Origin of the sequence: Nocardioides sp. (assembly GCF_041913365.1) — a bacterium.
GTDB lineage: Bacteria > Actinomycetota > Actinomycetes > Propionibacteriales > Nocardioidaceae > Nocardioides.
On sequence record NZ_JAYSFM010000001.1, the window covers coordinates 589,413 to 643,968 of the forward strand.

At 72.9% G+C, this 54,556-nt stretch carries 56 protein-coding genes and 1 riboswitch (2 of these 57 only partly in view); of the genes, 33 read left to right on the forward strand and 23 right to left on the reverse strand.

The window, feature by feature from the left end; all coding sequences use genetic code 11:
• Both ACE3QY_RS02955 and ACE3QY_RS02960 read right to left on the reverse strand, forming a co-directional pair.
• On the reverse strand, positions 1-436 hold the 5' portion of the coding sequence (locus ACE3QY_RS02955) for an SRPBCC family protein (RefSeq protein ID WP_374454508.1). 8 nt of this gene lie to the left of the window's left edge; the window shows 436 of its 444 coding nt (coding positions 1-436); it begins with the start codon at positions 434-436; its stop codon lies beyond the left edge, outside the window.
• A 58-nt stretch (positions 437-494) separates the two neighbouring features.
• Positions 495-1,184, reverse strand: a complete 690-nt coding sequence (locus ACE3QY_RS02960) for a GntR family transcriptional regulator (RefSeq protein WP_374454509.1) — start codon at positions 1,182-1,184, stop codon at positions 495-497.
• A gap of 91 nt (positions 1,185-1,275) precedes the next feature.
• On the opposite strand from ACE3QY_RS02960, the gene ACE3QY_RS02965 reads away from it, so the two are divergent.
• The 5 genes from ACE3QY_RS02965 to ACE3QY_RS02985 are packed head-to-tail and all read left to right on the forward strand — an operon-like array spanning position 1,276 to position 5,567.
• Complete coding sequence (locus ACE3QY_RS02965) at positions 1,276-2,505, forward strand: NRAMP family divalent metal transporter (protein WP_374454510.1); 1,230 nt, start codon at positions 1,276-1,278, stop codon at positions 2,503-2,505.
• Positions 2,506-2,507: 2 nt separating this feature from the next.
• Positions 2,508-3,284 carry a LamB/YcsF family protein gene (locus tag ACE3QY_RS02970; RefSeq protein WP_374454511.1) on the forward strand — a complete coding sequence of 259 codons (777 nt, stop codon included), beginning with the start codon at positions 2,508-2,510 and terminating at the stop codon, positions 3,282-3,284.
• A complete protein-coding gene (gene pxpB, locus ACE3QY_RS02975; protein WP_374454512.1) occupies positions 3,284-3,895 on the forward strand; it encodes a 5-oxoprolinase subunit PxpB in 612 nt (203 codons plus the stop codon). Before ACE3QY_RS02970 ends, pxpB begins: the two co-directional genes overlap by 1 nt.
• Positions 3,892-4,761 carry a biotin-dependent carboxyltransferase family protein gene (locus tag ACE3QY_RS02980; protein WP_374454513.1) on the forward strand — a complete coding sequence of 290 codons (870 nt, stop codon included), beginning with the start codon at positions 3,892-3,894 and terminating at the stop codon, positions 4,759-4,761. Before pxpB ends, ACE3QY_RS02980 begins: the two co-directional genes overlap by 4 nt.
• 5 nt (positions 4,762-4,766) lie before the next feature.
• Positions 4,767-5,567 carry a putative hydro-lyase gene (locus ACE3QY_RS02985; protein ID WP_374454514.1) on the forward strand — a complete coding sequence of 267 codons (801 nt, stop codon included), beginning with the start codon at positions 4,767-4,769 and terminating at the stop codon, positions 5,565-5,567.
• 13 nt (positions 5,568-5,580) lie between these two features.
• On the opposite strand, the gene ACE3QY_RS02990 is transcribed toward ACE3QY_RS02985, so the two are convergent.
• From ACE3QY_RS02990 to ACE3QY_RS03000, 3 genes are read right to left on the reverse strand one after another with little or no spacing between them, the layout of a single operon-like run.
• Positions 5,581-6,993, reverse strand: a complete 1,413-nt coding sequence (locus ACE3QY_RS02990) for an NAD(P)/FAD-dependent oxidoreductase (RefSeq protein ID WP_374454515.1) — start codon at positions 6,991-6,993, stop codon at positions 5,581-5,583.
• A gap of 13 nt (positions 6,994-7,006) precedes the next feature.
• Positions 7,007-8,365: an aspartate aminotransferase family protein gene (locus tag ACE3QY_RS02995; protein ID WP_374454516.1), complete on the reverse strand. Its 1,359-nt coding sequence runs from the start codon at positions 8,363-8,365 to the stop codon at positions 7,007-7,009.
• Positions 8,358-9,881: a CoA-acylating methylmalonate-semialdehyde dehydrogenase gene (locus ACE3QY_RS03000; protein ID WP_374454517.1), complete on the reverse strand. Its 1,524-nt coding sequence runs from the start codon at positions 9,879-9,881 to the stop codon at positions 8,358-8,360. Before ACE3QY_RS03000 ends, ACE3QY_RS02995 begins: the two co-directional genes overlap by 8 nt.
• 106 nt (positions 9,882-9,987) lie before the next feature.
• Between ACE3QY_RS03000 and ACE3QY_RS03005 the strand changes: the two genes are divergently transcribed.
• The 10 genes from ACE3QY_RS03005 (at position 9,988) to ACE3QY_RS03050 (ending at position 18,501) form a co-directional block, all read left to right on the forward strand.
• The gene (locus ACE3QY_RS03005; RefSeq protein ID WP_374454518.1) at positions 9,988-11,616 is read left to right on the forward strand and encodes a PucR family transcriptional regulator; all 1,629 of its coding nucleotides are present in this window, start codon (positions 9,988-9,990) and stop codon (positions 11,614-11,616) included.
• Between the two features lie 48 nt (positions 11,617-11,664).
• Positions 11,665-11,988: a cupin domain-containing protein gene (locus tag ACE3QY_RS03010; RefSeq protein WP_374454519.1), complete on the forward strand. Its 324-nt coding sequence runs from the start codon at positions 11,665-11,667 to the stop codon at positions 11,986-11,988.
• Positions 11,989-12,008: 20 nt separating this feature from the next.
• A complete protein-coding gene (locus ACE3QY_RS03015) occupies positions 12,009-13,436 on the forward strand; it encodes a gamma-aminobutyraldehyde dehydrogenase (RefSeq protein ID WP_374454520.1) in 1,428 nt (475 codons plus the stop codon).
• Between the two features lie 12 nt (positions 13,437-13,448).
• The gene (locus ACE3QY_RS03020; RefSeq protein ID WP_374454521.1) at positions 13,449-14,042 is read left to right on the forward strand and encodes a hypothetical protein; all 594 of its coding nucleotides are present in this window, start codon (positions 13,449-13,451) and stop codon (positions 14,040-14,042) included.
• A complete protein-coding gene (locus ACE3QY_RS03025) occupies positions 14,039-14,632 on the forward strand; it encodes a GNAT family N-acetyltransferase (RefSeq protein ID WP_374454522.1) in 594 nt (197 codons plus the stop codon). The genes ACE3QY_RS03020 and ACE3QY_RS03025 overlap by 4 nt, the downstream gene beginning before the upstream one ends.
• Before the next feature lie 56 nt (positions 14,633-14,688).
• Positions 14,689-15,351 (forward strand): HAD family hydrolase, encoded by a 663-nt coding sequence (locus tag ACE3QY_RS03030; protein ID WP_374454523.1) that lies wholly within the window; start codon positions 14,689-14,691, stop codon positions 15,349-15,351.
• 88 nt (positions 15,352-15,439) lie between these two features.
• Positions 15,440-16,099, forward strand: a complete 660-nt coding sequence (locus tag ACE3QY_RS03035; protein WP_374454524.1) for an ANTAR domain-containing protein — start codon at positions 15,440-15,442, stop codon at positions 16,097-16,099.
• A 64-nt stretch (positions 16,100-16,163) separates the two neighbouring features.
• Positions 16,164-16,850 (forward strand): response regulator transcription factor, encoded by a 687-nt coding sequence (locus ACE3QY_RS03040; RefSeq protein WP_374454525.1) that lies wholly within the window; start codon positions 16,164-16,166, stop codon positions 16,848-16,850.
• Positions 16,851-16,898: 48 nt separating this feature from the next.
• The gene (locus tag ACE3QY_RS03045; protein WP_374454526.1) at positions 16,899-17,495 is read left to right on the forward strand and encodes a rhomboid family intramembrane serine protease; all 597 of its coding nucleotides are present in this window, start codon (positions 16,899-16,901) and stop codon (positions 17,493-17,495) included.
• 28 nt (positions 17,496-17,523) lie between these two features.
• Entirely contained in the window at positions 17,524-18,501 is a 978-nt protein-coding gene (locus tag ACE3QY_RS03050) for a zinc-binding dehydrogenase (protein ID WP_374454527.1), read from the forward strand.
• A gap of 9 nt (positions 18,502-18,510) precedes the next feature.
• Here the strand turns inward: ACE3QY_RS03050 and ACE3QY_RS03055 are convergent, their stop codons facing one another.
• Genes ACE3QY_RS03055 through ACE3QY_RS03065 form a run of 3 tightly spaced genes read right to left on the reverse strand, consistent with a single transcriptional unit; the run spans position 18,511 to position 23,434 of the window.
• Positions 18,511-20,664 carry an alpha-galactosidase gene (locus ACE3QY_RS03055; protein WP_374454528.1) on the reverse strand — a complete coding sequence of 718 codons (2,154 nt, stop codon included), beginning with the start codon at positions 20,662-20,664 and terminating at the stop codon, positions 18,511-18,513.
• Complete coding sequence (locus ACE3QY_RS03060) at positions 20,661-21,434, reverse strand: DeoR/GlpR family DNA-binding transcription regulator (RefSeq protein WP_374454529.1); 774 nt, start codon at positions 21,432-21,434, stop codon at positions 20,661-20,663. The genes ACE3QY_RS03055 and ACE3QY_RS03060 overlap by 4 nt, the downstream gene beginning before the upstream one ends.
• Entirely contained in the window at positions 21,434-23,434 is a 2,001-nt protein-coding gene (locus tag ACE3QY_RS03065; protein WP_374454530.1) for a beta-galactosidase, read from the reverse strand. The genes ACE3QY_RS03060 and ACE3QY_RS03065 overlap by 1 nt, the downstream gene beginning before the upstream one ends.
• Before the next feature lie 165 nt (positions 23,435-23,599).
• On the opposite strand from ACE3QY_RS03065, the gene ACE3QY_RS03070 reads away from it, so the two are divergent.
• The 4 genes from ACE3QY_RS03070 to ACE3QY_RS03085 all read left to right on the forward strand — a co-directional run bounded on the left by ACE3QY_RS03070 (position 23,600) and on the right by ACE3QY_RS03085 (position 27,460).
• Positions 23,600-24,940, forward strand: a complete 1,341-nt coding sequence (locus tag ACE3QY_RS03070; protein ID WP_374454531.1) for an ABC transporter substrate-binding protein — start codon at positions 23,600-23,602, stop codon at positions 24,938-24,940.
• Between the two features lie 3 nt (positions 24,941-24,943).
• The gene (locus tag ACE3QY_RS03075) at positions 24,944-25,879 is read left to right on the forward strand and encodes a carbohydrate ABC transporter permease (RefSeq protein ID WP_374454532.1); all 936 of its coding nucleotides are present in this window, start codon (positions 24,944-24,946) and stop codon (positions 25,877-25,879) included.
• Positions 25,876-26,799 carry a carbohydrate ABC transporter permease gene (locus ACE3QY_RS03080; RefSeq protein ID WP_374454533.1) on the forward strand — a complete coding sequence of 308 codons (924 nt, stop codon included), beginning with the start codon at positions 25,876-25,878 and terminating at the stop codon, positions 26,797-26,799. Before ACE3QY_RS03075 ends, ACE3QY_RS03080 begins: the two co-directional genes overlap by 4 nt.
• Before the next feature lie 211 nt (positions 26,800-27,010).
• Positions 27,011-27,460: a hypothetical protein gene (locus ACE3QY_RS03085; RefSeq protein WP_374454534.1), complete on the forward strand. Its 450-nt coding sequence runs from the start codon at positions 27,011-27,013 to the stop codon at positions 27,458-27,460.
• 1 nt (position 27,461) lies between these two features.
• Here the strand turns inward: ACE3QY_RS03085 and ACE3QY_RS03090 are convergent, their stop codons facing one another.
• Positions 27,462-28,886 (reverse strand): FAD-dependent oxidoreductase, encoded by a 1,425-nt coding sequence (locus ACE3QY_RS03090; RefSeq protein WP_374454535.1) that lies wholly within the window; start codon positions 28,884-28,886, stop codon positions 27,462-27,464.
• Complete coding sequence (locus ACE3QY_RS03095) at positions 28,883-29,026, reverse strand: hypothetical protein (protein WP_374454536.1); 144 nt, start codon at positions 29,024-29,026, stop codon at positions 28,883-28,885. The genes ACE3QY_RS03090 and ACE3QY_RS03095 overlap by 4 nt, the downstream gene beginning before the upstream one ends.
• Positions 29,027-29,097: 71 nt before the next feature.
• On the opposite strand from ACE3QY_RS03095, the gene ACE3QY_RS03100 reads away from it, so the two are divergent.
• The 3 genes from ACE3QY_RS03100 to ACE3QY_RS03110 all read left to right on the forward strand — a co-directional run bounded on the left by ACE3QY_RS03100 (position 29,098) and on the right by ACE3QY_RS03110 (position 31,482).
• The gene (locus tag ACE3QY_RS03100; RefSeq protein WP_374454537.1) at positions 29,098-29,706 is read left to right on the forward strand and encodes a flavodoxin family protein; all 609 of its coding nucleotides are present in this window, start codon (positions 29,098-29,100) and stop codon (positions 29,704-29,706) included.
• 51 nt (positions 29,707-29,757) lie between these two features.
• Positions 29,758-30,447: a hypothetical protein gene (locus ACE3QY_RS03105; protein ID WP_374454538.1), complete on the forward strand. Its 690-nt coding sequence runs from the start codon at positions 29,758-29,760 to the stop codon at positions 30,445-30,447.
• A gap of 69 nt (positions 30,448-30,516) precedes the next feature.
• Positions 30,517-31,482, forward strand: coding sequence for a TIGR03557 family F420-dependent LLM class oxidoreductase (locus ACE3QY_RS03110; protein ID WP_374454539.1), 966 nt, complete (start codon positions 30,517-30,519; stop codon positions 31,480-31,482).
• Here ACE3QY_RS03110 and ACE3QY_RS03115 read toward each other — a convergent pair.
• Positions 31,479-31,955, reverse strand: coding sequence for a hypothetical protein (locus tag ACE3QY_RS03115; RefSeq protein ID WP_374454540.1), 477 nt, complete (start codon positions 31,953-31,955; stop codon positions 31,479-31,481). The genes ACE3QY_RS03110 and ACE3QY_RS03115 overlap by 4 nt on opposite strands.
• A 56-nt stretch (positions 31,956-32,011) precedes the next feature.
• Positions 32,012-32,719 carry an ANTAR domain-containing protein gene (locus ACE3QY_RS03120; RefSeq protein WP_374454541.1) on the reverse strand — a complete coding sequence of 236 codons (708 nt, stop codon included), beginning with the start codon at positions 32,717-32,719 and terminating at the stop codon, positions 32,012-32,014.
• Between the two features lie 200 nt (positions 32,720-32,919).
• Between ACE3QY_RS03120 and ACE3QY_RS03125 the strand changes: the two genes are divergently transcribed.
• The 3 genes from ACE3QY_RS03125 to ACE3QY_RS03135 are packed head-to-tail and all read left to right on the forward strand — an operon-like array spanning position 32,920 to position 35,251.
• The gene (locus tag ACE3QY_RS03125) at positions 32,920-34,101 is read left to right on the forward strand and encodes an alcohol dehydrogenase catalytic domain-containing protein (RefSeq protein ID WP_374454542.1); all 1,182 of its coding nucleotides are present in this window, start codon (positions 32,920-32,922) and stop codon (positions 34,099-34,101) included.
• 2 nt (positions 34,102-34,103) lie between these two features.
• Positions 34,104-35,051: an iron-containing redox enzyme family protein gene (locus ACE3QY_RS03130; protein WP_374454543.1), complete on the forward strand. Its 948-nt coding sequence runs from the start codon at positions 34,104-34,106 to the stop codon at positions 35,049-35,051.
• On the forward strand, positions 35,048-35,251 hold the full coding sequence (locus tag ACE3QY_RS03135; protein WP_374454544.1) for a CDGSH iron-sulfur domain-containing protein: 204 nt from the start codon (positions 35,048-35,050) through the stop codon (positions 35,249-35,251). Before ACE3QY_RS03130 ends, ACE3QY_RS03135 begins: the two co-directional genes overlap by 4 nt.
• Positions 35,252-35,263: 12 nt before the next feature.
• Here ACE3QY_RS03135 and ACE3QY_RS03140 read toward each other — a convergent pair whose 3' ends face one another.
• From ACE3QY_RS03140 to ACE3QY_RS03160, 5 genes are all read right to left on the reverse strand, one after another.
• Positions 35,264-35,881 carry a methyltransferase gene (locus tag ACE3QY_RS03140; protein WP_374454545.1) on the reverse strand — a complete coding sequence of 206 codons (618 nt, stop codon included), beginning with the start codon at positions 35,879-35,881 and terminating at the stop codon, positions 35,264-35,266.
• Complete coding sequence (locus ACE3QY_RS03145; RefSeq protein WP_374454546.1) at positions 35,878-37,470, reverse strand: phytoene desaturase family protein; 1,593 nt, start codon at positions 37,468-37,470, stop codon at positions 35,878-35,880. Before ACE3QY_RS03145 ends, ACE3QY_RS03140 begins: the two co-directional genes overlap by 4 nt.
• Positions 37,467-37,904, reverse strand: coding sequence for an SRPBCC family protein (locus ACE3QY_RS03150; protein WP_374454547.1), 438 nt, complete (start codon positions 37,902-37,904; stop codon positions 37,467-37,469). Before ACE3QY_RS03150 ends, ACE3QY_RS03145 begins: the two co-directional genes overlap by 4 nt.
• Before the next feature lie 93 nt (positions 37,905-37,997).
• Entirely contained in the window at positions 37,998-38,708 is a 711-nt protein-coding gene (locus tag ACE3QY_RS03155; protein ID WP_374454548.1) for a GAF and ANTAR domain-containing protein, read from the reverse strand.
• On the reverse strand, positions 38,705-39,064 hold the full coding sequence (locus tag ACE3QY_RS03160; protein ID WP_374454549.1) for an ANTAR domain-containing protein: 360 nt from the start codon (positions 39,062-39,064) through the stop codon (positions 38,705-38,707). The genes ACE3QY_RS03155 and ACE3QY_RS03160 overlap by 4 nt, the downstream gene beginning before the upstream one ends.
• A 173-nt stretch (positions 39,065-39,237) precedes the next feature.
• Here ACE3QY_RS03160 and ACE3QY_RS03165 point away from each other — a divergent pair, with 173 nt between their 5' ends.
• The 5 genes from ACE3QY_RS03165 (at position 39,238) to ACE3QY_RS03185 (ending at position 44,558) form a co-directional block, all read left to right on the forward strand.
• Positions 39,238-40,215 (forward strand): helix-turn-helix domain-containing protein, encoded by a 978-nt coding sequence (locus ACE3QY_RS03165; RefSeq protein WP_374454550.1) that lies wholly within the window; start codon positions 39,238-39,240, stop codon positions 40,213-40,215.
• Positions 40,216-40,354: 139 nt separating this feature from the next.
• Positions 40,355-41,107 carry a sigma-70 family RNA polymerase sigma factor gene (locus tag ACE3QY_RS03170; protein ID WP_374454551.1) on the forward strand — a complete coding sequence of 251 codons (753 nt, stop codon included), beginning with the start codon at positions 40,355-40,357 and terminating at the stop codon, positions 41,105-41,107.
• Between the two features lie 31 nt (positions 41,108-41,138).
• Positions 41,139-41,528: a hypothetical protein gene (locus ACE3QY_RS03175; RefSeq protein ID WP_374454552.1), complete on the forward strand. Its 390-nt coding sequence runs from the start codon at positions 41,139-41,141 to the stop codon at positions 41,526-41,528.
• A 58-nt stretch (positions 41,529-41,586) separates the two neighbouring features.
• Entirely contained in the window at positions 41,587-42,387 is an 801-nt protein-coding gene (locus tag ACE3QY_RS03180; RefSeq protein ID WP_374454553.1) for a SurA N-terminal domain-containing protein, read from the forward strand.
• Between the two features lie 149 nt (positions 42,388-42,536).
• Complete coding sequence (locus ACE3QY_RS03185) at positions 42,537-44,558, forward strand: ATP-binding protein (RefSeq protein ID WP_374454554.1); 2,022 nt, start codon at positions 42,537-42,539, stop codon at positions 44,556-44,558.
• 13 nt (positions 44,559-44,571) lie between these two features.
• Here the strand turns inward: ACE3QY_RS03185 and icmF are convergent, their stop codons facing one another.
• From icmF to ACE3QY_RS03200, 3 genes are all read right to left on the reverse strand, one after another.
• Positions 44,572-47,790, reverse strand: coding sequence for a fused isobutyryl-CoA mutase/GTPase IcmF (gene icmF / locus ACE3QY_RS03190; RefSeq protein WP_374454555.1), 3,219 nt, complete (start codon positions 47,788-47,790; stop codon positions 44,572-44,574).
• Positions 47,791-47,929: 139 nt separating this feature from the next.
• Positions 47,930-48,421 carry a MarR family winged helix-turn-helix transcriptional regulator gene (locus ACE3QY_RS03195; RefSeq protein ID WP_374454556.1) on the reverse strand — a complete coding sequence of 164 codons (492 nt, stop codon included), beginning with the start codon at positions 48,419-48,421 and terminating at the stop codon, positions 47,930-47,932.
• The gene (locus ACE3QY_RS03200) at positions 48,418-49,164 is read right to left on the reverse strand and encodes a helical backbone metal receptor (RefSeq protein WP_374454557.1); all 747 of its coding nucleotides are present in this window, start codon (positions 49,162-49,164) and stop codon (positions 48,418-48,420) included. Before ACE3QY_RS03200 ends, ACE3QY_RS03195 begins: the two co-directional genes overlap by 4 nt.
• Before the next feature lie 86 nt (positions 49,165-49,250).
• Between ACE3QY_RS03200 and ACE3QY_RS03205 the strand changes: the two genes are divergently transcribed.
• The gene (locus ACE3QY_RS03205; protein ID WP_374454558.1) at positions 49,251-50,372 is read left to right on the forward strand and encodes an aldehyde dehydrogenase family protein; all 1,122 of its coding nucleotides are present in this window, start codon (positions 49,251-49,253) and stop codon (positions 50,370-50,372) included.
• 1 nt (position 50,373) lies between these two features.
• On the opposite strand, the gene ACE3QY_RS03210 is transcribed toward ACE3QY_RS03205, so the two are convergent.
• From ACE3QY_RS03210 to ACE3QY_RS03220, 3 genes are read right to left on the reverse strand one after another with little or no spacing between them, the layout of a single operon-like run.
• Positions 50,374-51,042: a hypothetical protein gene (locus ACE3QY_RS03210; protein WP_374454559.1), complete on the reverse strand. Its 669-nt coding sequence runs from the start codon at positions 51,040-51,042 to the stop codon at positions 50,374-50,376.
• Positions 51,043-51,098: 56 nt separating this feature from the next.
• Positions 51,099-51,551: a GNAT family N-acetyltransferase gene (locus tag ACE3QY_RS03215; protein WP_374454560.1), complete on the reverse strand. Its 453-nt coding sequence runs from the start codon at positions 51,549-51,551 to the stop codon at positions 51,099-51,101.
• Positions 51,548-52,450, reverse strand: a complete 903-nt coding sequence (locus ACE3QY_RS03220) for an alpha/beta hydrolase (protein WP_374454561.1) — start codon at positions 52,448-52,450, stop codon at positions 51,548-51,550. Before ACE3QY_RS03220 ends, ACE3QY_RS03215 begins: the two co-directional genes overlap by 4 nt.
• Before the next feature lie 40 nt (positions 52,451-52,490).
• Positions 52,491-52,600: riboswitch (TPP riboswitch) on the forward strand.
• Here ACE3QY_RS03220 and ACE3QY_RS03225 point away from each other — a divergent pair.
• Positions 52,591-53,670, forward strand: coding sequence for a thiamine ABC transporter substrate binding subunit (locus ACE3QY_RS03225; protein ID WP_374454562.1), 1,080 nt, complete (start codon positions 52,591-52,593; stop codon positions 53,668-53,670). (Overlaps the previous riboswitch by 10 nt.)
• 100 nt (positions 53,671-53,770) lie before the next feature.
• Positions 53,771-54,556 carry the start of an ABC transporter permease gene (locus ACE3QY_RS03230; protein ID WP_374454563.1) on the forward strand. The gene runs 849 nt beyond the window's last position, so 786 of the gene's 1,635 nt are visible here — the first part of the coding sequence; it begins with the start codon at positions 53,771-53,773; its stop codon lies beyond the right edge, outside the window.

A 54,556-nucleotide genomic window follows, 5' to 3' on the forward strand; every position in this document is an offset into this window, starting at 1 on the left:
TCAGGCGGTTGAGCACCGTGGTCATGTCGTCCTCGGTGTCGCTGCCGATCTTCTCGAAGACGATCTTCATGATCGGGTCGGCGATCTTCGCCGCGCCCGAGAGCTCGATGACGGCCTCGTAGGTGATCCGGCTGCCCGCGCCGTCGGGGTTGGGCACGACGGTGATGGTGTCGGTGGAGGTCGCCGTGTCGTTGCGGCCGACCAGGACGATCGTGTCGTCGGTGAGCTGCTCGAGGGTGTAGTCGAGCTCGGTGCTCACCCCGGCGATCTTGGACGTGTTGTGCCACCGCGAGCCGACCTGGACAGGACCGGAGTCGATGCGGGTGCAGGACTCGGTGCCGGGGTCCCAGTCCTCGGCGTTGCTGAAGTCCTTGAGGTAGTCGATCACCAGGTCGGGAGCGGGGCGGACGTCGAACGTGCGGCTCACTGTCGTCATGTCCTCGACAGTAGGCACGCGGGTGCGGCGCGCAGATCGCCCGAAGGGGTGCTCCGGCTCAGCCGGACGCAGCGGCGTAGGCCTCCGTCAGCTGCGCCTCGGCCGCGGTGAGGTAGCGCCCGAGGGCCGCCGCGGCCGTCTCGCCGTCGCCCGACTCGAGCAGGTCGAGGATCCGCCGGTTGTCGGCGAGGTAGGGCTCGTGGAAGGTCTGCGGAGCAGCCATCACGTGGAAGACCAGCCGGAGCTCGGCCAGCACGTGGCGCATCGCCTCCTCGACGCGCGGGCTGCCGGCCAGCGCGGCGAGGGACTGGTGGAAGCGCATGTTGGCCGTGCCGACGTCGACCCAGCGCCCGTCGGCCGCGGCCGCCTCGCCCTCCTCCACCGCGCGGCGTACGTCGTCGAGGGCGACGCCGGGCGGACACGTGCGCAGCACGCCGCCCTCCACGAGCCGGCGGAAGCGGTAGAGGTCGTGGACGTCGTCGACGGTGAGCCGCCGGACGAAGACCCCGCGGTTGAACTCGTGGACCAGCAGTCGCTCGTGGGCCAGCAGCCGGAAGGCCTCGCGCAGCGTGTTGCGCGAGACGCCCAGTGCGGCGCCGATGTCCTCCTCGGAGAGCCGGGTGCCGGGCGGCAGGCGGCCCTCGGTGACGTGGGAGCGGAGGATCTCTGCCACCCGGCCGGCAGTGCTGGCGCGCCCGAGGCCCGCCCGCTCCGCGGACAGCTCCTGGACCCATGCGCTCGTCGTCACGGTCGCAGTCTAGGAGATGGGGGGATTGACAGATTGTTGAACAATCCTGCACGGTGGTGTGACGGGGCTCACCACACGGACAGGAAGACCGATGGACCAGCAGGTTGACGAGCAGACGTCAGGCACAGCCGCCCGAGCCGGGAAGGGTGCCCTCGTCGGCGCCATGTTCCTCATGGCAACGAGCGCGATCGGGCCCGGCTTCATCACCCAGACGACGGTCTTCACCGACCAGCTCGGGGCGGCGTTCGCGTTCGCGATCCTGGTCTCGATCCTGGTGGACATCGCCGTCCAGCTGAACGTGTGGCGGGTCATCGGCATCGCCGGCATGCACGCCCAGGACCTCGCCAACAGGGTCGCGCCCGGTGCGGGCTACGTGCTCGCGGCCCTGGTCGTGCTCGGCGGCCTGGTCTTCAACATCGGCAACATCGGCGGCACCGCCCTCGGCATGAACGCGATGTTCGGGATGGACGTCAAGCTCGGCGGGGCGATCTCGGCGGTCATCGCGATCGCCGTCTTCCTGAGCCGCCGCGCGGGTGTGGCGATGGACCGCATCGTCGTCGTGCTCGGCGTGGTGATGATCGGGATGGTGCTCTACACCGCCTTCGTCTCCGACCCGCCGGTCGGCCAGGCGCTGAAGCAGAGCGTGCTGCCCGACGAGATCGACTTCCTCATCATCACCACGCTGATCGGCGGCACCGTCGGCGGCTACATCACCTACGCCGGCGCCCACCGCCTCGTCGACTCCGGCATCACCGGCGCCGACCAGGTCGCGCAGATCAGCCGCGGCAGCGTCACCGGCATCCTGGTCACGGGCGTCATGCGGGTGCTGCTCTTCCTCGCGGTGCTCGGCGTGGTCGCCGGCGGCGCCGCGCTGGCGGCCGACAACCCGCCTGCCTCGGCCTTCCAGCACGCGCTCGGCGACGCCGGCGTCCGGGTCTTCGGTGTCATCCTCTGGGCCGCGAGCATCACCTCGGTCATCGGTGCGTCGTACACGTCCGTGTCGTTCCTGAGCGGGCTGCTCAAGGGCGACCAGCGCCGCCGCAACTACGCGGTCGTCGCCTTCATCGTCGTCTGCGCGGGCCTGTTCCTGGCCCTCGGCAAGGCCCCGGTCACGCTGCTGGTCCTGGCCGGCGCGCTCAACGGCCTGATCCTCCCCGTCGGCCTCGCCGTGATCCTCTGGGTCGCCGCCCGCCGCACCCACGACCTGCTCGGCGGCTACCGCTACCCGCGCTGGCTGCTCGCGGTCGGCGTCGCGGTCTGGCTCCTCACGCTCTACCTCGGCTGGGAGTCGCTCGGCGGCATCGCCGACCTGTGGGCCTGACGATGGGAGCACCAGTGATCGACCTCAACTCCGACCTCGGCGAGGGCTTCGGCCGGTGGAGCCTCGGTGACGACGACGCGCTGCTCGACGTGGTGTCGAGCGCCAACGTCGCGTGCGGCTTCCACGCCGGCGACCCGACCGTGCTCCGCCACGTGTGCGAGCGGGCGGCGGAGCGCGGCGTGGCGATCGGGGCGCAGGTCGGCTACCGCGACCTGGCCGGCTTCGGGCGCCGCTTCATCGACGTCGCTCCCGCGGAGCTCACCAACGACGTGCTCTACCAGATCGGCGCGCTCGAGGCGTTCGCCCGCGTCGCGGGCACCCGGGTGCGCTACGTCAAGCCGCACGGTGCGCTCTACAACACGATCGTCCACCACGAGGCGCAGGCCGCCGCGGTCGTCGACGCCGTACGCCGCTACGACCCGGCGCTGCCCGTCCTCGGGCTGCCCGGCTCGCGGTTCCTCGCGCTCGCCGAGGAAGCCGGCCTGACGACGGTCGCCGAGGCGTTCGCCGATCGCGGCTACACACCCGAGGGCACGCTCGTGCCGCGCACCGAGGACGGTGCCGTGCTGCACGACGCCGACGAGGTCGCGGAGCGGTGCCTGCGGATGGCCACCCGCGGCGAGGTCGAGGCGGTCGACGGCAGCGTGGTCGACGTACGTCCCGCCTCGCTGTGCGTCCACGGCGACAGCCCGGGCGCCGTGGCGATGGCGGTCCGGGTGCGCGAGGCCCTGGAGCAGGCGGGCGTGGAGATCTCGTCGTTCGCGGGCGGCACCGCCTGATGCGGGTCCTGCCCTGCGCCGACTCCGGCCTCCTCGTCGAGCTGGCCGACCTCGACGAGGTGCTGGCGCTCTACGCCGAGCTGGTGGACGAGCCGCCGGCCGGCGTCGTCGACCTCGTCCCGGCGGCGCGCACACTCCTGCTGCGCCTCGACCCGGCGGGGGCCGACGCGACCGAGATCGAGCGGGCGGTGCGCGCGGCCCGGCCGACGCGCGGCGCGCGCCCCGACGTCGGGCAGGTCGAGGTCCCGGTCGTCTACGACGGTGCCGACCTGGAGGAGGTCGGCGAGCTGACCGGGCTCGGCGAGCGCGGCGTGGTCGAGGCCCACACCGGCCAGGAATGGACGGTCGCCTTCGGTGGCTTCGCCCCCGGCTTCGGCTACCTCGTGGGCAGCGACGAGCGGCTCCACGTGCCGCGCCGCAGCACGCCGCGCACCAAGGTCCCGGCCGGTGCCGTCGGGCTGGCGGGGGAGTTCGCGGGCGTCTACCCCCGCGAGTCGCCGGGCGGCTGGCAGCTGCTGGGTCACACGCCGGTGAAGACGTGGGACCTCGACCGCGACCCGCCCGCCCTGCTGCTCCCCGGTGTCCGGGTCCGCTTCGTGGAGGCGACGTGACCGCCCGCGCGCTGGACGTGGTGGCCACCGGTCCGCTCGCCACCGTCCAGGACCTCGGGCGGCCCGGCCTGGCGGCGCTCGGGGTCGGCCGTTCCGGCGCGGCCGACACCGACTCGATGGCGCTGGCCAACCGCCTCGTCGGCAACGCGCCCGGCACCAGCTGCGTCGAGGTGACCTTCGGGGGGCTCGAGGTCCGTGCCCACGGCGGCCTCACCGTCGCCCTGGCCGGAGCGCCCTGCCCGATGGCCGTCGACGGGCGCGAGGTCGCGCCGTACGCCGTCGTCTGGGTGCCGGACGGCGCCACCCTGCGGCTCGGCACGCCGACCTCCGGCCTGCGCAGCTACCTCGCCGTGCGCGGCGGCATCGACGTGACCCCCGTCCTCGACTCCCGGTCGACCGACACGCTCTCGGGCGTCGGGCCGCCGCCGCTCGAGCCCGGCCGCCGGCTGCGCGTGGGCCGCGCCCGCCGTCCCTTGCCCGGGGTGGACCTCGCGCCCGTGCGGGTCCCGGACAGCGGGGACGTGTGGCTCCGCGTCGCCCGCGGGCCCCGCGACGACTGGTTCACCGAGGCGGCGTACGACGCCCTGCTCGGGTCGCCCTACGAGGTCACCGCGGAGAGCAACCGGGTCGGGATGCGCCTGGCCGGGCCGGCGCTGGAGCGGGCCCGCGACGACGAGCTGCCGAGCGAGGGCATGGTGCCCGGCGCCCTCCAGGTCCCGCCGTCGGGGCAGCCGACGCTCTTCCTGGCCGACCACCCGGTGACCGGCGGCTATCCCGTCATCGCCGTCGTGGTCCGTGCCGACCTCGGACTCGCCGCCCAGGCCCGCCCGGGGCAACACATCCGATTCCGCACCAGCGCGAGGTGACCGAGATGCCGACCGAGATGCCGACCGACGACCCGTCCACCCTCGCGCCCACCGAGGCGCGGGCCCGCTTCCGCTCGGGGCTGCGGGTGCCGACCGCCGGCTGGTCGGCCGGCTGGACGCAGGCGAACCTCATCGCGGTGCCCCGCGACGTGGCGTACGACGTGCTGCTGTTCGCCCAGCGCAACCCCAAGCCGTGCCCGGTGCTCGACGTGACCGAGCCCGGTGCCACGAGTAGCCCGCTGTTCTCGGGCGACCTGCGCACCGACCTGCCGGGCTACACCGTCTACGAGCACGGCGAGCTCGTCGCCGAGGTCGACGACGTCACCGACCTCTGGCGTGACGACCTGGTCGCCTTCCTGGTGGGGTGCAGCTTCACCTTCGAGGCCGCCCTCCTCGAGGCGGGCGTGCCCGTGCGGCACGTCGAGGCCGGGAGCAACGTCCCGATGTACCGCACCTCCTTGGAGTGCCGCCCCGCCGGATCGCTCTCCGGGCCGCTGGTCGTCTCGATGCGCCCGGTGCCGGCGGACCAGGTCGCGACCGCGGTGCGGGTCACCTCCCGCTACCCGTCCGTGCACGGCGCGCCGGTCCACGTGGGCGACCCGCGGGCGCTCGGCATCACCGACCTCGACGCCCCCGACTTCGGCGAGCCGGTGGAGGTCCGGCCCGGTGAGGTCCCGGTGTTCTGGGCGTGCGGGGTGACGCCGCAGGCCGCCGTGATGCGGTCGCGGCCCGCGTTCGCGATCGGCCACGCGCCCGGCCACATGGCGATCACCGACGCGCGCGACAGCGACTACCTGGTGCCCTGACCCCTTTCCGCCGTCAGGAGTCGAAGCCCAGCCCGGCCCGGTCGAGGGTCCGCAGGAACAGGTTGCGCCGGCCCTGCCGGTGGTCGGCGCGGTCGAGCGACCAGCGGGTGAGGTTGATGCCGACCGTGGCGAGCGGCTCGGGTGGGAACGGCAGCGGCCGCTCGCGCACCATCCGCAGCTCCGTGAGCTCGGTCCGCTCGCCGGCCAGCAGGTCGAGCAGCACCTCGGCGGCGAAGCGCGTCGCGCCGACGCCGAGCCCGGTGAAGCCGGCCGCGTGCGCGACCCGGCCGCCGTGGGTGAGGCCGTAGAACGCGGTGAACTGGGTGCACGTGTCGATCGCTCCCGCCCAGCGGTGGCTGAAGCGGACGTCCTCCAGCTGCGGGAAGGTCGCGAGGAAGTGGGACGCCAGGCGGGCGTGGCTCTCCGGCCGGTCCTCGTGCCGGGCCCGCACCTTGCCGCCGGCGGGGTAGATGGCGTCGTACCCGCCCCAGAGGATGCGGTCGTCCGCGGTCAGCCGGGAGTAGTGGAACTGGTTGGCGAGGTCGCCGAGGCCCTGGCGGCCCGCCCAGCCGATCGAGGCGAGCTGCTCGGACGTGAGCGGCTCGGTCATCAGCACGTAGTCGTAGACCGGCACGGTCATCAGCCGGTTGCGGCGCAGCAGGGACGGGAACACGTTGGTCGCGAGGACCACGTGGGCGGAGGTGACCACGGCCCGGTCGGTGTGCACCTCGACCGACCCGGAGGACGCACGCCGCAGCTCCGTGACCGCGCAGTGCTCGTGCACCTCGACGCCGAGCTCCACCGCGACCCGGGCGAGCTCGAGGGCGAGCCGGGCCGGGTGGACCAGCGCGTTCTGGTCGGGCTCGAGGACGCCCGCGAGGAAGAGCGGGCTGTCGATCTCGGCACGAACGGCGGCACCGTCGAGGAAGTGGTCCTCGGCGCGCAGCTCCTCGACCTGGTGCTCCTCGACGGCGACGCCGAGTGCCCCGGTCCGCTCCCACTCGCAGGCCAGGCCCAGGTCGCGGACGTCGGCCTCGAAGGCGTCGAGGTTCTCGCGGCCGAGGCGGTCGAGGACGTCGTACTCGTCGGGCCAGCGGTTGCGACCGTTGTCCTCGCCGTGCGTGATCGAGGCCTCGCAGAAGCCGCCGTTGCGCCCCGACGCCGCCCACCCGATGGTGCGCGCCTCGAGGAGGACGACGCGGGTCGCTGGGTCGCGGCGCTTGGCGTGGACCGCCGCCCACAGGCCGAGGTAGCCGCCGCCGACCACGGTGAGGTCCGCCGTCGCGGACGAGGTCAGCTCGGGGTGGCGTGCCTCGGCGCCCGCGTCCTCCAGCCAGAAGACGGCCTGCCGGCTGCCGGCGAGAGCGCGCTCCACGACACGGGGGTCGGGCGCGTGCCGCTCGTAGGCGGTCTGGTGGGCGGCCACGTCGGGCAGTGTGTCAGCCGGCTGCCGCGGTGAGGGCGGCGTCGAGGACGGCCAGGCCCTCGCGGACCTCGTCGTCGGTGGTGGTGAGCGGCGGCACGACGTGGATCCGGTTGTAGTTGGAGAACGGCAGCAGGCCACGCTCCTGGCAGCCCTTGACCACCGCCGCCATCTCCGGGCTGGAGCCGCCGTAGGGCGCGAGGGGCTCCCGGGTCGTCCGGTCGCTGACCAGCTCGACGGCCCAGAAGGCGCCGGTGCCGCGGACCTCGCCGATCCACCGGTGCTTCTCCGCGAGGGCCTGGAGCCCGGGGCCGATCACCTCGGCACCGAGCCGGTCGGCCCGGCCCACGACGTCCTCGTCCTCCATCGTGCGGATGGTCGCGACCGCCGCAGCGCAGGCGAGCGGGTGGCCGGAGTAGGTGAGGCCGCCGGGGTAGGTGCGGTGCGCGAACGTCGCGTGGATCGCGTCGCTGATGGCGACGCCGCCGAGCGGGACGTAGCCCGAGTTCACGCCCTTGGCGAAGGTCAGGAGGTCAGGCGTGACCGCCCCGTGCTCGACGGCGAACCAGCGACCGGCGCGCCCGAAGCCCGACATCACCTCGTCGGCGATCATCACGATCCCGTTGCGGTCGCAGATCTCGCGCACGCCGGCGAGGTAGCCGGGCGGCGGGACCATGATCCCGGCCGTGCCGGGGATCGCCTCGAGCACGATCGCCGCGACGGTCGTCGGTCCCTCCAGGGCCACCACCTGCTCGAGGTGCTCGAGGGCGCGCTGGCACTCCTCGGCCTCGGTCGTGGCGTGGAAGGCGCTGCGGTAGAGGAACGGCCCGAAGAAGTGGACGGTGCCGGCCGAGCCGTGGTCGCTGGCCCAGCGGCGCGGGTCGCCGGTCATGTTGACCGCGAGGTGCGTGCCGCCGTGGTAGCTGCGGTAGGTCGTCAGCACCTTGTGGCGACCGGTGTGCAGCCGCGCCATGCGTACGGCGTGCTCGTTGGCGTCGGCGCCGCCGTTGGTGAAGAAGACGTGGTCGAGGTCGCCGGGGGTGTGGCTCGCAATGAGGCGCGCTGCCTCCGACCGGGTGCCGTTGGCGAAGGCCGGCGCGACCGTCGCGAGGTGCCCGGCCTGCTCCTGGATCGCCGCGACGATGCGCGGGTGCTGGTGCCCGAGGTTGGTGAAGACCAGCTGGGAGCTGAAGTCGAGGTAGCGCCTGCCGGCGCCGTCCCAGACCTGGCTGCCCTCCGCTCGGGTGATCACCATCGGGCTGATCTCGGCCTGAGCCGACCAGGAGTGGAAGACGTGGGCGCGGTCGAGCTCGTAGGCGCGCTCGGCGTCGTAGGTGCTGGCCAGGTCGCTGGTCGTGGAGAGGACGTCAGTCATTGCGCGGGAACCCCAGCTCGAGGCCGCCCTCGGGGCGGTTGGCCGGGTCGATCCACCGGGTGGTGACGACCTTGCCGCGGGTGAAGAAGTGGACGCCCTCGGTGCCGTGGGCGTGGGTGTCGCCGAAGAGCGAGCGCTTCCACCCGCCGAAGGAGTAGTAGGCGACGGGCACCGGGACGGGCACGTTGACGCCGATCATCCCGACGGTCACGTCGGCCTCGAAGCGGCGGGCCGCGCCGCCGTCGTTGGTGAAGACCGCGGTGCCGTTGCCGTACTGGTTGGCGTTGACCAGGGCGACCGCCTCGTCGTAGGAGCCGACCCGCACGACCGACAGGACCGGGCCGAAGATCTCCTCGGTGTAGATGTCCATCTCGGGCGTGACGTCGTCGAAGAGCGTCGGGCCGAGCCAGAAGCCGTCCGCGCCGCCGCGGGCCGCGACGTCCCGGCCGTCGACGACGACCTTGGCCCCGGCTGCCTCGCCGGAGTCGATGAAGGAGCTGACCCGGTCGCGGTGCGCCTTCGTGACCAGGGGCCCCATGTCCGCCTCCTTGCCCTCGCCGGTGGCGGACCTGCCGCCGTCTCCGATCAGGAGGGTGCGGGTGCGGTCCGCGATCCGGGCGACCAGCTCGTCGCCGATCGGGTCGACGGCGACGAGCACGCTGATCGCCATGCAGCGCTCGCCGGCGCTGCCGTAGCCGGCGTTGACGGCCGAGTCCGCCGCCAGGTCGAGGTCGGCGTCGGGCAGCACGACCATGTGGTTCTTCGCGCCGCCGAGGGCCTGGACGCGCTTGCCGTGCCGGCTCGCGGTCTCGTAGACGTACTCCGCGATCGGGGTCGAGCCGACGAAGCTGATCGCCTGCACGTCGGGGCTGGTGAGCAGCGCGTCGACCGCCGTCTTGTCGCCGTGGAGGACGTTGAAGACGCCGTCCGGCAGCCCGGCCTCCCGCCACAGCGCGGCCAGCCAGTTGGCGGCGCTCGGGTCCTTCTCGCTCGGCTTCAGCACCACGGCGTTGCCCGCCGCGATCGCGATGGGGAAGAACCACATCGGCACCATCGCGGGGAAGTTGAAGGGGCTGATGATGCCCACCACGCCCAGCGGCACCCGCTTGGAGTGCACGTCGACCCCGGTCGACGCCTCCTCGCTGTGGCCGCCCTTGAGCAGGTGCGAGATGCCGCACGCGAACTCCACGACCTCCAGGCCGCGGGCGATCTCGCCCATCGCGTCGGAGTGCACCTTGCCGTGCTCGGACGTGATGATCGCGGCGAGCTCCTCCTTGCGGCTGTTGAGCAGCTCGCGGAACGAGAAGAGCACCTGAGTACGCCGCGCCAGCGACGTGGTGCCCCACGTGCGGGCGGCGCGCGCGGCGGAGGCGATGACGTGGGCCGCGTCGGCCTCGCTCGCGAGGGCGACCCGTCCGGTCACCTCGCCCGTGGCGGGGTTGGTCACGTCGGCCCAGCCGGTGGGTGAGCCCGTCAGCGTGGCGCCGTCTGCCCAGTGCGCGATGTCCGTCGTCATGGCGCCCATCCTGCTCGTCGTACGGCGTCCGGGCGGGTGTCGGATCGTAGGCTTTGGACGCTGCGTTCGGACACTTCGTCACCCACGCGCCGCGTAGGCTGCGGGCGTGGCCGAGGTGACGCCGGGCGTGACGCTCCAGGAGGCCCTCGCGCTGCCCACCTTCCACCGGGCCGCGCCCACGGTCGTCGCCGGCGCCTCGGCGACCGATCGGCCGATCCGCTGGGTGCACGCCACCGAGCGGCCGGACGTGCGCGAGCTGCTGCGCCCCGGCGACCTGGTGCTCACGATGGGCACCGGCCTGCCGGCCGACGACGACGCAGCCGGCCTGACCGCCTTCGTCGACGAGCTGGTCGACGTGGGCAGTGCGGGCGTGGTCGTCGAGCTCGGCCGCCGGTGGAGCACGACGCTGCCCGACGCCCTGGTCGCGGCCTGCGAGCGGCACGCGCTGCCGCTGGTCGTGCTGGCGCGGGAGACGCGCTTCGCCGCGCTGGCGCAGGAGATCGGCGAGCGCGTCGTCGACCACCAGCTCGCCGAGCTGCGCGAGGCGCAGCGGGTGCACGAGACCTTCACCGAGCTGAGCTTCACCCAGGCCGGGCCGGTCGAGATCCTGCAGGCCGTGCAGCGTCTCTCCGGCGGGCCCGTCGTGGTGGAGAACGCCCAGCACCGTCCGCTCGACTACTTCGCCGGGCCCGACGACACCAGCGGCTTCCTCGACGGCTGGCCCGCGCGCTCACGGCGGGTCGAGGTCGCCGGTCGCACCGGGTGGGACGCCGCCAACGGGTGGCTCGTGACCCGGCTCGGCACCACCGAGCAGGCGTGGGGTCGCCTGGTGATCGGCTCCGCCACGGCGCCGTCGCAGCGGCTGGTCGCGGTCGCCGAGCGGGCGGCCGCCGCGCTCGCGCTCCACCGGCTGCACGACCGCGACCGCGGCACCCTGATGCGCCGGACCCACCTCGAGCTGCTGACCGGGCTGACCGAGAGCCCCGACGCCGAGGAGGTGCTGCGGCGCTGCGAGCTGGCCGGCTTCCCGGTCCGGCGCCGGCGGTTCGTCGGCCTCGTGGTCCGCCCCCGCATCGGCACGACGACCCCGGCCGACCTCGACGAGGTCGCGGCCGCGGTGGTCCGCGCCGCCCACGGACTCCGCGTCCCGGCGCTCGTCTGCGAGGTCGAGCGCGACCTGCGGGTGCTCGTGTCCGCGGCTCCCTCGGGCGACGCCGGCGACCTCGTCGACCGGTTGGCCGCGCGGGTGCTGCCGCACCACGACGTGGTGGTGGCCGCGGGGCGCATGGTCGACGACCGGTCCGGGATCGCACGGTCGGTGACCGAGGCCGGCCAGGTCGCCGACGCGGCCCCACCGACCCGCCGCGAGCACGACCCCGACGTGCACCGTCTCGCCGACCTCCACCTCCGCGGCCTGCTCGCGCTGCTCGGCGAGGACGAGCGGGTGCGGCTCTTCGTCGACCGCGAGCTGGCGCCGCTCAAGCAGCACGACCGCGCCGACGGCTCGCGCACCGAGCTGCTGGCCGCCCTGCGCGCACTGCTGCTCCACCCGTCGAGCAAGACCGACGCCGCGGCCAGCCTGCACCTCTCCCGCGCCGCGTTCTACGACCGGCTGGCCCGGATCCAGGCCGTCCTGGGCGCCGACCTCGACGACCCCGACGTACGTGTCTCGCTCCACGTGGCGCTGGTCGCGGACGAGCTGTCCGGCGAACTGTCCGGGCCGGGCGCCAAGTGACGACAGATCGTCGGCCCGCTCCGTCGGGACAGTTGGGACGATGAGCAGATGTTCCGCGTGCTCGACGTCGCCGCCGCTGTGCCCACCACCCCGTTGGACCCCGCGACCATCGTCCACGGCGCGCCCGAGGCGGGCTCGCGTGCGCTCGCCGCGGTCGCGGGCGTCGAGGTCGGAGTCTGGGAGATGAGCCCCGGCGCCGCCACCGACGTGGAGGTCGACGAGGTCTTCGTCGTCCTGTCCGGGTCGGCCACCGTCAGCTTCGAGGACGGCGAGCGCGTCGACCTCGGACCCGGCACGGTCGTCCGTCTCCGGGCCGGCGAGCACACCACCTGGGTCGTCCACGAGACCCTCCGCAAGATCTACGTCGCCTGACCATTTCAGGAGGAGCAGCGATGACCGACACGATCCGCAACTTCATCGACGGCGAGACCGTCGAGTCCGCCACGACGGAGTTCATCGACCTCGTCGACCCGACCACCGGGGAGCTCGACGGCCGCTCGCCGGTGTCGACCGCCGACGAGGTCGACCTGGCGTACGCCGCGGCATCGAGGGCCGCCGAGACGTGGAAGCGGCTCACCCCGGGCCGTCGTCAGGGCCTCCTCCTCGACCTCGCGAGCGCGATCGCCGAGCGCCGGGACGAGATCAGCGAGGTGCAGGCCCGCGACACCGGCCAGCCGATCCGCTACATCGCCAGCGAGGAGGTCGACCAGGGCGTCGACCAGCTCCGCTTCTTCGCCGGCGCGGCGCGCCTGCTGGAGGGCAAGTCGGCGGGGGAGTACCTCGAGGGGCACACCTCGAGCATCCGTCGGGAGCCGATCGGGGTCGTCGGCCAGGTGACGCCGTGGAACTACCCCTTCGCGATGGCGATCTGGAAGGTCGCGCCCGCGCTGGCGGCCGGCAACACGCTCGTCCTCAAGCCCAGCGACACCACCCCGCGCTCGACGGTGCTGCTCGCGGAGATCGCCGGGGAGGTCCTGCCGGCGGGCGTGCTCAACGTGGTCAACGGAGACGCCACCACCGGGCGCCACCTCGTCGAGCACCCGACGCCCGGCCTGGTCGCGATCACAGGCTCGGTCCGGGCCGGCATCGAGGTCGCGACCTCGGCCGCGAAGCACCTCAAGCGCGCCCACCTCGAGCTCGGCGGCAAGGCGCCGGTCGTGGTCGCGCCGGACGCCGACCTGCCGCGCGCCGCGGAGCTGATCGCGGCCGCGGCCTACTTCAACGCCGGCCAGGACTGCACGGCCGCCACCCGCGTGATCGTGCACCGCAGCGTCCACGACCAGCTCGTCGAGCTGCTCGTCAAGGAGGCCGACGGCACCCGGCCCGGCCCGCCGTCCGACGCCGAGGCCGACTACGGCCCGCTCAACAACGCGACCCACCTCGCCAAGGTCGAGGCGTTCCTCGCCGACCTCCCGGGCCACGCCGCCGTCCGCACCGGCGGCGCCCGCCACGGCGACACGGGCTTCTTCTTCGCGCCCACGGTCGTCACCGGCGTACGCCAGGACGACCGGATCGTGCAGGAGGAGGTCTTCGGCCCCGTGCTCACCGTGCAGTCGTACGACGACGAGGCCGAGGCGGTGCGGATGGCCAACGGCGTCCCCTACGGCCTCGCCGGCAGCGTCTGGACGCGCGACCACGGCACCGCGGACCGGCTCACCCGCGAGCTCGACTTCGGGTGCGTCTGGGTCAACACCCACATCCCCTTCGTGTCGGAGATGCCCCACGGCGGCTTCGGGGCCTCGGGCTACGGCAAGGACCTGTCGGGCTACGGCTTCGACGACTACACCCGCATCAAGCACGTGATGACCGCGCACTACTGACATCCTTGCGGCGTGCCGTCCCCCCGTCGCCTCGTCCAGCTGGTCCTCGGGTGCGTGGTGCTGGGCGTCGGGGTGGCGATGCTGCTCACCGCCGACCTGGGCTCCGACGGCTACTCGACGATGGTCAACGGCATCGCGCTCGCGTCGGGGATGAGCTTCCTGCTGGCCAACACCCTGGTCAGCATCGCCTTCCTCGTCCTGGCCGCGGCCCGCAAGGTCTTCCCGGGCATCGGCACGGTGGTGCAGATCGTGGTGGTGGGCGTGACGGTCGACTTCCTCCTCGGCGCGTGGGACGTCCCCGGCGGCTGGCCCGCGCGCATCGCCCTGCTGGTGCTCGCCTTCCCCGTGCTGGCGGTCGGCATCGCCACCTACCTCGGCAGCCACACCGGCGCCGGGCCCGCCGAGGCCGCGGCGCTGGCGTACGACCCGCCGCTGCCGTTCCGGTGGAGCTACAGCGTGGTGCAGGGTGGCGGCGCGCTGCTCGGCTGGCTGCTGGGGGCGACCGTCGGGGTCGGCACGCTCGCCGTGATCGTCGCCCTCGGGCCGTGCGTCGACCTCGCCAGCCGGCTGCTCCGCCTCGACGTGCACCAGGGACGTACGACGTGAGCGACGCCCCGACGACCTTCGACGCCGTCGCGTGGCCGGTGACCACCGACCGCCTCTCGATCCGCCCGGCGACCCCGGACGACGTCGAGGCGACCTGGGCCTTCCGCCGGCGCGACGACGTCGGGCAGTGGATGAGCCACGGGCCGGCGACGCTGGACGTCTACCGCGAGCGGTTCCTGCGGCCGCACCGGCTGGCCACGACACTCGTGGTCGAGCGGGACGGCGACGTGATCGGCGACCTGATGCTGCGCGTCGAGGACGCCTGGGCGCAGGCCGAGGTCCTCGGGGACGCGGCGGGCGTGCAGGCCGAGCTCGGCTGGGCCTTCCACCCCGACCACGGCGGCCGCGGCCACGCGACGGAGGCGGTGCGTGCGCTGCTGCGGATCGCGTTCGACGACCTCGGGCTGCGCCGGGTCACGGCCACCTGCTTCGCCGACAACGAGGCGTCCTGGCGGCTGATGGAGCGCGTCGGCATGCGACGGGAGGTCCACGCCGTGCGCGAGGCGCTGCACCGCAGTCACGGCTGGGTCGACGCCTACGGCTACGCCCTGCTGGCCGACGAGCACGCCGACGTCGGCCGCCGGGGGTGAAGAGCCCGCCCTCCGGGGTGGAGCCTGAGAGCCCCCCGAGGGGCAGCATCGACCTCGTGACAGAAGTCCTCTCCGGCATCGACACGGTCGTCGTCGACCTCGACGGCACGCTCGTCGACTCCAACTACGTCCACGTCCTCGCCTGGCGGGAAGCCTTTCGTGACGTCGGCCTCGACGTCGCCTCGCACCGGATCCACCGGGTGATCGGCGTCGGCGGCGACCAGCTCGTCGAGCGGGTCGCGGGCGAGGCGGTCGAGCGCAACGTCGGAGACGAGGTACGCCGCCGCCACCAGGTGCACCTCACCGAGCGGGTCGGGCTGGTCTCGGCCACCGACGGTGCCGGCGACCTGATCCAGCTGCTGCGCGACCGCGGGGTGCGGGTGGTGCTCGCCTCCTCGTCGGAGCGCGAGGTCACCGACCGCTTCCTCGACCTCGTCGAGGGCGCCTCGGGGATGCTCACCGCCTCGATCACGGGCGACGACGTGTCGCGGTCCAAGCCGCACCCCGACCTGATCGAGGTCGCCCTTGAGGAGGTCGAGGCCGGCAAGGCGGTCGTCGTCGGCGACACCGTGTGGGACGTGGAGGCCGCCACGGCCGCGCGCGTGCCGTGCATCGCCCTGCTCACCGGCGGCATCCCCGAGCGCGACCTCCGGGAGGCCGGCGCCGTCATGGTCTTCGAGACGCCGCGCGACCTGGCCGAGACCCTCCGCGACGCGTGATTCGCCCCGTCGGGTGTGGTGCCGGCACCGCGAGGCTTGCCAGCATCGAGAGCCAGGCCGTGACCGAGCTTTCGGGGGTGCGATCCGGATGGAGCTGTTGCCGCAGAGCCGCGAGGCGCTCGACGAGTACCTGACGCCCGCGGGCGACGACCTCGAGGACCAGCTGAGCGTGATCGAGAGCTGGGCCGTGAAGACCGTCCCGGAGTGCGTCGCGATGAGCGTGACGCTGCTCGAGGAGGACCTGACCTTCACCTTCGTCAGACGGACCGCCGACGGCGTGGACGTCGTGGTGCCCGTGGGCACCTCGCCGCAGCCGGCCGCGGGGTGGCACGCGCTCGACGAGGACGGGTGGGCGGCCCTCGCCCGCCAGCAGGCGGCAGCCGGGATCGCCAGCACCGTCTCGCTGCCGGTGGTGCACCGGGACCGCGTCGTGCTGGGCATCGACCTCTACGCCTGCACGCCCCACGCCTTCGACGACCGGCTCGAGGACCTCGCGCGGTCGCTGGGAGCCTGGCGGGACGGCGCGGTCACCAATGCTGACCTGGCCTTCGAGAGCCGTCGGCGCGCGGAGGAGGCGCCGCAGCGGCTGAAGGAACGACGCACCGTCGAGGTGGCGGTCGGGCTGCTCGCCGCACGCCAGGGACTGGACGTCGAGTCGGCGCGCGCGATGCTCCACTCCTGCGCCCACCAGGCCGGCATCGAGGACGTGCAGGCCGCCCTGGTGCTGCTCGCGATCCCCGACCACTGAGACTCCTCGACGACTCCTCGGCGGATCCGGCGCATATGCCACCCCTGGCGGGGTACCGGAGCCCATGCACCGACCTCCTCCCACCGTCCTCCCGACCCGGGCCCTCCTCGTGGGCGTCAGGGAGGAGAGCGAGCTCGTCCTCCACGGCCTGCGGAGCATGCTCGCCCCGCACGCCGCCGCGGTCACGCTCGTCGGTCTGCGTCCCGACCAGCCGGCGCCACCGTGCGACCTCACCCTCTTCGAGCCCGCCGCCCCCCACCGGGCGCCCGGCCAGCCGCTCCGCGTCCCCGGGCGGATGGTGGCCTACAGCTGGGACTGCTCGCCCGGCGCGGTCTCGACGGCGATGTCGCGCGGTGCCGCCGGTTTCGTGAGCAAGTGGGCTCCGGCCCACCGCATGGTCCGCGACCTGCTGCAGATCGCCGACGGGCGTGTGGTCATCGACGCCTGGACCGGCCGCAAGGTGCCGCAGGCCGCCGGCGAGGAGCGGTGGCCGCTCACGCAGCGCGAGACCGAGGTCCTGGCCTTCATCGCTGCCGGTCGCTCCAACCAGGAGATCGTCGACGAGACCCTGCTGAGCATCAACTCGGTGAAGTCCTACATCCGCAGCGCCTACTCCAAGATCGGCGTCACGTCCCGTTCCCAGGCGGTCCTCTGGGCCGTGCGGCACGGCCTCCTGCTCTCCACCGAGGCCGACGACGACGGGCTGCGCCTGGTCGAGCAGCCGCACGCGCAGTCCGCGCGGCCGGCCTGACAGCAGGGCTGTCCCGCCTGTCACCAGCCCGCTGTCACCATGGTGGGCATGGCGCGCACGACCGCCCCGAGCCGGGGCACGGACACCTGGCGTGACGCCGCGCTGGTGACCGGCGCGTTCGTCGTGCTGCTGTGGGTCCTGGAGATCTTCGACAGCGCGACGGGGCACCCGCTCGACGCGTACGGCGTGCAGCCGCGCAGCGAGGACGGACTCGTCGGCGTGCTCGTGGCGCCGATGCTGCACTTCGGCTTCGACCACCTGATCAGCAACACCGTCCCGGTCGCGGTGCTGGGGTTCCTCGCGCTCGTCACCGGCATCGCGCGCGGCCTGCTGGCCACCGCGATCATCTGGGTCGTCGGCGGGGTGGGCGTCTGGCTCTTCGCCGGCGCCCAGACCACCCACGCCGGCGCCTCGGTCCTGGTCTTCGGCTGGATCGTCTACCTGGTCGTCCGGGGCTTCCTCACCGGTCGCCGGTCCGAGATCCTCATCGGCGTCGCGGTGTTCCTCCTCTACAGCGGAGCGCTGCTCGGCGTGCTGCCCGGCCAGCCGGGCGTGTCCTGGCAGGGCCACCTCTTCGGGGCGATCGGCGGTGCCATCGCCGCCCGGACGACCAGCCGGCGCCGACCCACGTCGTACGCCCTCTGACCCACACCACCCCACTGCAGGAGACACCATGCGCAGCGTCGGACACGACACCTTCGGAGCACCCGACCAAGTCCTCACCGAGCGAGAGGTGGACACGCCCGTCGCCGGTCCCGGCCAGGTGCTCATGCGCACGCTGCTCTCGCCGATCCACAACCACGACCTCGTCACGGTCACCGGCAACTACGGCGTGAAGCCGGCGCTGCCGGCCGTCGGCGGCACCGAGGCCGTCGGCATCGTCGAGGCTGTCGGCGAGGGGACCGACGAGGCGCTCGTCGGCCGCCGGGTCGCGGTGGCCGGCTCGCCGGGCACCTGGGCCGAGCACTTCGTCGCCCCGGCGGGCGCGATCGTCCCCGTCCCCGACGCGATGACCGACGAGGCCGCCGCACAGCTCATCTCGATGCCGTTCAGCGCCATCAGCCTCGTCGAGTTCCTCGGCGCGGCCCCCGGCGACTGGATCGTGCAGACCGCCGCCAACGGTGCCGTCGGCAAGATCGTCGCCGTGCTGGCGAGGTCGCGCGGCCTCCACGTCGTCAACCTCGTACGCCGCGAGGCCGCCGTCGCCGAGCTCGCCGGGCTCGGCATCGACCACGTGATCGCCACCGAGTCGGCCGACTGGGTCGCGCAGGCCCGGGCGCTCATCGGCGAGGGCGGCGCCCGAGCGGCCGTGGACTCGGTCGGCGGCGACGTCGCCAACGGGCTGGCCGAGCTCCTCGGCGAGGACGGCCTGCTCGTCACCTTCGGTGCCGCGAGCAACCAGCCGCTGGTGATCAGCAGCGGCCCGGTCATCTTCAAGCAGCTGACGGTCAAGGGCTTCTGGGGTGCCAAGGTCAGCCGGGCCACCTCCGCCGAGGACCGCGCCCGGATGTTCGGCGAGCTGATCGGACTGGTGCTCGACGGCAGCCTCGCGCTGACCTCGGGGGGCACCTTCGGCCTCGACCAGCCGGCGGACGCGGTCGCCGCGTCGCAGACGCCCGGTCGCACCGGGAAGATCATGTTCCGCCCCTGAGCCGTGGGCTCAGTCGGTGGCCACCAGCCGCAGCACCCGGGCGGTCTCCGGCGCCAGCACCGGGAGCGAGACCCCCGCCGCGGCGAGGACCCGACCGGGCAGTGCGCGGTCGCCCGATGCAGCCCACCACGGCGTGAGGCCCATGTCGTGCTGGTCGGCCGTGGCGGTCACGTCGGCCAGCCGGTAGGTCCGGTCGGGGTCGAGGCCGGTCAGTCGCAGCGGTGCCGGGTGCTGGGTCGCGGGTGCGGCGACGGTCGCCACGACGTACCACGCCTCCGAGCGGTCGGCGGCGACGAGCCCGGTGACCATCACCGCGGGGTCGGCGTGGTCGGGGTGCACGAGCGTGCCGGTGCCGATGAGCGGGCGGACCTGCTTGTGCAGGTCGATCCAGCGGCCGAGCGCGTCGAGCGTCATCTCGTCGAGGGCGGTGACGTCCCACTCCACGCCGAAGGAGAAGAGGAGCGCCGTGGCCGCGCGGTAGCCGAGGCGGTGGGAGCGGCCGGTGGTGTGCGCGACGGGGCCGCCGACGTGCGAGCCGATCAGCTCCGGCGGCACGAGCAGCGACGTCCACCGCTGGATGGTCTGGCGCTCGAGCGGGTCGATGGTGTCGCTGGCCCAGATCCGGTCGGTGTGCTCGAGGATCGCGGCGTCCACCCGGGCGCCTCCCGACGAGCACGACTCGATCTCCAGCTCCGGGTGGGCCGCACGCAGCTCGTCGAGCAGCCGGTGCAGCGCGAGGGTCTGGCCGTGGACCGCCGGCCGTCGCGCGTGGACGGCGTCGGTGAGGTCACGGTTGTGGTCCCACTTGAGGTAGGCGATGTCGTACTCGTCGAGCAGGGCCAGCAGCGCGTCGCGCACTGCGGCGTACGCCGCCTCGTCCTGCAGGTCGAGCACCTGCTGGTCGCGCCACGACGCCGGTGCGTCGGCGTGCCCGCCCAGCACCCGCTCGGGGTGGCGGCGCGCCACCTCGGAGTCGAGGCTGACCATCTCCGGCTCGACCCAGAGCCCGAACTGCATGCCGAGGCCGCGGACGTGGTCGACGAGCGGGTGCAGGCCGCCGGGCCAGACGGCCGGGTCGACGGTCCAGTCGCCGAGTCCCGCGGTCGCCGCGCGACGCCCGAGGAACCACCCGTCGTCGAGGACGAAGCGCTCGACGCCGGCGGCGGCTGCCACGTCGGCCAGGTGGGTGAGCCGGTCGAGGTCGTGGTCGAAGTAGACCGCCTCCCAGGTGTTGGCCACGACGGGGCGCTCGGTCCGCGCGCGGGGCGTGCGGGCCCGCAGGTGGTCGTGCAGCCGGTGGCTCATCGGGTCGAGGCCCGCGCCGGACCACGACCCGAGCAGCCACGGTCCGACGTAGGTCTCGCCGGGCTCGAGTGACACCTCGCCCGGTGCCAGCAGCTCGCCGCCGCCGAGCAGGCACTCGCCCTCGGGCGTGCGCTCGGCGTACGTCGTGTGGTCGCCGCTCCACGCGGTGTGGACTCCCCAGACCTCGCCGTGGGAGAAGCCGAAGCCGGGCGTGCCCGCGACCATCAGCAGTGTCGCGTCGTGGCCGGTGCGCCCGTGCCGCCCGTCGCGGCGGTGCGTGCCCTGCACCCAGGGGTGGCGCTGCGGGGACCGCTCCTTGCTCCAGCGGCCGGTCAGGTCGAGCAGCTCGGTCGCGTGGGCGCCGACCGGCAGCGCGGACCGTACGCCGGTGAGGTGGAGGACGCCGTCGCGGGTGTTGGTGACCGAGCTGCGCACGCGCACCAGCCCGGCGGCGCTGAGCAGCAGCCGGACCTCGACCGACCACCCCGCCTCCTCGTCGGCGCCGGTCAGGCGGAGGCCGGCGCCGGCGTCGTCGTCCTCCCGGTCGCAGGTCCAGGTGGACAGCCGGGGGAGGGCGGCGGTCGTGTCGCCACCGACGCGGTGCCCCTCCAGCGCCGGCGTGCCGCTGAAGCCCCGGGTCGACTCGGGGACCAGCCCGGTGGTGCGCGGGCGGTCGTAGGCGGAGTGCGAGACGCCGGGTCGACGGGCGGCGACGAGCTCTGCCAACGCCTCCGGGCCAGGGTCGCCGAGGTCGGCGCCCCAGTGCACCAGGACGGGCACCCCGTCGTCGTCGGGTGCGACCACGACGCTCACGCCGTGCCGGCCCAGGTGGACCGGCGCGAAGGCGGCAGCCGTCATGCGTTCACCAGGACCAGCTCGTCGACGTGGTCGGACAGGATCCCGCTGGCCTGGGCCGACAGGCCGGCGTCGGTGACCAGCACCGACGCCTCGGACAGCGACGCCATGCTGCTGAGGCCGACCACGCCCCACTTGCTCGAGTCGGCACAGACGATGAGGCGGCGCGAGCGCTCGATCATCGCGCGGTTGGTCTCCGACTCCAGCAGGTTGGGGGTGCTGAAGCCGGCCCGGACGTCCATGCCGTGCACCCCCATGAAGAAGGCGTCGACGTGGAGGCTGCGCAGCGACGAGACGGCCACCGGCCCGACGAGCGCGTCCGACGGGGTCCGGAGGCCACCGGTGAGGAGCACCGACGTGGTGCTGTCGCCGTTGCGGTGCAGCACGTCGGCGACCCACACCGAGTTGGTCACGACCGTGAGGTTGGGGATCTTCGCCAGGTGCTCGGTCAGGGCGTGCGTGGTCGTGCCGGCCGAGACCGCGATGGCCATCCCGGCGTGCACGAACTCGGCTGCGCGGGCGGCGATCGCCTCCTTCTCCCGCAGCCGCTGCACCGACTTCGCGGCGAAGCCGGGCTCCGACGACGAGGGCTCCGCGACGGCGAGGGCACCTCCGTGCACCTTCTCCAGCAGGCCCTCGCGGTGCAGCGAGACCAGGTCGCGGCGGACGGTCATGTCCGAGACGCCCAGCAGCTCCACCAGGTCGGTCACGCGCACGGTGCCTCCCCGGCTCAGCTCGGCGAGGATCAGGCTCCGCCGCTGCGCCGCGAGCATCAGGCCTCCCGCACCACGGCCACGCGGCCCGCGGGGACGACCAGGTCGCCGTCGACGTCTTGTCCGCCGACCAGGTCGGTGCCGCGCACCGGCACCGTCGCGTCGCTGTCGCCGTGGTTGATGACGAACAGCCACGAGGCGTTGTCGCCCACCCGGCGGGTGACCTCGACGTCAGGCCCTGCGCCCGGAAGCCGCTCCACGCCGGACTCGGCGACGAGCTGCTCGACCAGCCGGTCGGTGCCCTCCGGCGAGAGCCGGGTGGCGACGTACCAGGCCGCGCCGGACCCGACCTCGCGGCGGGTGACGGCCGGCAGTCCGCGCGCCGGGCCGTCGGCGTACGTCGCGACCGCGGTGGCGCCGGCCAGCTCGAGGTCCTCCGACCACGTGTCGGCGTCGAGGCCGGCGTCGGCAAGGCCTTCCACGCGCACCGTCTCCCCGGACCGGAGCGGCAGGAACTCCGTGCTGCGCACGCCGAGCAGGTCGCGGAAGGCGCCGGGGTAGCCGCCGAGGCGGACGTGGTCGTGCGGGTCGACGATGCCGCTGAAGTAGGTGACCACCACCGTGGCGCCGCGCTCGGCGGCCGCCGCCACGGCCGCGGCGCCCTCGTCGGTGACGAGGTAGAGCGTCGGGACGACCACCAGGTCGTACGACGACAGGTCGGCGCTCGGGTGCACCACGTCCACGCCGACGCCGAGCACCGTGAGCGCCCGGTGGAAGTCCTCGGCGCGGTCGCGGTAGCGCACGTCGATGCTGGGGTGCGAGTCGAGCTCGCAGCTCCACCAGGCCTCCCAGTCGAACAGGATCGCCGCCTGGTTGCGGGGCGCGCTGCCGGCGACCTCCTCGATGGCGTCGAGGATCCCGGAGAGCTCGCAGACCTCGCGCCACAGGCGGGTGTCGGTGCCGGCGTGCGGCATCAGGCCGGAGTGGAACTTCTCAGCGCCCGCCCGCGACGCGCGCCACTGGAAGAACAGCACCGCGTCGGCGCCGCGGGCGACGTGGGCCAGGCTGGAGCGGGCCATCTCGCCGGGCCGCTTGGCGATGTTGCGGGGCTGCCAGTTCACCGCGCTGGTGGAGTGCTCCATCAGCAGCCACGGCCGGCCGCCGGCGGTGCCGCGGGTGAGGTCGGCGCTGAACGCCAGCTCGTGGTGGGAGTGGGGGTCCTCGGCCAGCAGGTAGTGGTCGTTGGAGACCACGTCGAGCTCGCGCCCCCAGCGCAGGTAGTCCATCGCGACGGTGTTGCGCATGACCATGAAGTTGGTGGTCACCGGCACCCCGGGCGACACCGCGCGCAGCACGTCGCGCTCGGCGACGAAGTTGTCGAGGAGCTGGTCGGAGGAGAAGCGCATGAAGTCGAGCTGCTGCGTGGGGTTGGCCCACGCCGGAGCCACGCGCGGCGGGAGCACCTGCTCGAAGTCGCCGTAGCGCTGGGACCAGAAGGCCGTGCCCCACGCGTGGTTGAGCCGGTCCACGTCGTCGTCGTAGCGCCGGCGCAGCCAGTCGCGGAACGCCGCCGCGCTGACGTCGCAGTAGCACCGGGCGTTGTGGCAGCCGAGCTCGTTGGAGACGTGCCAGAGCGCGAGCGCCGGGTGGTCGGCGTAGCGCTCGCCCATCGTGCGGCACAGGGTCAGCGCGTGCTCGCGGAAGACCGGGGAGCTGGGGCAGTAGCCCTGGCGCGCGCCGGGCCACAGCGTCCGGCCGTCCTGGGTGACCGGGAGGATCTCGGGGTGGCGCTGGGTGAGCCACGGCGGCGGCGACGCGGTCGCGGTGGCCAGGTCGACCCGGATCCCCGCGGCGTGCAGGTCGTCCATCTGCTCGTCGAGCCACCCGAAGTCCCAGCGGTCGGGCTCGGGCTGCAGGAAGGCCCAGGAGAAGACGCCCAGGGTGACCAGGTCGACCCCGGCCTCGCCCATCGCGCGGCGGTCCTCCTCCTGGACCTCCCGGGGCCACTGCTCGGGGTTGTAGTCGCCCCCGAAGGCGAGCACGGGCAGTGGAGTCGGCATGCCAGAACTGTGACGAGCATCGCACCACAAGTCAACGGAACGACGGTGACTTTGTTTGGAATTTGTCCACTTTGCGCCCGGATATCGACATCTGAGGGTTGACGGGGGTGTGTCAACGGTCACATGCTGTCGTTCCCTGTTTGATTCTGTGTCTTGGAGGCTCCCGTGTCCCGACCTCGTCCCACCGGTGCCCTCGGCGGCACCTCCGTGCCCCGGTCCGCCCTCGTGACCATGGCCGCCACGCGCCGCACGATCCTCCGCGGCGCCGCACTCTCCGGCCTTGCGGTCGGCGGTGCCAGCCTGCTCGCCGCCTGCGGCGGCGACTCCGGCGGCGGCGCCGCCTCCGGCACCGTCAAGTTCGGCATCAACGAGGTCGAGGCCGTCGGCGCGGCGTACGACCGGCTCACGGCGATCGGCGCGGCCTACGAGAAGGAGTCGGGCACGAAGGTCGCCATCAACTCGGTCGACCACAACACCTTCCAGGAGAGCATCAACACCTACCTCCAGGGCACCCCGGACGACGTCTTCACCTGGTTCGCCGGCTTCCGGATGGCGCAGTTCGCCGAGAACGGCCTGATCTCCGACGTGAGCGACGTGTGGCCGATCGACGGCCTCAACGACTCCTTCAAGCAGGCGTCCACCGCGGCCGACGGGAAGCAGTACTTCGTGCCGATCAGCTACTACCCGTGGGCGGTCTTCTACCGGAAGTCCGTCTTCGAGAAGAACGGCTGGGAGGCCCCCGCCACTAACGACGACTTCATGGCGCTGATGGACGACATGCAGGGCAAGGGCATCACCCCGTTCGCCTTCGGCGACAAGGACGGGTGGCCCGCGATGGGCACCTTCGACATCCTCAACATGCGCCTCAACGGCTTCGACTTCCACATGAGCCTGATGGCCGGCAACGAGGCGTGGGACGGCGACGAGGTCAAGCTGGTCTTCGACACGTGGCGCCAGCTGCTGCCCTACCACCAGGAGGACCCGCTCGGTCGCACCTGGCAGGAGGCGGCGACCTCGATGGGCAAGGGCGAGTGCGGCATGTACCTCCTCGGCACCTTCGTCGTGGACGCGCTCGGCGAGAACGGCGAGGACCTGGACTTCTTCACCTTCCCCGAGCTCGACTCCTCCATCGGCTCCGACGCCCTCGACGCCCCGATCGACGGCTTCTGCGTGGCGGCCGCGGGCAAGAACCAGGAGGGCGGCAAGGAGATGATCAAGTGGCTCGGCAGCGCCGCCGCCGCCGACGCGGGCAACAACGCCGCCGACGCGCCGTTCATCGCCGCCAACGAGGGCGCGAGCCTCTCGACCTACAGCGACCTGCAGAAGAAGTCCGCCGAGGTCGTGGGCGCCGCCGCCAACATCGCCCAGTTCATGGACCGCGACACCAACGCCGACTTCGCGAGCACCGTGATGATCCCCTCGATCCAGGAGTTCCTGAAGAACCCCGACGACATCGACGGGGTCACCGCCAGCATCCAGGAGCAGGCCGCCTCGATCTTCGGCTGAGCCATGGCACACATCGACGAGGCACAGCAGACCACGAAGGCTGCGGCGCCTGCCCCCGGCCGGGAGAAGCGGCTGCCCGCCCGCGACCGCCTCACCGTGATCGTGATGGTCACGGTGCCGCTGCTGCTGGTCGTCGTGCTGGTGTGGCTGCCCGCCCTGGGTTCGGTGGCGCTGTCCTTCGGCAAGTGGAACGGCTTCGGCGACCTCGACACCATCGAGTGGGTCGGCTTCCAGAACTACAAGGACATCGCCACCATCTACCCACCGTTCTGGCCGGCGATCCAGCACAACCTCATCTGGCTGGGCTTCCTGTTCCTGTTCCCGACGGTGCTGGGCATCCTGCTCGCGGTCGTGCTCGACCGCGAGATGCGCGGCAGCCGGTTCTACCAGACCGCCTTCTACATGCCGGTCGTGCTGTCGCTGGCCCTCATCGGCTTCATCTGGCAGCTCTTCTACTCCCGCGACCAGGGCCTGATCAACGACGTCTTCGGCACGCAGGTGGACTGGTACGGCGACCCCGACATCAACCTGTGGGCGGTCCTCGTCGCGACGGCCTGGCGGCACACCGGCTACATCATGCTCATCTACCTCGCCGGCCTGAAGGGCGTCGACGCGAGCCTGCGGGAGGCCGCCGCGGTCGACGGGGCGAACGAGGTGAAGACCTTCTTCCACGTGATCTTCCCGGTGATGCGGCCGATCAACCTGGTCGTGGTCGTCATCGTGGTCATCGAGTCGCTGCGTGCGTTCGACCTCGTGTGGGTGATCAACAAGGGTCGCAACGGCCTCGAGGTCATCGGTGCCCTGGTCGCGCAGAACGTCGTCGGCGAGGCGACGCGGTACGGCTTCGGGTCGGCGCTGGCGGTGATCATGATGCTGATCTCGTCGGTCTTCATCACCCTCTACCTGCGCACCGTGTTCCGAGAGGAGCGTCGAGGATGACCTACGAGACGCCCGTCGCGACCACACCACCGGTCGTCGCCCCCGCTGCCCCCACCCAGGGTGTCGCCCTGGGCCGCCGACGCGGGGTCATCGCCACCGTCGTGATGGCCCTGCTGGCCCTGTTGTGGCTGTTCCCGCTGGTGTGGGCACTGGTCAACTCCTTCCGCGAGTACGACTACACCCAGGTCCACGGCTACCTCTCCTTCGGCGGCTGGACGACCTCGAACTACGAGCAGGCGTGGTCCCAGGCGGACTTCGGCCTGCACATGAAGAACTCGCTGCTCGTCACCGTGCCGGCCGTGCTGCTCACCCTGTGGCTGTCCTCGATGGTCGCCTTCGTGCTCGCCCGGTTCAGCTACCGCTTCAACCTGACCCTGCTCGGGGTCTTCCTCGCAGCCAACCTGCTCCCCCCGCAGGCGCTGCTCATCCCGGTCTTCAGGATGTTCCGCGAGATCCCGCTGCCCTACTTCCTCAGCGACTCGGGCTCGATGCTCAACAGCTTCTGGGCGCTGATCCTGGTCAACACGGCGTTCCAGATGGGCTTCTGCACCTTCGTGCTCAGCAACTACATGAAGACCCTGCCCTACGAGATCTACGAGTCCGCCGAGCTCGACGGCGCGAGCGTGTGGCGGCAGTACTGGCAGCTCACGATGCCGCTCGTACGCCCCGCGCTGGCGGCGCTGGCCACCCTCCAGGTGACGTGGATCTACAACGAGTTCTTCTGGGCGATCGTGCTGATCCAGCAGGGCGACAAGCTGCCGGTGACCTCAGCCCTCAACAACCTGCGCGGCGAGTTCTTCACCGACACCAACCTCGTGGCGGCGGGCTCGATCATCGTCGCGCTCCCCGTGCTGGTGGTGTTCTTCGCGCTCCAGAAGCAGTTCGTCTCCGGCCTGACGTTGGGCTCCACCAAGGGGTAGGTGGGCCCCCGCCCTTCCCCTCGCCACGCCGCTGGTTGAGCAGGGCGCCCTGGCGCCCGTGTCGAAACCGAGGCCCGGCGGTGGCCTTGGTTTCGACACGCTCGCTGCGCTCGCTGCTCAACCGGCGTTGTTCGCCCGGTGTTGCGAGCATCACGTACTGGCCGGTAACAAAAGCGGGACGCGGCGCTCACCCCGCTCCTAGCCTGCTCGCATGCGCGCTCTCGTCCTCGCCCTGGCCCTGCTCGTCCCCGCCCTCTCCGCCTGCTCCGGCGGCTCCGACGGCGAGCCCGCGGGCGGCAGCGCGGAGAACGTCGCCCAGCAGGAGGACGAGGCGACCGCCGCGTGGCGGGCGGCCGTCGAGGACGAGTTGGGCGCGGACACCTTCGACTTCGCGGCGATCCAGGCCAACGCGGCCGTCGACTGCCAGCGCACCGACGCCGGTGCGTGGAGCGTGCACCTGGCGCTGAGCGGCGACACCGCCACCTCGGCCCTGACCCGGATCGGCCTCGAGCACGCGTGCAGCGAGGTCGTGCCCGCCTTCGACAAGGGGGTCGCCACGGTCGAGCAGGCGGCGGACCCGCTCGACCTCGTGTGCGGCCCCGGCGTGGACCTCTCCTCGGAGGACGCGCTCAAGGCCGACCTGGTCTGCGCCAACCGCTGACCTACGACCCGGCGCCCCGCTTGCGCAGCGGCCGCGTCGCCGGTCCCTCGAGCACCTCGCCGTCCGGGGCGAAGCGCGACCCGTGGAGCGGGCAGTCCCACGTCTCCTCGGCGTCGTTCCACCGGAGCAGCCCGCCCAGGTGGGTGCACACCCCGATGACCCCGCAGTCGTACGCAGTGGGCGACGCGCCGACGCCGGGCAGGCGCTCGAGCGCGGCCTGCGCGGCCCGGGTGACCGCGGCCGTCCCGACGCCGAGGTTGGCGCGCGCGACCTCGGCGGCGCCGGACGGGCGCACCCCGCGACCCGCGAGGACGGCGGCCCACGACGGGACGTCGCCGAGGAGGTCGGCGGAGATGGTGCGCGCGGCGGCGACGGCGTTGGCCATGCCCCACTTCTCGTAGCCGGTGGCGACGTGGATGCGTCCGTCGCCGCCGGGGAGGCGGCCCACGAACGGCACCCCGTCGAAGCTGCTGTAGTCCTGCGCCGACCACCGGTGGGTCTCGACCGCGTCCGGGAACCACTGCGCGGTCCACTGTCGCAGCTCCTCGACGTGCGCCGCCTCCGAGCGGGTGCGGCCGACCACGTGGCCGCTGCCGCCGACCACCAGGTGGCCACCGGGCGCGTCGCGCACCGACCGGGAGTCCGACCCCGCGGAGAGGTACATGCCGTCGAGGGCTCCGTCCCACGTGAGGGCGAGCGCGTAGGACCGCTGGGGCTCGACCCTGGCGAAGTGGAGCCCGCGGTCGAGGATCGAGGCCCCGGTCGCCACGACCACGTGGCCGGCCCGCAGCTCGCGGCCGTCCTCGAGGGTGACCACGGGCTCGCCCGACTTCGAGACGGAGCGCACGCGCGTGCCCTGGGTGATCGTGCCGCCGTGCCGGCGCACCTCGGCGACCAGCGCCGTGAGCACGTCCATCGCGTCGATCTGCGCCTGGTCCTCGAGCACCGTCGCCCCGACGTGCGGGAACGGCACGTCCAGCCGGTCGAGCCACCGGACCTCGAGGCCCAGCGACGCGGCGGCCCGGTGCTCCTCCTGCACGCGGGAGCGCTGGGAGTCCGCAGCGGCGTACGTCACAGCGCGGCGGCGCTGGAGGGGCACCCCGTGGTCGTCGCAGAAGCGGAGCAGCCACTCCATCCCCTCGCGGTTGGCCTCGACGTAGGCGCGGCCCACCTCGGCCGTCTGGTGCCGCAGGATCCGCGAGAGGTGCGTGCCCTGCAGCAACGACACCTTGCCGGTGGTGTTGCCGGTGGTGACGGCGCCCACCGTCCGGGCCTCGACGACAGCGACGTCCTGGCCGGCCCTGGCCAGCAGGAGGGCGGTGGTGAGACCCGTCAGCCCGGCGCCGACCACGAGGACGTCGGAGGTGCGGTCCGGCAGCGGGTTGTCGGTGACGGGCGCGGCGCCGTCGAGCCAGAGCGAGGTCACTCGACGGGGTCGCCGCCGAGGTCCACCTCGGGGTTCGGGGCCGGGTCGTTGACCGGGTCGGTGTCGGGCCGGGTCTGCGGGTCCGCCTGCGGATCCGCTCCGGGCTCGGGGGTCTGGCCGGGGGTGGGTGTGCTCGTCATCTGCGTCCGGTACCCCGGTCGGGCCGTTTCAGTCGCGCACATGGTCGCCCTCGGGCGGGGTACGGGTGCGGATGCCTGATCTCTCCTGCCTCGTGCTCACGTGCACCCTCAAGCGCACCCCCGCCGAGTCCAGCTCCGACCTGCTCGGCTCGCAGGTCCTCGCCGCGTTCGAGGAGCTCGGCGTCGCCGGGGTGATGGAGCGGGTGGTGGACCACGACGTCCGCTTCGGCGTGAGCACCGACGAGGGCGACGGGGACGCCTGGCCGTCGTTGCGCGAGAAGGTGCTCGCCGCCGACGTCCTGGTGCTCGTCACCCCGATCTGGATGGGCCAGCCGTCGTCGGTCTGCAAGATGGTCCTCGAGCGGCTCGACGCCGAGATATCCGAGACCGACGACGAGGGCCGACCGCTGGTCTTCGGCAAGGTCGCCGCGATCGGCGTCGTCGGCAACGAGGACGGTGCCCACCACGTGACCGCCGAGCTCGCCCAGGCCCTGACCGACGTCGGCTTCACGATCCCGGCCCAGGCGGCGACGTACTGGGTGGGGGAGGCGATGCAGGCCGTGGACTACAAGGACCTGGACACCACCCCGGAGAAGACGGCCGGCACCACCGAGGTGCTGGCGCGCAACGCGACCCACCTCGCGGGTCTCCTCGCCCGCTCGCCCTACCCGGCGGGCTGACGCCCCACGCCCCGCCGGGTGTGGCGAAGGTGAGGACGGAGGCGCACCATCGTGTCTTCGCCCGCGCACCGACCGAAGGACGCCATGGAGCTGCTGCCGCAGAGCAGGGAGGCGTTGGACGAGTACGTCACGACGGCGGTCGACGACGTCGAGGTGCTCCTCCGGGTGATCGAGGGGTGGGCGGTCCGCACCGTGCCCGAGTGCGTCGCGCTCAGCGTCACGCTCCTCGACGAGGACCTGACCTTCACCCTGGTCGACGAGGCCGCCGACGTGGCATCAGCGAGCCCGCGCACCGACGGCACGGACCGTCGAGACGGTGACCCGTACGCGCTCGACGAGGACGGTTGGGCGGAGATGGCCCGGGAGCGGGCGTTCACGGGGATCCTCAGCACGGTGTCGTTGCCGGTCGTCGAGCACGGGCGGGCGGTGCTGACCATCGACCTGTACGCCTCGACCGCGCATGCCTTCCACGACCGGATCGACGGCCTGGTGGACGCCCTCGGGGGCTGGCAGGCCGGCGCGGTGACCAACGCCGACCTCGGGTTCGAGACGCTCCGCCGGGCGGAGGCGGCTCCCGAACGCCTGCGTGAGCAACGGATGCTGGACGTCGCCGTCGGCGTGGTCGCGGCCCGGCTCGGCCTCACCACGCGGGACGCCGACGAGCTCGTCCGGCACGCGGCCGAGCGCGCAGGGGTCACCGCGGTCCAGGCGGCCATGGTGGCCCAGGCCCTGCTCGCCTGAGCGGGCCCGCGCCACCCCCAACGCATGCGGTCCCCGGCGCGGGGTACGAGCAGCCATGGAGACCGCGTCGTGACCCGCTTCGGCTACTTCCTCTCCTGCGAGGAGTACACCCCCGAGCAGCTGCTGGACCAGGCCAGGCGGGCCGAGGAGGCGGGCTTCGACGCCCTCTGGATCAGCGACCACTTCCACCCGTGGACCGACGCACAGGGCCAGTCGCCCTTCGTCTGGTCGATGATCGGGGCGATCTCGCAGGTGTGCGACCTGCCCGTCACGACCGCGGTCACCTGCCCGACCGTCCGGACGCACCCGGCTGTGGTCGCGCAGGCCGCCGCGACGGCCGCCGTGCTGCTCGGCGAGGGCCGCTTCGTCCTCGGCGTCGGCAGCGGCGAGGCGCTCAACGAGCACGTCCTGGGCGACGTCTGGCCGCACACCGAGCGGCGCCTGGAGATGCTGGAGGAGGCGGTGGACGTGATCCGCCGGCTCTGGGAGGGCGAGGTCGTCTCCCACGAGGGCACGCACTACCGCGTCGACACCGCGCGGATCTACACCCGTCCCGACACCCCGCCCCCGATCTACATAAGCGCCTTCGGGCCCAAGGCGCTCGACCTCGCCTGCCGCATCGCCGACGGCTTCATCACCACCAAGCCGGACGCCGAGTCGGTGGCCACCTTCCGCGAGGCCAGAGGCGTCGACGCACCGACCCAGGCCGGCTTCAAGGTCGCGTGGGGGCCGACGCGCGACGAGGCGATCGACGCGGCGTACGCGCTGTGGCCCAACTCCGGCGTGCCCGGCGAGCTGAGCCAGGTGCTGCCCAGCCCGCAGCACTTCGAGCAGGCCGCCGAGCTGGTGACACGGGAGGCGTTCGCCGAGAAGGGCGCGTTCGGTCCGGACGTGGCCGAGCACGTCGAGGCCTATGTCCCGTTCGTCGACGCCGGCTTCGACGAGGTGTACGTCGCCAACATGGGGCCGCACTACGCGGACCTGCTGGCGGCCTACGGGTCCGACGTGCTGCCCGAGCTGCGGAGCAGGTCCTAGCTGCCGGCGCCGTCGTCGTACTCGGGGTCGCCCTCGACGTCGGCGGGCGTCGCCTCGTGCCCCTCGCGCCCGTCGCGGGTGCGTCGCAGCTCCTTCATCTCCGCCTCGAAGACGTGGCGCCTGCCGCCCATCAGCTCGTCCAGCGCGCGCTGGTGCAGGCCCTTGGCCCGGGCGTAGAACCCGTCGTCGAACTCGTCGACCATCTGGAACGACCACATGCCCGGCAGCGGGTTCGCGCCCAGCGCGTCGCGGTCGAGGGCGTCGGCGAGGTCGGTGTGCCCGGCGTCGCGGACCATGGTGGTCGCCTCCTCCAGGGTGCTCTCCGCGCTGCCCATGAGTCGGTGGAAGGCGTAGAGGTGGCCGCGGGCGTCCTCGATGTGGTCGAGGGCGGCCGACAGCTTGCCGACGGCCTCGACGGTCGCGTCCGTGACGCCCTCCGGACGCCGGTGCTCGGGGGTGGGGTGCTCGTTCATGCCGGGAGCCTCACACGGTGCCCGAGCGGTCCACCACGCTCCAACGGGCGGGCTGCTCAGGCGGGCGGTGCCGGGGCCTGGTCCGGGATCCCGCGCTCGGCGACGATCTCGGAGGCGAGGTCGCGCATCTTGCGGTTGTCCTGCGACGCGAGCCGGCGGAGCACGTTGAACGCGGTGTCCTCGTCGAGCCCGTACCTCTCCATCACCATCCCCAGCGCCTGGCCGATGACCGTCCGGGACTCGAGCGCCGTGGCGAGCTGCTCGTCGCGGATCGAGCGGGCCAGCGCGACCGCACACATCGCCGCGATCGTCTGGCCGTGCAGCACGTCCTCCTCGGAGAAGGCGTTGGGCGCGGTCGAGTAGACGTTGAGCGCCCCCCACGAGTCGTGCCGCCGCGTGAACAGCCGGAAGCTCAGGCTCGACCGGATGCCCAGCTCGCTCACCATGGCCCGACCCCACTCGGGCCAGCGCGAGTCCGTGGCGAGGTCCTCCACGAGGACCGTCGGGTGGTGGCGGATCGCGTCACGGCAGGGCCCCTGCCCGAGCTCGTACTGCGCCTCGTCGAGCTCGCGCAGCTTCTCGTTGGTCGCGGCCGGGGTGCGGATGCCGTCGCGCCCGACCAGGGAGACGCCGACGAACTCGCAGTGCTCGAAGAACTCGGGCACGACGCCCACCATCGTCTCGAGGGTGTGCGGCGGGTCCGCCTGGGCGTGGAGCTCGCGCACGGCATCGGCGAGCTGGCGCTCGAAGACTTCGCGGCTCATCGGCCTCCCGACCTCTCCTCGGTCACGGAGCGAAAGGCAGACGCTGGGGCATCCGGCAGTGCGAGCCGCAAGGGGAAACTTCCGTTCCTCTCCACGGTCCCACCGGTGTGTGCGATGGGCAAGTCGCGCCGCACGCATGGACGAGGCGGCGACGGGGCACTTCGTGGCATGAGCACACCGACCGCCCAGGAGGTCTCCGAGTGAAGGCAGTGACGTGGCAGGGCAGGCAGGACATGCAGGTGGTGGAGGTCCCGGACCCCGTCATCGAGGAGCCGACCGATGTCGTCGTCGAGATCACCTCGACCGGCCTGTGCGGCTCCGACCTGCACCTCTACGACCCGCTGACCCCGTTCATGACGGCCGGGGACGTCGTCGGCCACGAGCCCATGGGCATCGTGCGCGAGGTCGGCTCCGCCGTGCAGACGCTGCAGGCCGGTGACCGGGTGGTGGTGCCGTTCAACATCAGCTGCGGGTCCTGCTGGATGTGCGACCGCGGCCTGTTCAGCCAGTGCGAGACCACCCAGAACCGCGACACCGGCACCGGCGCCAGCCTGTTCGGCTACAGCAAGCTCTACGGCCAGGTGCCCGGTGGCCAGGCCGAGCTGCTCCGCGTCCCCTTCGGTGACACGCTCCCGATCAAGGTGCCGCACGGCTCGCCCGACGACCGCTTCCTCTTCCTCTCCGACGTCCTGCCCACGGCGTGGCAGGCCGTGGAGTACGCCGACGTGGAGGACGGCGGCACGCTGCTGGTCATCGGCGCCGGACCCATCGGCGACATGGCGACCAGGATCGGCCTGCACCGCGGGTTGAAGGTGATCACCGTCGACTCGGTCCGCGAGCGCCTGGCCCGGGTCCACGGGCGCGGCGCCGAGACGATCGACCACAGCGAGCTGGACGGCATCGGCGACCGCGTCCGCGAGCTGACGGACGGGCGCGGCGCCGACGCCGTGATCGACGCGGTCGGCATGGAGGCCCACGGCTCGCCCGTCGCGGAGACCGGCCAGAAGGCGCTGGCCCTCCTGCCGAAGAAGGTGCAGGAGCAGGTCATGCTCAAGGCCGGCTCCGACCGGCTCGCCGCACTGCTGAGCGCCATCGACGCCGTGCGTCGGGGCGGCACCATCAGCATCTCGGGCGTCTACGGCGCCCCCACTGACCCGCTCCCGATGTTCCAGCTGTTCGACAAGCAGGTGCAGATCCGGATGGGGCAGGCCAACGTGCGGCGCTGGAGCGACGACATCCTGGCGTTGCTCGACCAGGAGGACGACGTCCTCGGCGTCGAGTCCTTCGCCACCCACCACCTGCCCCTCGACGACGCCCCGGAGGCCTACCGGAAGTTCCGCGACAAGGAGGACGGCATGGTGAAGGTGGTGTTCACGCCGTGAGGATGCCCAAGCCGCGCGGCGGCCTGAGCGAGTGGACGGTCGCGCGGCTCGGCGCGACCGCGCTGGACGACACCCTCGGTCCGGCGCCGGCCGCCGACTCGCGGGAGGACGCTGCCGTCGCGCTGTGGACCCTCCACGAGCTGTCCTACCGCGGCTTCGAGGACGCCACCGAGCACGGCGAGTGGGACCCGGAGGTGCTGCTCGTGCGCCACCGGCTCGAGACCGAGCTGGAGGAGCGGCTGCGGGCGCGGTGGCCGGGTGCCGACCCCGACCCCGCCGACGTACCCGCCGCGCTGGAGGCGCTCGTCGCCGAGGACGACGGGCCCTCGCTCGCCGACCACGTGCGCCGCCACGCGACCCACGACCAGGTCCTCGAGCTGCTGCGGCAGCGCTCGATCTACCACCTCAAGGAGTCCGACCCGGTCGCCTGGGTCGTGCCCCGCCTCCCGGTCCGCGCCAAGGCCGCGCTCATGGAGCTGCAGTACGACGAGTACGGCGACGGCGACCCCAACCGGCTGCACCACCACCTCTTCGCCCGCGGCCTCGTGGCCGTGGGCCTGCGCTCGGAGTACGGCGCCTACGTCGACGACGCGCTCACCGAGACCCTCGAGCTGAACAACGCCCTGTCGCTCCTCGGGCTGCACCGCCGGCTGCGCGGTGCCGCCGTGGGACACCTCGCCGCCTTCGAGATGACCAGCTCGCTGCCCTCGCGCAAGATGGTGCAGGGCCTCGGACGGCTCGGCCTCGACGGAGCGATGTCCGCCTACTACGACGAGCACGTGGAGGCCGACGCCATCCACGAGCACCTCGCCGCCGAGGACATCTGCGGCACCCTCGCCGAGGACGAGCCCGACCAGGCCGCCGAGATCCTCTTCGGCGCGTGGACCTGCCTCGACCTCGAGGCACGGTTCGCCACGGCGCTGCTCGGGCAGTGGGAGGCGGGCCGATGAGCGAGGACCGCGAGTTCGCGCACCCCGACATCGTCATCCAGCCGCACGGCCCGATGCTCGTGCGCGGGGCCGGGACGATCCGCGACGAGTCGGGCACCGTGCACCCGGTCGAGCGGCCCGTCGTCGCGCTCTGCCGCTGCGACAAGTCCAGCCGGCTGCCGTGGTGCGACGGGACGCACAAGGTGATCCCGCGCCCGTAGGCCCAGCTCAGGTCAGGTGCGGTCGAACCGCGCGAGGACGCCGCGCTCCTCCTCGCGGACCTCGGTCACGGTCAGCCGGCCCTCGGTGAGGGCCGGCTCCGCCTTCAGCAGGTCGACCTGCGCGGTGGTGCCGAGCTGGAGGACGGCCGAGCCGCCGGGCGCCAGGTGTCGGTCGATGACGGCCAGGCAGGCGCGGGCCACGTCGAGCCCGTCCGACCCGCCGTCGATCGCGGTCAGCGGGTCCTCCGGGTAGCGGCCGGTCTCGGCGGCCGGCACCCACGGGGGGTCCGCGATCACGACGGGGAAGAGCTCGTCGTCGCCGAGCGCGGACTCGAGCCGACCCTCGCGGACCTCGACGCGGTCCGCGATGCCGGCCGCGACGGCGTTGGCACGCGCGAAGTCGCAGGCGACGCTGCTCGCGTCGACGCACACCAGGGGGCGCGCGGAGACGAGCACGGCGAGCAGGCCGATGTGGCCGGCCCCCGAGCAGAGCTCGAGCACAGGCCCGGGAGGCGCCGTGGTCATCAGCTCGGCAGCCCACGACGACTGGGCGGCGGTCCACTCGCGGGGCCGCAGCACCCGCTCGTCGAATGCGATGGTCAGCGGGCCGAAGGACATGCGGTCGGTCATGCGCGGCCTCGCAGCCGACGGGTGCGGTGCGCCCAGATCGCGGCGCGGGCGGCGTTGGCGCCGGCCGCGCCGTGCACGCCGCCGCCGGGGTGCGCGGAGGACGACGCCAGGAACAGGCCGGGTAGGCCGGTCGCGGCCCGCCCGCGCATCGCGGGGACGGGTCGGAAGACCAGCTCCTGGTGGAGCTGGGACGTGCCGCCGTTGATCGCCCCGCCGACCAGGTTGGCGTTGCGCGCCTCGAGCTCGTGCGGACCCATCACCCGGCGCGCGGCGACCAGGTCGCCGAAACCCGGCGCACGCGCCTCGATGCGGGCCTGCATGCGGTCCGCGAACCGCTCGAGGTCGTCGTGGTCCCAGCGGCCCGTGACCTCCTCGCCGGCGTCGCGGCGGGTCATCCCGGGCTGCGGGACGTGCGTGTAGGCCCAGAACGACTCGGTCCCGGCGGGGGACCGGGACGGGTCGCTGGTGGTCATCTGGCCGGTGAGCAGGAACGGCCGGTCGGGCACGACACCGGAGGAGACCTGGGCGAGCGTCTCGGTCATCTCCTCCACCGAGTCGGCCACGTGCACCGTGCCGGGGACCGCGTCCGGACGCCCGGTCCAGGGGATCGGCCCCGAGAGCGCCCAGTCGACCTTCACCGTGCCCGGGTCGAGCTCGAAGTCCCGCATGCCACGGACCAGTCGCGCGGGCAGGTGCTCGGCGGGGACCAGGCCCCCGAACAGCCGCGAGGCGATGACGTCGGCGAGCACCGCGCCGGCGTCGTACGACTCGCCGTCACGGGTCTGCACACCCACCGCACGACCGCCGCGCACGACGACGCGGGTGACCTCCTGCCCGGTCACCACCTCTCCGCCGCGGCTCCTCAACCGCGTCACGAGCGCGTCGGTGAGGGACTGGGCCCCGCCCCGCGGCACGGGGAAGCCTACGGTCTGGGCGAGCATCGTCATCAGGACGCCGAAGACGCCCGAGCCGGGGGACGACAGGGGGAAGTCGGCGTGGCCGGCGTTGCCGGCGAGCAGGAGTGCCCCGCCGGGGCCTCCGAACAGCTCGCGGCCGACCGAGGCGACCGGCGTGGCCAGCCGGCGCACGGTGTCGAGGCCGCCGGAGCGGGCGAGCGCCGGCAGCAGGCGGGCGCCCGCGCGCACGGGCGGGAACGGCGACGTCAGCCCGTCGACCAGCGAGTCGCCGATCCGGTCCCACGTGCGGCAGAGGTCGAGCCACGCCTCACCGTCGCCCGGGTGTTGCGCCTCCAGGCCGGCTGCGGTCCGGTCGCGGTCGCGATGGAGCAGCGCCCACTGGCCGTCGCCGAAGGGGTTGCCGAGCACCGCGGGTGCGTGCTCCCAGGCCAGCCCGTGGTCCTCGAGCCGGAGCGAGGTGATGGCGCGGGATGCGTGGGCCAGCGGGTAGAACGCGCTGAACGTGTCGTGCACGAAGTCGGGGTGCAGCTCGCGGTCGCTGCGGACCGCGCCGCCGACGGTCTGCTGCGCCTCCAGCACCAGCACGCTCCAGCCCGCGTCGAGCAGCACGTTGGCGGCCACCAGCCCGTTGGGTCCCGCCCCGACCACGACGGCGTCGACGCGACGGCTCACTGCGTCCGGCCCTCCACGACGTAGGCGAGGCGCTGCAGGGTCTCGGCGTTGCGGAGGTTGAGCTGGACGTCGCGCAGCGGCTTGGGCACCAGCACGCCCGGTCCCGCCGTCGCGTCCTCCTTGATGGTGACGAGCGTCGAGCCTCCAGTCTCCTGGAGGGTGAGCTCGACCGTGGCCTCGCCCGCCGGCCAGCCGCGCGCCTGCAGCACGAGCCTCCGGCCGGGTTCGACCTCGAGCACCTCGGTGGTGTCGTCGATGAGCAGCGGCCAGGTGCCGACGCTGTGGTGCAGCCGCGAGCCCACGGCCGGCCAGTCGTCGTCGACCTCGCGCATCCGCGAGGCGCCCACCACGAAGAGGGGGTAGAGCCAGCCGTCGGCCAGCACCGACCAGACCTGGTCGGGCGTCGCCGCGATCGGGCGGCTGCGGGTGCTCATGCGTCGGTCTCTCCCCGGGTCTCGGTCACGGTGCCGTCGTACCCCCGTGCGTCGCCCACCATGCACGGAGGACCGCTGAGGGCACCGGCCGGATCACTCGGGCAGGCCGCCCGTCTCGAGGACGTGCTCGGCGACCCGGCCGATCTTGGTGCGCCGGTTGCGCGCGGCGCCGCGCAGCCGGTTGAAGGCCAGGACGGCGTCGATGCCCTCCTTGGCCATCAGGTAGCCCACGCCCCGCTCGATGAGCACGCGGTAGTCGAGGGCGTACTGCAGCTGCCGCGCGAGCTCTCCGGCGGTGTGGGCCTGCAGGGCGGCGGCGAGGGTCGTGGCGATGACCTCGGCGTAGCGGCCCAGGGCGGCGATCTCGCTGTCGTCCCAGTCGTGCGGGTGCTCCTGGTAGACGTCGAGGGTGCCGACCGGCACACCGCCGATGCGCACCGGGACGCCGAGCACCGCGTGCACCGGCTGGTCGGCGAGCCGGCTGGCCAGGACCGGCCAGCGCTCGGCCTCGGCGGTGATGTCGCGCGAGGTGACGACGCGGTCCTTGACGAACGCCTCCGTGCACGGGCCCTCGCCGGCCTCCGCCTCGGTGGTCTCCAGGATGCGGCCGGGACCGTCGCTGGCGGCGACGTAGGCGAGCACGTCCTGCTCGTCGGCGATCAGCAGCCCGGCGCCGCCGACGTCGAAGAGGTCGACGCACGCCGTCACGACCTGCTCCAGGGCCGTGATCACGCTGCCGTCGTCCACGGGTGTCTGGGTCAGCTTGCGGATGCTCTCGGCGAGGGCGGCGTCGTCGATGTTCACGGTGCCAGATCATCCCCTGCGTCCGGTCCGGGGGGCCAGCCCGACGCGGGCAGGTGTGTCACGAGCGTCTCCAGCAGCGCCTGGTCGTCGCCGTCCGTCGAGCCGTCGTGGACGGCGACGAGCACCCGCGCGACGGTGCGGACCTTGGTGTTGCTGTCCTGTGAGATGCGCAGCAGGCTGCGCCACGCCTGCTCGGTGCTGCAGTCGTAACGTGCCGAGAGCAGGCCGATGGCCATGCCGATGGCACGCTGTGACTGCACCGCCTCCTGCAGCTGTGCGATCTCCTCGCGGAGCGCGGGGTCAGGCGTGTCGACGGGCTCCCACGGCCCGCCCGGAGATAGAGGTGTCCCAGACATCGTCACCTTTCAATGACGTCGGTCCGCGGACACAGGGCGGAGCTCGGTTGATCAGCCTGAGAAGTCTACAAGAGAGGACCGACACGTCGCCCCCGCGCTCTTCCGCGACGGCTGGGTTAGGGTCGGAGGGACTCGAGCCACGCGGTCACCCTGCTCTCCTCCTGGAGGCGACTGTGCACACGTCACGCCCGACGCGCGGCGCCCCCGAGGCGTACGACTTCGAGGGCGAGGGTGACGTCGCACGCGCCTGGCTCGACACGACCTACGGCACCAGCTTCCGCCTGAGCGGCCGACTCGGCACCGTGCGCCACCACCGCGAGGACCACGGAGCCATCGCCTTCGACCACCTCAAGATCGACGCGCGGTTCACCATCGACTCCGACCCGATGCCCGTGCTGGTGGTGGTCGACCTGCTCCGCGGGAGCTCTGAGTACACCCGCGGTCTGGTCACCGACCGCATCCACGACGGGGACTCGGTCGTGGTCTCCGGCTGGGACATGCCGTTCACCGGCAGCAGCGAGTCCCTCGAGGTCCGGGACACCTCCTTCACGGCCGAGGCGCTCACGAGCGCGGTGGAGGACGTCGTGCCGGACTACCCCTGGGAGCACGTCACCTTCACCAGCTACGTGCCGCACTCGCGCGCTGCCGGCGCCCGGTGGAGAGCCACGGTCGACCACCTCAGCGCCGCCTTCCCGGGCGAGGAGGCGCCCCTGGCGCGGTCCGCCGCGTCACGCCTCCTGGGCCACACCCTGCTGCACACCTTCCCCAACAACGTCGTCGGCGACCCTTCCGCCGAGCCTCGTGGCGTGGACTCCAGTGACGCCACCACCGCGACGCTCCGGAAGGCGGCCGGCTTCATCGACGAGCACGCCCACGAGGACCTCTCGGTGGCCGCCCTCGCGCGAGCGTGCGGGGTGACACCCCGCGCCCTTCAGTACGCATTCCGGCGCCACCTCGGCTGCACGCCGATGGCCTACCTGCGCCGGGTGCGGCTCGACCTGGTCCGGCAGGCGCTCCGGGACGGCACGGCTCTCACCGTCAGCGACGCGGCCGCGCGGTACGGATTCTTCAACCCCGGACGGTTCGCGGCCGGTTACCGACAGGTGTTCGACGAGCGACCGACTGACACGCTGCACCGGTCCCACTCCTGACCTTTCCTGTCACCCGTCCCCCACTGGTCACACGGTGCTTCGCATTGCGGCTGTCGTGGTGGTCTAGCCCATGCCACAGTCGGGGTATCGCCTTGCTGGAGACCACGGCAGCGCATCCTGCTTTCGAAGGGAGCGAACCGTGGTCCGAGCAGCGATCCTCTCCGAGCACCCCGTGTCCGCCACCGCAGACAGCGCCGAGCGCCATGCGCCGGTCGACGTCCTGATCGAGGACAACATCCCCCTGGCTCGGTCGATGGCGGCGCGCTACCGCAACCGCGGCATCGACCTCGACGACCTCGAGCAGGTCGCCCTGCTGGGCCTGACCAAGGCAGCCCAGCGCTTCGACCCCGACGCCGGCCACGACTTCCTGTCGTACGCCGTCCCGACGATCCGCGGCGAGCTGCGCCGCCACTTCCGCGACGCCGGATGGATGGTCCGCCCACCCCGCCGGGTGCAGGACCTCCAGGCCCGCATCGCAGGTGCCCAGCGCGAGCTGGAGGCCGAGCTGGGTCGCTCGCCCCGACCGAGCGAGGTCGCCGCACGCCTCGAGGTGGAGCTCACCGATGTCATCGAGGCCCTGTCGGCCGACGGCTGCTTCACGCCCACCTCGCTCGACGGCGCCGTCGGTGACGGCTCGTCCACGCTGGGCGACCTGATCGGCACCGAGGACCGGGCCATCGAGTCGGCAGAGGCGCGGGTCGTGCTCGACCCCGTCGTCCGGCTGCTGTCCGACCGCGACCGCCGCATCGTGCGACTCCGCTTCTTCGACGAGTGCACGCAGCAGGAGATCGCCGAGGACATCGGCCTCACGCAGGCCCAGGTCTCCCGGGTCCTCACACGCATCCTCGGTGACCTGCGCGACCAGCTGGGGGAGCCGCAGCCCGCCGCCTGACCGGCGACAGGCGATCGGGCATGCTGGCCGCATGCGCTTCACCGAGCACGAGCTGACCGTCGCCGTCACGGCCGCTGCGAAGACCGCAGCGGCCGGACGGGTGCGTCGTCGCGCCAAGGACGACGACGTCTGGGAGGCGATGAGCAAGATCGACCGCTACCACCTGCTGGAGGCGGTCGGCAGCCAGGTGCTCCCGGTCATGCTCGCCCTTCCCGACATCGAGGTGCCCGCGGGCACCCGGCCCACCTTCACCGAGGAGCAGGTCACCACGGCGGTCGAGGCGACCCTGGCCGAGGCCGAGGTGGGACGGCTGCGGCGCAAGGTCGCCGTGGCCGCGCGCGTCACGCTCGTGCGTACGGCCCTCGCGCAGCTGCCGGTGCGGCAGGACCCGGACGCGCTGATCGTTCCCGACCACCTCTGAGCGGGTCCCTGAGGAACCTGAGGACCGCCCTCAGGTTCGGTGCGTACGGTCGAACGCGATGACTCACACGATCCGCACCCACCGGCCTGCCCGGACCACCCTCGGCGCCCTCGCGGTGGCCGCCCTCCTCACCCTCAGCGCCTGCGGCGGCAGCGGGGACCACGACGCCAAGGCGTCCAGCGACTCCTCGGCGTCGGCGGACCCCTCGTCCGACCCCTCCGGCGATGCCGGCTCCGACGCCGCCGCCGAGCCCGACCTCGACGGCATCCCCGACGTCGTCGCGGAGGTCAACGGCGAGGACGTCACCAAGGACGAGTTCGTCCCGATCTACGAGGTGACCTTCCAGCAGGCTGCCGCGCAGGCCCAGATGGGCGGCGAGGCCCCCGACGAGGACGCGCTGAAGAAGCAGACGCTCGACGACCTCGTCGACACCGAGCTCCTCGCGCAGGAGGCCGAGTCCCGCGGCATCTCCGTCAGCGACAACGACGTCGACGCCGAGCTGGAGGCGCTGGCGAAGCAGAACCAGATGGGCTCGGCGGACGAGCTGCTGGCGGCCGTGGAGAAGCAGGGCATGACCGAGGAGCAGGCGCGCTCGCAGGTCGAGACGCAGGTCATGGTCGAGCAGCTCGCGGACGACGAGGACGGCCCGATCCGGCCCACCGAGAAGGAGCTCCGCGCGCTCTACGCCCAGGCCAAGCAGCAGCAGGCCCAGTCCGGCCAGGAGGGGCAGCAGGTCCCACCCTTCGCCCAGGTCCGCGACCAGCTCGAGGAGCAGGCCAGGACCGAGCAGGTCGGCAAGGTCGCGCAGTCCCTCATCGACGACCTGCGCAAGGACGCCGACATCACGATCAACCTCTGAGTGCACCACCTCGCGTCGAGGGGCGACAGCCGTTTGTGCGCTTGTTCCCTTCGTGTGCCGGAGCGAGGCACTAAAGTTCACCTCGTGTGTCAGATCCGTGTCGTCGTGGACCCGGTCCTCGGGCGGCAGGCACGGTCCGGAGCCTGCGCGTGAGGCCGGGGACGCTCGCGCTCCCGTGGACGCTCGGGTTCGCGGTCGCCTACGCCCTGCTCGCGGTCGCGGCACGCCTGACCGTCGTCGACGGGCAGACCGTCAGCCTGATCTGGCCGGGCGCCGGTGTGGCGATGCTCTGGCTGCTCGCCGAGTCGCCGCGCCACCAGCTGCGCGTGCTGGTGCCGCTCACGGTGATCCACGCGACCATCTCCTGGCTGACCGACGCGCCCGGCGCGATCGTCGTCCTCGGAGCGCTCTCGCTCGCGTTCCAGACCTGGCTGACGGTCGCGCTGCTGCGGCGCTGGTGCCCGAGCCTGCTCGGTGCGGGGGGTGCGGAGAGCTTCCGCTCGCCCAGGACGCTGGCCAGGGTCTGCGGCGCCGCGGCGATCGGGAGCGTGGCCGGGGCGATTGTCGGCTCCGGAGGCGTGCTGATGTCGGGTGCGGGCTGGGACGCCTGGGTGCCCCAGGCGTGGTTCGCCCGGCACTTCACCGGCATCCTGGTCGTCGGCTGCGTGGGGCACCTGGCCTGGGAGTGGCACACGCAGCACCTGCCGCCTCGGGCTCGTGGCGGTTCCCGGCTCGAGCTGGCCCTGCTGTGGGTCGTCTCGCTGGCCGTCCTGGTCGCGATCTTCTTCCAGCCCCTCCCTCTCGTGTTCCTCGTCGTCTCCCTGTGCGTGTGGTCGGCGGCCCGCTTCCCGACATACCTCGCCGCGCTGCACGCGCTCTCGCTCGGCATGGGCGGCCTGGTGCTCACGCTCGTCGGGGTCGGCCCCTACGCCGACCTCGGCAGCCCACTGGAGCAGGCCCTGCTCCCACAGGTGTTCCTGGTCGCGGTGCTGCTGACCGGGCTCGGTGTCGGGACGTTGAGCGACCGCATCGACGAGCTCGTCGCTCGCACGGCGCGTGCCCAGGAGCGGGCGGCTGAGCAGGCCGCACTGCTCGCGGAGATGACCGAGAGCATGGACGAGGGACTGGTCGTCGTCGACGGCGACGGCGGCATCGAGCGCAGCAACGGCGCCAGCCGCCGCCTCGCGCACCGCGTGCTCCCCGGGGCGCCCGACGACGTGGCGCTGGCGGCCCTGGTCGACCGGGTGGTCAACCCGGCCACGGAGAACACGGGGGTGCTCCGGGCCGAGCTCGGTGTCGGCGACGTCCAGGTGCCGCTGGACTCCGGTGAGGAGATCGTCCTCGCCGTGTCGCGGGCCGTGCTGCCCGCGCGGCGGGGCGAGGAGGACCGCTCGGCGGTGCTGCTCGTGCTCCGCGAGGTGACCGAGCACCGCAAGGGCCTGCGCCCGCTGGTCAGCTTCGCCTCGACCGCCGCGCACGACCTGCGGGGTCCCCTCACCGCGATCCGCTCGTGGCTGGGCCTGGCCGCCGAGGACCTCGACGCCGACAGCGACACCCTGGTCGCGCTCCAGCGTGCCGAGCGGGCCTCGGGCCAGATGGCCCAGCTGATCGACGACCTGCTGGCCCACGCCCTGGCCGAGGCCGGCGACCTGGTGGCCGAGGATGTCCCGCTGACCGGCGCCGACGGCGTGCTGACGCTGGCCGGTGAGCTGCTCGGCCCGGACGACGTGCTCGAGGTGCCCGGCCGGCTGCCTGCCGTGCGCGCCGACCGGCTCGCCGTGCGCCAGCTCTTCGCCAACCTCGTGGACAACGCCGTGAAGTACGCCCGACCCGGCGTGCCGGCGCGCATCGCGGTGACCGCCCACCGTCAGGGGTCGCGTGTCGTCATCGACATCCGCGACAACGGCGTCGGTGTCGACGAGCACGAGCGCACGCTGATCTTCCAGCGGTTCCACCGCAGCGACACCGTCCGTGCCGGCTTCCGCGGGACCGGGATGGGGTTGTCGATCTGCCAGACCATCGTGCACCGGCACGGGGGCTCGATCGAGTGCCTGGCCGCCGAGCCCGGCCCGGGCTCGGTCTTCCGCTTCGACCTGCCCGCGTCCGAGGACGACCTCGGCGACGTGGTGCCACTCCGCGACGCGCCGCGCGCGGCGCGGGCGTCGGCGTAGCCGAGGCCTCGGCTCAGACGTTCCTGCGGTACTGGCCGCCGACCTCGAAGAAGGCCTCGGTGACCTGCTGGAGCGAGCAGACGCGGGCGGCGTCCATCAGCACCGCGAAGACGTTCTCGCCCGACACCGCGGCGTCCTTGAGCCGGGCGAGGGCCTCCTGGGCCTCGGCGCCGTGCTCGGCCTGGAAGGCGCGGACCCGGGTGAGCTGGGACTCCTTCTCGGCCTCGGTGGCGCGGGCCAGCTCGATCTCCTGGGGCTGCGCGTCGGCCGCCGACTCCTTGACGAAGGTGTTCACGCCGATGATCGGCAGCGAGCCGTCGTGCTTGCGGTGCTCGTAGAGCATCGACTCGTCCTGGATCCGGCCGCGCTGGTAGCCGGTCTCCATCGCGCCCAGCACGCCGCCGCGCTCGTTGATCGCGTCGAACTCGGCGAGGACGGCGGCCTCCACCAGGTCGGTCAGGTCGTCGATGACGAAGGAGCCCTGGAGCGGGTTCTCGTTCATCGCCAGGCCCCACTCGCGGTTGATGATCAGCTGGATCGCCAGCGCGCGGCGTACGGACTCCTCCGTCGGGGTCGTGACCGCCTCGTCGTAGGCGTTGGTGTGGAGGCTGTTGGCGTTGTCGTAGATCGCGATGAGCGCCTGCAGCGTGGTGCGGATGTCGTTGAAGTCCATCTCCTGCGCGTGCAGCGACCGCCCGCTCGTCTGGACGTGGTACTTCAGCTTCTGCGACCGCTCGGAGGCGCCGTACTTCTCCTTCATCGTCACCGCCCAGATGCGGCGGGCGACGCGGCCGAGCACGGAGTACTCGGGGTCCATGCCGTTGGAGAAGAAGAACGACAGGTTGGGCGCGAAGTCGTCGATCTTCATGCCCCGCGCGAGGTAGGCCTCGACGTAGGTGAAGCCGTTGGCGAGGGTGAACGCGAGCTGGCTGATGGGGTTCGCCCCGGCCTCAGCGATGTGGTAGCCGGAGATCGACACGGAGTAGAAGTTGCGGACCTGCTGCTGGATGAACCACTCCTGGATGTCGGCCATCATGCGGAGGCTGAACTCGGTGGAGAACAGGCAGGTGTTCTGGCCCTGGTCCTCCTTGAGGATGTCGGCCTGCACCGTGCCGCGCACGTTGGCGAGGGCGTACGCCGCGAGGGTCGCGCGCTCCTCCTCGCTGGGCTCGCGGCCCTCCTTGTCGCGGAACGCGTCGACCTGCTGGTCGATGGCGGTGTTGAGGAAGAACGCCAGCACCGTCGGGGCCGGACCGTTGATCGTCATGCTGACGCTCGTCGTCGGCGCGACGAGGTCGAAGCCGTCGTAGAGCGCCTTCATGTCGTCGAGCGTCGCGACGGAGACGCCCGACGTGCCGACCTTGCCGTAGACGTCGGGGCGCGGGTCGGGGTCGCGGCCGTAGAGTGTCACCGAGTCGAACGCCGTCGACAGGCGGGTGGCGTCGTTGCCGTGGGAGAGGATCTTGAAGCGGCGGTTGGTGCGCGCCGGGTCGCCCTCGCCGGCGAACATGCGCGCCGGGTCCTCGTTGTCGCGCTTGAACGGGAAGACGCCCGCGGTGAAGGGGAAGTAGCCCGGCAGGTTCTCGTTGCGCCAGAAGCGCACCAGCTCGCCGTGGTCGGTGAAGCGGGGGAGCGAGACGCGCGGGATCTTGTTGCCGCTCAGCGACTGCCTGGTCAGCTTGGTGTGGATCTCCTTGTCGCGCACCACGACGACCTGCTCGTCGCCGGAGTAGGACTCCACGACGGCCGGCCACGCCGCGAGCTGGTCGGCGACCTCGTGCGGGACGTCCTTGCGCGCCTGCTCGAGCAGCCCGGCGACGTCGGCGCTCCCGTCCAGCTCGGCCGCCACGGCCTCGATCCGCTGCAGCCGCTGCGCAGCCGCGACGAGCGTCTCGGTCTGCGCGTGGTAGCCGCGGACGGTCTCGGTGATCTCGCTGAGGTAGCGGACCCGGTCGGCGGGCACGACCTGGCGGATGCCCGACGAGTGGCGTACGTCGACGTGGGGCAGCGTGCCGTCGTGCACCTCGAGCCCGGCGGCAGCGAGCTCGTCACGGAGGTGCTGGTAGAGCGCGGTCACGCCGTCGTCGTTGAAGGTCGCGGCGCTGGTGCCGAAGACCGGCATGTCGTGCGGCTGCTTGCCGAAGGCCTCGCGGTTGCGGACCAGCTGGCGGCCGACGTCGCGCAGCGCGTCCTTGGCGCCGCGGCGCTCGAACTTGTTGATCGCGACGGTGTCGGCGAAGTCGAGCATGTCGATCTTCTCCAGCTGCGACGCGGCGCCGAACTCCGGCGTCATCACGTAGAGCGAGTGGTCGACCAGCGGCACGATGCCGGCGTCGCCCTGGCCGATGCCCGGCGTCTCGACGATCACCAGGTCGTGACCGGCGGCCTTCATCACCTCGATCACGTCGGCGAGGTGCTCGGGCACCTCGTGCGCGCCGCGGGTCGCGAGCGAGCGGAAGAACACCCGGTCGCCGTCGAGAGCGTTGGCACGGATCCGGTCGCCGAGCAGCGCGCCCCCGCCCTTGCGCCGGGTCGGGTCGACCGCGATCACGGCGATCCGGAGCTTGTCCTGCTGGTCGGTGCGGAAGCGGCGCACGACCTCGTCTGTCAGCGACGACTTGCCCGAGCCGCCGGTGCCGGTGATGCCGAGCACGGGAACGACGCGGCGCTTGGCCGCCGTACGGATCTCGGCGAGCATCGCCTCGTCGAGGCGGCCCTCCTCGGCGCCGGTGATCGCGCGGGCGACGGCGAACCGGTCGCCGCTCAGGACCTGCTCGACGGTGACTGCCCGGTCGGCCCAGAGGTCGATGTCGCAGTCGGCGACGACCGAGCTGATCATCCCGACGAGGCCCATCTTCTGGCCGTCCTCGGGGGAGAAGATGGTGACGCCGGACTCCCGCAGCCGGGCGATCTCGGACGGCACGATGACCCCGCCGCCACCGCCGACGACCCTTACGTGACCGGCGCCGGCCGCGCGCAGCGACTCCACGAGGTACTCGAAGTACTCCACGTGCCCGCCCTGGTAGGACGACACCGCGACACCCTGGACGTCCTCCTCCAGCGCCGCGTCGACGACCTCCTGCACGGACCGGTTGTGGCCGAGGTGGATGACCTCGCACCCCTGGCTCATGAAGATCCGCCGCATGATGTTGATGGACGCGTCGTGGCCGTCGAACAGCGCGGACGCCGTCACCAGGCGGATGGGGTTCGTGGGGGTGTGCAGGTCGGCCATGTCGCGATAGTAGGACATCCAACTAATTACTCGCGAGTCACGATCGTCGGCCCGGGCCGGGGTAGTTAGGGACGCTCTGGGAGGGAAAATGGCGTGACCGCCTACCAGAACGTCCCTAACTACCCCGCCGCAGGAGTTGTCAGTCGAGGTCGCCGAGGCCGGTCCGGAGCGCGGTGAGCCGGTCGGTCAGGGCTCGTACGTCGCCCGCGGGCAGGCCCGGGGCCTCGAAGACCTCGCGGTTGAGGGCCGACGTCGCCTCGTCGACGGCGTCCCGGCCGGCCTCGGTGAGCACCGCCAGCACGACCCGCTTGTCCTCGTCGCCGCGCTCGCGCTCGACGTAGCCCTGCGCGACGAGCCGGTCGACCGCGCTGGTGACGCTGGTGGGGTGCACCTGCAGCAGCGACCCGAGCCGCGACATCGGCATCGCGGCCTCCCGCGCGAAGGACAGCAGCCGCAGCACCTCGTAGCGGGCGAAGGTCAGCCCGCGCGGGCGGAGGACCGCGTCGATCCGCTCCATCAGCAGCTGCTGCGCGCGCACCACCGAGGTCACCATCGCCATGCCGTCGGCGGCGTCGGGCCAGCCGTGGGCGACCCACTGCCGGTGGGCCTCGCCGATCGGGTCGCGGGTCATGGCTGGAGGTTAGCCAGCAGCGCGTGCGCCTCGACCATCGCCGGGCCGTACCAGGTCAGCAGCCGGCCCGGGACCAGCCGCGTCGGGGTGGTGAACGCCTCCGGTCCGTCGTCGGCGGTGAAGACGTACGGCTCGTCCGGCAGCAGTACGACGTCCGCGCCGGCGCCGTCGACCTCGTCCGGGGTGACGGTCGGATAGCGCCCGTCGCGGCCGGACAGCACGTTGGCCAGCCCGGCCCGGCGGAGCAGGTCGTCGGTGTAGGTCGCGGACCCGACCACCATCCACGGGTCGCGCCAGATCGGCACGGCCACCGAGAGCCGCCGTGCGACGGGCTCGGACCACAGTGCGCGCGCCGACACCAGCCAGTGCGGGTCGGCGACGCCGAGTGCCTCCGACAGGAGCCGCGACATCGAGGCGAGGGCCTGGTCGACGGTCTCGATCCGGGTCACCCAGACGGGGACGCCGGCGTCGCGCAGGCGGCGTACGTCGAGCTCGCGGTTCTCCTCCATGTTGGCCACCACGAGGTCGGGTGCCAGCCCGCGGATCGCGGCCAGGTCGGGGTTCTTCGTGCCCCGCACGCGCGCCACGTCGAGGTCGGCCGGGTGCGTGCACCAGTCGGTGGCGCCGACCAGGAGCGCGGGCGCGGTCGCGACGATCGCCTCGGTGAGCGAGGGCACCAGCGAGACCACGCGGCTCGCAGGCTCGCGCAGTGGGACGTCGGCACCCAGGTCGTCGATCGCCATGCAGCGACCCTAGGCGCGCGTCCGGCGGACCAGTCCACCTGAGGGGGTTTGGTGGCACGGTGGGACCTCGTGGTGAGGTATCCCGCATGAGCACGCACGCCGGTCCCGTGGGCCTGCCGATCGACGGCAGGGAGCGGGCGACACGCGAGGGGTGGACCTTCCCGGTCCGCAGCCCGGCGACCGGCGACCCGCTCTGGGACCTCCCCGACGCCGGGCAAGAGGACGCGCAGGACGCGGTCGAGGCCGCGTGGCGGGCCGTGCACGCGACCGGGTGGAGCACCGACAGCCCGATGCGCCTCAAGGCGTTGCTCGGCTTCCGCGAGGCGCTGGTCGCGGAGTCCGACCGGCTGGTCGGGCTGATGGCCACCGAGACGGGCGTCCCCGTCGCGCTGCGGGCCGAGCACGTCGACGACCCCGTCGCAGCGCTGCGCCGCGGCCCCGGTCGTGCCGCGCCGCGGGTCACCACGGTCATCACCCCGGCGACGTCGCCGCTCGCGGTCGCGCTGGACGAGATCGGCCGCGCGGTGGTCACCGGGGGCGCGGTCGTGCTCAAGCCCGCGCCCGAGGCGGCACGGGTCGCGATCGAGGTCGGCCGCATCGCCCTGGACTTCCTGCCCCGCGGGGTGCTCAACGTCGTCGCCACCCGCGACGTCGACGTGGCGATCGCGCTCACCGTCGACCGTCGCGTCGACGAGGTCGCCTTCACCGGCTCCGAGGTGGTGGCCGAGCGGGTGCGCGACGCAGCGACCCGCGCCCGCAAGCGGGTCCGCGTCGACACCGGCCGACCGGTGAGCATCCGCGCCCGTAACGACTCCGACCTCGAGTCGGTCGTCGCCGCGGCCGCCACTGCCGTCGCCACCAACGCCGGGCAGGCCTGCCGGCTCACCACCAGCGTGGTCGTCCCGGCCTACCGCTACATGGACGCACGGACCGCAGCCATCCGCGCGATGGACTCCGTGGTCGTCGGCGACCCGCACGACCCGGAGACCCGCTGCGGCCCGCTCCGCTCGGCGGTCGCGCGGGACCGGGTGCTGCGCTACGTCGCCCTGGCGGAGTCGGAGGGCGCCGACGTCGCCCGTGGCGGCCGGGCGCTCGACCGCCCCGGCTGGTGGGTCCCGCCGACCGTCGTCGGCGGGGTGGACCGGGACTCCCGCCTGGTGACAGAGGAGCTCCTCGGCCCGGTGCTGATGATCGTGACGCGGGCCTGACTCACTCCTCCTCGAGGTGCGGGTCGGCGAGGAGGTACTGGGTGAGCTTGCCCTGGTGCTCGCGGTCGTGGTGGCGCACCGGCTCGGGGACCATCCGTCCCTCCGCGGCGTCCCAGAAGTGGTCGACCCGCCGGGCGACGGACCGGGCGAGGTGGCCCACGACACCCTGGTGGGGGATCCACGGGTGCGGCCGCGTCGGGGACGCCAGCTCGGCGTGGTGCAGGCGCGTGCCGAGGTCCTCGTGGTCGCCGTCGGCGCGTGCTGCCTCCTCGTCGAGCAGGGCCTCGGCGAGCCGGCGCTCGAGGGCGCACACCGCGGTGAACTCGCGGTGCACCTCCTCCCAGATCGAGGGCCAGGGACGCGCGACGGCGTAGGTCGAGCCGTAGAGCTTGGCCTTCACCTGCGCCAGCGCCTCCTCGTAGACCCGGCTGGTGGCGAGGAACTCGTGGGCGAGGTCGTGCCCGCCGGGCAGGTGGGTGACGAGGGGCGCGATCGCGTCGACCATCGCGGCGTTGTGCCGGCTGGCCGCGGCGAGGAACGTGTCGATCGCCGTGTAGTGGTCGCGGGGGTGGCGCACGTCCGGCCGCGCGCTGCTGGCCAGGGACAGGCGGTGCCCGAGGTCGTGGTGGATGCTGTCGAGGTCGTGCGCGAGCGTGATCACGGCGATCATCTCCTTCGGGCTGCCGTGTCCCTCCAGTCTCGCTCGCCCCGCCGCCAGCGCAAGACCTACTGGACGGTCGTTCCGGGGCGTGCCATCGGCACGTGCAGGATCCCGTCCTCGTCGAACTCCGGGCCGGTCACCTCGAAGCCGTGCCCGCGGTAGAAGTCGGTCATCCCGGTCTGGACGTCGAGGTGGACCTCGCGGTCCCCGCACTCCTGCAGCCCCCGGTCCATCAGCCGGTGGGCGAGGCCACGGCCCCGGGCCTGCGAGGCGACCACGACGCGCCCGATGCGGGCGCGCTCGCCGTCGTCGAGGACGCGCAGGCACCCGACGAGGAGCCCGTACTCGAGCAGCAGCACGTGGCGCGTCGCCTTCTCGAGGTCGCGCCCGTCGAGGTCGGGGTAGGGGCACTCCTGCTCGACCACGAAGACCTGCTGGCGCAGCCGCCACAGGTCGTACGCCAGTCGCAGCGGCAGGTCGTCGAAGGCCACGCACCGCACCTCGATCCCGGCGCTCATTGCACGAACTCCACGACCTGGGCGAACGCCCGGCGCGCCTCGGGCACGAACGGCAGCAGCCCGTAGACGTGGATCAGGTCGGGCTCCTCGACCGCGGTGAGGTCCCAGCCCGCCTCGGCCGCCCGCTGGACCAGCAGCCGGCAGCCCGGGTGGAGGAGGTCGCGCGTGCCGTAGAGCACCAGCGCCCGCGGCAGGCCGGCCAGCTCGCCGAGGGCGGGGGAGACCTCGGGGCGGCCGAGGTCCTGCGCCGCGCCCGCCCACCAGGTGGCGTACGCCTGGAGCTTGCCGAAGAACAGCCACGGGTCGATCGCGTCGGCGGCCTGCGTCTCCGCCAGGGTCGAGGTGGTGAGGTCGACCCAGGGCGCGTGCAGCACCAGGTGGGTGGCCGGGGTGAGCCCGCGGTCGCGCACCGACTCGGCCACCGCCAGAGCGAGGCCGCCGCCGGCGGAGTCGCCGGCCAGCACGATCCCGCCCTCCTCGTCGGCCCAGCGGGCGGCGTCCTCGACGAGCGCGTCGTGCGAGTCCTTCCAGGTGTGCTCGGGCGCGAGCGGGTAGTCCGGCATCACGACCCGTGCGCCGATCGCGTCGGCCAGGCGGGTGGCGTAGCGGACGTGGAAGGCGTCGATCGGCGCCATGTAGCCGCCCCCGTGGACGTAGTAGAGGGTGCGCCGCGGCCGCCGGCCGCGCGGGGTGAGGACGTGGCAGGGGAAGCCGATGTCGACGACCGAGGCGTCCCACCTCCGGGCGAAACGGGGCGTCGCCCGGGTGGGGAGGGTGCGGTCGAGGGTGCGGTGCCACGCCTCGACGCGGGCGCGCTCGGCGGGCTCGGTGTCGAGGTCGCGGGACTTGCGGAGCTTCGGGACGAGGGTGGCCAGCAGGTCGTGGCGGCGGCTCGGCATGGGCCGCAGCCTAGGGCTCCGCCCACTTGGGTAGGCTGAGGGACGAAGACAGGGGAGCACGTGCAGGCGTGCTGAGAGTGCGGACCAGCCGCAGACCCTCCGAACCTGATCCGGTTAGCACCGGCGATAGGGAGTCACAGATGCACCGACGTGTCCGCGCTGCACTCACCACCGCGGCGGCCGCCGTCACCCTGGCGGGCTGCAGCCTCGCCGGCGGCGGCTCCGGCGAGACCGCGTCCGAGCCGACCAGCCCGAGCGGCGCCACTGGCGAGCCCGGCGGCACCGTGTTGCTGGCGACGCACGAGTCGTTCCACCTGCCGAAGAAGCTCGTCAAGGCGTTCGAGGCCGAGACCGGCTACACGCTCGAGGTCCGCGCCGCGGGTGACGCCGGCACGCTGGCCACCAAGCTCAGCCTGACCGCGGACAACCCGATCGCCGACGCCGCCTTCGGCATCGACAACACCTTCGCGTCCCGTCCGCTGGGCGAGGGTGCCTTCGCCGACGTCACGCCCGCGACGCAGCCGCCCGCGGAGTACGCCCTGCCCGACGGTGGCGACCAGCTCGTCCCGGTCGACTCCGCGAGCGTCTGCGTCAACGTCGACACGGCGTGGTTCGACGCGGAGGGCCTCGAGCCGCCGCAGACGCTCGAGGACCTCGCCGACGCGCAGTACCGCGACCTCTTCGTCACCCCCGGCGCCTCGACCAGCAGCCCCGGCATGGCCTTCTTCCTCGCCACCGTCGCCGCGTTCGGCGACGACTGGGAGTCCTACTGGACCGACCTGCTGGGCAACGGCGCGAAGGTCGTCGACGGCTGGGAGGACGCCTACTACGGCGACTTCACCGCCGGCTCCGACACCGGCACCCGCCCCATCGTGGTGTCGTACGACTCCTCGCCGGCGTTCACGGTCTCCGGCGGCAAGAGCACCACGGCCGCCCTGCTCGACACGTGCTTCCGCCAGGTGGAGTACGCCGGCGTGCTCGCCGGTGCCGACAACCCGGACGGCGCCGCGGCGCTGGTCGACTGGCTGCTCAGCGACGAGGTGCAGAGCGCGCTGCCGGAGGCGATGTACGTCTTCCCCGTGATGCCGGGCGCGACGATCCCCGACGACTGGGCGACCTACGCCGAGCAGCCGGGCGACCCCTTCACCGTCGACCCCGCCGAGATCGCCGCGAACCGCGAGCAGTGGCTCACCGAGTGGACGGACGTCATCTCGCGTTGAGCCCGTTGGTTTCGACACGCTCGTTCCTCGCTGCTCAACCGACGGGAGGCCGCCGGTTGAGCAGGGACGAAGTCCCGTGTCGAAACCAAGGTCTCTGATCATGAGGCGCATCCTCGCCCTCCTGCTCCTGGCCGCCGGGCCGGTGCTGGTGCTCGGCGTGCTGTTCGTCCTGCCGGTGACCGGCATGGTGTCCGAGGGCTTCGTGGTCGACGGCCGGTTCGCGCCCGGCGAGGTGCTCGAGGTGCTGGCCCGACCGCGGGTGCACCGGGTCGCCTGGTTCACGGTGTGGTCCTCCGGCGTCGCGACCCTGCTCGCGGTCGTCCTCGGCCTCCCGGCGGCGTACGCCCTGCACCGCTTGGCGCTGCCGGGCCGGGCAGCGGTCCGGGCGGCGATGCTGGTGCCGTTCGTGCTGCCGACCGTCGTGGTCGGCGTGGCGTTCCGCCAGCTGCTCGGGGAGGGCGGCCCGCTCGGCTTCTGGGGGCTCGACGGCACGCCCGTGGCGATCGTGTGCGGGCTGGTCTTCTTCAACGTCGCGGTGGTGATCCGCACGGTCGGCGTCGCGTGGGAGTCCCTCGACCCTCGACCAGGCCAGGCCGCCGCCGCGCTCGGCGCCTCGCCGTGGCAGGTGCTGCGGACCGTCACCCTGCCCGCGCTCCGGCCGGCGATCGTCGGCGCCGCGAGCGTGGTCTTCCTCTTCTGCGCGACGGCGTTCGGCATCGTCCTGACCCTCGGCGGGGTGCGGCACGCGACGGTCGAGACGGAGATCTACCTGCTGACCACGACGATCTTCGACCTCCAGGCCGCCGCCGCCCTCTCGGTGCTTCAGATCGTCGTCGTGGTGGGCCTGCTCGCCCTGGCGGCACGGCTGCGCGCGGTGCCCGACCCG

What these genes read in the sequence shown, in the direction of transcription:
- ACE3QY_RS02965 (WP_374454510.1), top strand. Translation starts at nt 1,276, where the DNA reads ATGGACCAGCAGGTTGACGAGCAGACGTCAGGCACAGCCGCCCGAGCC.
- ACE3QY_RS02970 (WP_374454511.1), top strand. Translation starts at nt 2,508, where the DNA reads ATGGGAGCACCAGTGATCGACCTCAACTCCGACCTCGGCGAGGGCTTC.
- pxpB (WP_374454512.1), top strand. Translation starts at nt 3,284, where the DNA reads ATGCGGGTCCTGCCCTGCGCCGACTCCGGCCTCCTCGTCGAGCTGGCC.
- ACE3QY_RS02985 (WP_374454514.1), top strand. Translation starts at nt 4,767, where the DNA reads ATGCCGACCGAGATGCCGACCGACGACCCGTCCACCCTCGCGCCCACC.
- ACE3QY_RS02995 (WP_374454516.1), bottom strand. Translation starts at nt 8,365, where the DNA reads ATGACTGACGTCCTCTCCACGACCAGCGACCTGGCCAGCACCTACGAC.
- ACE3QY_RS03000 (WP_374454517.1), bottom strand. Translation starts at nt 9,881, where the DNA reads ATGACGACGGACATCGCGCACTGGGCAGACGGCGCCACGCTGACGGGC.
- ACE3QY_RS03010 (WP_374454519.1), top strand. Translation starts at nt 11,665, where the DNA reads ATGTTCCGCGTGCTCGACGTCGCCGCCGCTGTGCCCACCACCCCGTTG.
- ACE3QY_RS03015 (WP_374454520.1), top strand. Translation starts at nt 12,009, where the DNA reads ATGACCGACACGATCCGCAACTTCATCGACGGCGAGACCGTCGAGTCC.
- ACE3QY_RS03035 (WP_374454524.1), top strand. Translation starts at nt 15,440, where the DNA reads ATGGAGCTGTTGCCGCAGAGCCGCGAGGCGCTCGACGAGTACCTGACG.
- ACE3QY_RS03040 (WP_374454525.1), top strand. Translation starts at nt 16,164, where the DNA reads ATGCACCGACCTCCTCCCACCGTCCTCCCGACCCGGGCCCTCCTCGTG.
- ACE3QY_RS03045 (WP_374454526.1), top strand. Translation starts at nt 16,899, where the DNA reads ATGGCGCGCACGACCGCCCCGAGCCGGGGCACGGACACCTGGCGTGAC.
- ACE3QY_RS03050 (WP_374454527.1), top strand. Translation starts at nt 17,524, where the DNA reads ATGCGCAGCGTCGGACACGACACCTTCGGAGCACCCGACCAAGTCCTC.
- ACE3QY_RS03055 (WP_374454528.1), bottom strand. Translation starts at nt 20,664, where the DNA reads ATGACGGCTGCCGCCTTCGCGCCGGTCCACCTGGGCCGGCACGGCGTG.
- ACE3QY_RS03060 (WP_374454529.1), bottom strand. Translation starts at nt 21,434, where the DNA reads ATGCTCGCGGCGCAGCGGCGGAGCCTGATCCTCGCCGAGCTGAGCCGG.
- ACE3QY_RS03065 (WP_374454530.1), bottom strand. Translation starts at nt 23,434, where the DNA reads ATGCCGACTCCACTGCCCGTGCTCGCCTTCGGGGGCGACTACAACCCC.
- ACE3QY_RS03075 (WP_374454532.1), top strand. Translation starts at nt 24,944, where the DNA reads ATGGCACACATCGACGAGGCACAGCAGACCACGAAGGCTGCGGCGCCT.
- ACE3QY_RS03080 (WP_374454533.1), top strand. Translation starts at nt 25,876, where the DNA reads ATGACCTACGAGACGCCCGTCGCGACCACACCACCGGTCGTCGCCCCC.
- ACE3QY_RS03085 (WP_374454534.1), top strand. Translation starts at nt 27,011, where the DNA reads ATGCGCGCTCTCGTCCTCGCCCTGGCCCTGCTCGTCCCCGCCCTCTCC.
- ACE3QY_RS03095 (WP_374454536.1), bottom strand. Translation starts at nt 29,026, where the DNA reads ATGACGAGCACACCCACCCCCGGCCAGACCCCCGAGCCCGGAGCGGAT.
- ACE3QY_RS03100 (WP_374454537.1), top strand. Translation starts at nt 29,098, where the DNA reads ATGCCTGATCTCTCCTGCCTCGTGCTCACGTGCACCCTCAAGCGCACC.
- ACE3QY_RS03115 (WP_374454540.1), bottom strand. Translation starts at nt 31,955, where the DNA reads ATGAACGAGCACCCCACCCCCGAGCACCGGCGTCCGGAGGGCGTCACG.
- ACE3QY_RS03120 (WP_374454541.1), bottom strand. Translation starts at nt 32,719, where the DNA reads ATGAGCCGCGAAGTCTTCGAGCGCCAGCTCGCCGATGCCGTGCGCGAG.
- ACE3QY_RS03130 (WP_374454543.1), top strand. Translation starts at nt 34,104, where the DNA reads ATGCCCAAGCCGCGCGGCGGCCTGAGCGAGTGGACGGTCGCGCGGCTC.
- ACE3QY_RS03135 (WP_374454544.1), top strand. Translation starts at nt 35,048, where the DNA reads ATGAGCGAGGACCGCGAGTTCGCGCACCCCGACATCGTCATCCAGCCG.
- ACE3QY_RS03140 (WP_374454545.1), bottom strand. Translation starts at nt 35,881, where the DNA reads ATGACCGACCGCATGTCCTTCGGCCCGCTGACCATCGCATTCGACGAG.
- ACE3QY_RS03150 (WP_374454547.1), bottom strand. Translation starts at nt 37,904, where the DNA reads ATGAGCACCCGCAGCCGCCCGATCGCGGCGACGCCCGACCAGGTCTGG.
- ACE3QY_RS03160 (WP_374454549.1), bottom strand. Translation starts at nt 39,064, where the DNA reads ATGTCTGGGACACCTCTATCTCCGGGCGGGCCGTGGGAGCCCGTCGAC.
- ACE3QY_RS03175 (WP_374454552.1), top strand. Translation starts at nt 41,139, where the DNA reads ATGCGCTTCACCGAGCACGAGCTGACCGTCGCCGTCACGGCCGCTGCG.
- ACE3QY_RS03180 (WP_374454553.1), top strand. Translation starts at nt 41,587, where the DNA reads ATGACTCACACGATCCGCACCCACCGGCCTGCCCGGACCACCCTCGGC.
- icmF (WP_374454555.1), bottom strand. Translation starts at nt 47,790, where the DNA reads ATGGCCGACCTGCACACCCCCACGAACCCCATCCGCCTGGTGACGGCG.
- ACE3QY_RS03195 (WP_374454556.1), bottom strand. Translation starts at nt 48,421, where the DNA reads ATGACCCGCGACCCGATCGGCGAGGCCCACCGGCAGTGGGTCGCCCAC.
- ACE3QY_RS03200 (WP_374454557.1), bottom strand. Translation starts at nt 49,164, where the DNA reads ATGGCGATCGACGACCTGGGTGCCGACGTCCCACTGCGCGAGCCTGCG.
- ACE3QY_RS03205 (WP_374454558.1), top strand. Translation starts at nt 49,251, where the DNA reads ATGAGCACGCACGCCGGTCCCGTGGGCCTGCCGATCGACGGCAGGGAG.
- ACE3QY_RS03210 (WP_374454559.1), bottom strand. Translation starts at nt 51,042, where the DNA reads ATGATCGCCGTGATCACGCTCGCGCACGACCTCGACAGCATCCACCAC.
- ACE3QY_RS03215 (WP_374454560.1), bottom strand. Translation starts at nt 51,551, where the DNA reads ATGAGCGCCGGGATCGAGGTGCGGTGCGTGGCCTTCGACGACCTGCCG.
- ACE3QY_RS03220 (WP_374454561.1), bottom strand. Translation starts at nt 52,450, where the DNA reads ATGCCGAGCCGCCGCCACGACCTGCTGGCCACCCTCGTCCCGAAGCTC.
- ACE3QY_RS03225 (WP_374454562.1), top strand. Translation starts at nt 52,591, where the DNA reads ATGCACCGACGTGTCCGCGCTGCACTCACCACCGCGGCGGCCGCCGTC.